This window comes from Streptomyces violaceusniger Tu 4113 (genome assembly GCF_000147815.2).
Classification (GTDB): Bacteria; Actinomycetota; Actinomycetes; order Streptomycetales; family Streptomycetaceae; genus Streptomyces; species Streptomyces violaceusniger_A.
This window is the reverse complement of record NC_015957.1, coordinates 3,032,328-3,088,135: the sequence shown is the minus strand read 5'-3', so window position 1 is coordinate 3,088,135 and position 55,808 is coordinate 3,032,328. Positions and strand designations below refer to the sequence as shown.

53 protein-coding genes (2 of these 53 cut by a window edge) are annotated in these 55,808 nt (G+C 71.0%); 23 read left to right on the top strand and 30 right to left on the bottom strand.

Annotation, left to right across the window (positions count from 1 at the left end):
• A protein-coding gene (locus tag STRVI_RS13410) for a cyclase family protein (protein ID WP_050993660.1) crosses the window boundary here: on the top strand, positions 1-413 show its final stretch. It extends 487 nt beyond the left edge of the window; only the last 413 of its 900 coding nucleotides appear in the window; the start codon falls outside the window, past its left edge; its stop codon occupies positions 411-413.
• Positions 414-509: 96 nt separating this feature from the next.
• Positions 510-1,103 (top strand): TetR family transcriptional regulator, encoded by a 594-nt coding sequence (locus STRVI_RS13405; RefSeq protein ID WP_014056193.1) that lies wholly within the window; start codon positions 510-512, stop codon positions 1,101-1,103.
• 57 nt (positions 1,104-1,160) lie between these two features.
• Here STRVI_RS13405 and STRVI_RS13400 read toward each other — a convergent pair whose 3' ends face one another.
• Complete coding sequence (locus STRVI_RS13400) at positions 1,161-1,625, bottom strand: winged helix-turn-helix transcriptional regulator (protein WP_014056192.1); 465 nt, start codon at positions 1,623-1,625, stop codon at positions 1,161-1,163.
• Positions 1,626-1,739: 114 nt separating this feature from the next.
• On the opposite strand from STRVI_RS13400, the gene STRVI_RS13395 reads away from it, so the two are divergent.
• The 4 genes from STRVI_RS13395 to STRVI_RS13385 all read left to right on the top strand — a co-directional run bounded on the left by STRVI_RS13395 (position 1,740) and on the right by STRVI_RS13385 (position 5,965).
• Positions 1,740-2,972, top strand: a complete 1,233-nt coding sequence (locus STRVI_RS13395) for an MFS transporter (protein ID WP_014056191.1) — start codon at positions 1,740-1,742, stop codon at positions 2,970-2,972.
• Positions 2,973-3,484: 512 nt separating this feature from the next.
• Entirely contained in the window at positions 3,485-4,714 is a 1,230-nt protein-coding gene (locus tag STRVI_RS13390; protein ID WP_014056190.1) for a helix-turn-helix domain-containing protein, read from the top strand.
• A gap of 55 nt (positions 4,715-4,769) precedes the next feature.
• The gene (locus STRVI_RS47790) at positions 4,770-5,063 is read left to right on the top strand and encodes a hypothetical protein (protein WP_078505237.1); all 294 of its coding nucleotides are present in this window, start codon (positions 4,770-4,772) and stop codon (positions 5,061-5,063) included.
• Between the two features lie 161 nt (positions 5,064-5,224).
• Positions 5,225-5,965: a class I SAM-dependent methyltransferase gene (locus STRVI_RS13385; protein WP_014056189.1), complete on the top strand. Its 741-nt coding sequence runs from the start codon at positions 5,225-5,227 to the stop codon at positions 5,963-5,965.
• Positions 5,966-6,026: 61 nt separating this feature from the next.
• On the opposite strand, the gene STRVI_RS13380 is transcribed toward STRVI_RS13385, so the two are convergent.
• On the bottom strand, positions 6,027-7,226 hold the full coding sequence (locus tag STRVI_RS13380) for an IS256 family transposase (protein WP_014056188.1): 1,200 nt from the start codon (positions 7,224-7,226) through the stop codon (positions 6,027-6,029).
• A 2,598-nt stretch (positions 7,227-9,824) separates the two neighbouring features.
• Between STRVI_RS13380 and STRVI_RS13375 the strand changes: the two genes are divergently transcribed.
• Both STRVI_RS13375 and STRVI_RS52620 read left to right on the top strand, forming a co-directional pair.
• Positions 9,825-10,028 carry a hypothetical protein gene (locus STRVI_RS13375; protein WP_014056184.1) on the top strand — a complete coding sequence of 68 codons (204 nt, stop codon included), beginning with the start codon at positions 9,825-9,827 and terminating at the stop codon, positions 10,026-10,028.
• Positions 10,029-10,184: 156 nt separating this feature from the next.
• On the top strand, positions 10,185-10,328 hold the full coding sequence (locus tag STRVI_RS52620) for a hypothetical protein (protein ID WP_014056183.1): 144 nt from the start codon (positions 10,185-10,187) through the stop codon (positions 10,326-10,328).
• 956 nt (positions 10,329-11,284) lie between these two features.
• Here STRVI_RS52620 and STRVI_RS13370 read toward each other — a convergent pair.
• Together STRVI_RS13370 and STRVI_RS13365 are read right to left on the bottom strand one after the other, a co-directional pair.
• A complete protein-coding gene (locus tag STRVI_RS13370) occupies positions 11,285-11,503 on the bottom strand; it encodes a hypothetical protein (RefSeq protein ID WP_014056182.1) in 219 nt (72 codons plus the stop codon).
• Positions 11,504-11,789: 286 nt separating this feature from the next.
• The gene (locus tag STRVI_RS13365; protein ID WP_014056181.1) at positions 11,790-12,026 is read right to left on the bottom strand and encodes a hypothetical protein; all 237 of its coding nucleotides are present in this window, start codon (positions 12,024-12,026) and stop codon (positions 11,790-11,792) included.
• Positions 12,027-12,332: 306 nt separating this feature from the next.
• Here STRVI_RS13365 and STRVI_RS13360 point away from each other — a divergent pair, with 306 nt between their 5' ends.
• Positions 12,333-13,724: a serine/threonine-protein kinase gene (locus tag STRVI_RS13360; RefSeq protein WP_014056180.1), complete on the top strand. Its 1,392-nt coding sequence runs from the start codon at positions 12,333-12,335 to the stop codon at positions 13,722-13,724.
• A 3-nt stretch (positions 13,725-13,727) separates the two neighbouring features.
• Here the strand turns inward: STRVI_RS13360 and STRVI_RS13355 are convergent, their stop codons facing one another.
• The 9 genes from STRVI_RS13355 to STRVI_RS13315 form a co-directional block, all read right to left on the bottom strand.
• A complete protein-coding gene (locus STRVI_RS13355; protein WP_014056179.1) occupies positions 13,728-14,546 on the bottom strand; it encodes a TrmH family RNA methyltransferase in 819 nt (272 codons plus the stop codon).
• Between the two features lie 80 nt (positions 14,547-14,626).
• A complete protein-coding gene (cobA, locus tag STRVI_RS13350; RefSeq protein WP_014056178.1) occupies positions 14,627-15,847 on the bottom strand; it encodes a uroporphyrinogen-III C-methyltransferase in 1,221 nt (406 codons plus the stop codon).
• A 152-nt stretch (positions 15,848-15,999) separates the two neighbouring features.
• A complete protein-coding gene (gene cobT / locus STRVI_RS13345) occupies positions 16,000-20,217 on the bottom strand; it encodes a nicotinate-nucleotide--dimethylbenzimidazole phosphoribosyltransferase (RefSeq protein WP_014056177.1) in 4,218 nt (1,405 codons plus the stop codon).
• 280 nt (positions 20,218-20,497) lie between these two features.
• On the bottom strand, positions 20,498-21,751 hold the full coding sequence (cbiE, locus tag STRVI_RS13340; protein ID WP_014056176.1) for a precorrin-6y C5,15-methyltransferase (decarboxylating) subunit CbiE: 1,254 nt from the start codon (positions 21,749-21,751) through the stop codon (positions 20,498-20,500).
• A 282-nt stretch (positions 21,752-22,033) separates the two neighbouring features.
• Positions 22,034-22,678 carry a GNAT family N-acetyltransferase gene (locus STRVI_RS13335; protein WP_014056175.1) on the bottom strand — a complete coding sequence of 215 codons (645 nt, stop codon included), beginning with the start codon at positions 22,676-22,678 and terminating at the stop codon, positions 22,034-22,036.
• Positions 22,679-22,887: 209 nt separating this feature from the next.
• Entirely contained in the window at positions 22,888-23,709 is an 822-nt protein-coding gene (locus STRVI_RS13330; protein ID WP_014056174.1) for a MetQ/NlpA family ABC transporter substrate-binding protein, read from the bottom strand.
• Positions 23,710-23,805: 96 nt separating this feature from the next.
• Positions 23,806-24,594 (bottom strand): methionine ABC transporter permease, encoded by a 789-nt coding sequence (locus STRVI_RS13325; protein ID WP_014056173.1) that lies wholly within the window; start codon positions 24,592-24,594, stop codon positions 23,806-23,808.
• Positions 24,591-25,646 carry a methionine ABC transporter ATP-binding protein gene (locus STRVI_RS13320; RefSeq protein WP_014056172.1) on the bottom strand — a complete coding sequence of 352 codons (1,056 nt, stop codon included), beginning with the start codon at positions 25,644-25,646 and terminating at the stop codon, positions 24,591-24,593. Before STRVI_RS13320 ends, STRVI_RS13325 begins: the two co-directional genes overlap by 4 nt.
• 402 nt (positions 25,647-26,048) lie before the next feature.
• A complete protein-coding gene (locus STRVI_RS13315; RefSeq protein ID WP_014056171.1) occupies positions 26,049-26,696 on the bottom strand; it encodes an HAD-IA family hydrolase in 648 nt (215 codons plus the stop codon).
• A gap of 149 nt (positions 26,697-26,845) precedes the next feature.
• On the opposite strand from STRVI_RS13315, the gene STRVI_RS13310 reads away from it, so the two are divergent.
• Together STRVI_RS13310 and STRVI_RS13305 are read left to right on the top strand one after the other, a co-directional pair.
• The gene (locus STRVI_RS13310; RefSeq protein ID WP_014056170.1) at positions 26,846-27,214 is read left to right on the top strand and encodes a hypothetical protein; all 369 of its coding nucleotides are present in this window, start codon (positions 26,846-26,848) and stop codon (positions 27,212-27,214) included.
• A 43-nt stretch (positions 27,215-27,257) separates the two neighbouring features.
• Positions 27,258-27,725: a hypothetical protein gene (locus STRVI_RS13305; protein WP_014056169.1), complete on the top strand. Its 468-nt coding sequence runs from the start codon at positions 27,258-27,260 to the stop codon at positions 27,723-27,725.
• Between the two features lie 123 nt (positions 27,726-27,848).
• Here the strand turns inward: STRVI_RS13305 and STRVI_RS13300 are convergent, their stop codons facing one another.
• The 3 genes from STRVI_RS13300 to STRVI_RS13290 all read right to left on the bottom strand — a co-directional run bounded on the left by STRVI_RS13300 (position 27,849) and on the right by STRVI_RS13290 (position 30,293).
• Positions 27,849-28,352, bottom strand: a complete 504-nt coding sequence (locus STRVI_RS13300) for a GNAT family N-acetyltransferase (RefSeq protein WP_014056168.1) — start codon at positions 28,350-28,352, stop codon at positions 27,849-27,851.
• 121 nt (positions 28,353-28,473) lie between these two features.
• Positions 28,474-28,995, bottom strand: coding sequence for a sigma-70 family RNA polymerase sigma factor (locus tag STRVI_RS13295; protein WP_014056167.1), 522 nt, complete (start codon positions 28,993-28,995; stop codon positions 28,474-28,476).
• A 128-nt stretch (positions 28,996-29,123) separates the two neighbouring features.
• Positions 29,124-30,293: a glycerophosphodiester phosphodiesterase gene (locus STRVI_RS13290; protein ID WP_014056166.1), complete on the bottom strand. Its 1,170-nt coding sequence runs from the start codon at positions 30,291-30,293 to the stop codon at positions 29,124-29,126.
• Positions 30,294-30,596: 303 nt separating this feature from the next.
• Here STRVI_RS13290 and STRVI_RS13285 point away from each other — a divergent pair, with 303 nt between their 5' ends.
• Together STRVI_RS13285 and STRVI_RS13280 are read left to right on the top strand one after the other, a co-directional pair.
• Positions 30,597-31,235 carry a lysophospholipid acyltransferase family protein gene (locus tag STRVI_RS13285; RefSeq protein ID WP_251982891.1) on the top strand — a complete coding sequence of 213 codons (639 nt, stop codon included), beginning with the start codon at positions 30,597-30,599 and terminating at the stop codon, positions 31,233-31,235.
• Positions 31,236-31,627: 392 nt separating this feature from the next.
• Complete coding sequence (locus STRVI_RS13280; protein ID WP_014056163.1) at positions 31,628-32,455, top strand: alpha/beta fold hydrolase; 828 nt, start codon at positions 31,628-31,630, stop codon at positions 32,453-32,455.
• Between the two features lie 24 nt (positions 32,456-32,479).
• Here STRVI_RS13280 and STRVI_RS13275 read toward each other — a convergent pair whose 3' ends face one another.
• From STRVI_RS13275 to STRVI_RS13265, 3 genes are all read right to left on the bottom strand, one after another.
• Positions 32,480-33,469 (bottom strand): aldo/keto reductase, encoded by a 990-nt coding sequence (locus STRVI_RS13275; RefSeq protein ID WP_014056162.1) that lies wholly within the window; start codon positions 33,467-33,469, stop codon positions 32,480-32,482.
• A gap of 55 nt (positions 33,470-33,524) precedes the next feature.
• The gene (argH, locus tag STRVI_RS13270) at positions 33,525-34,955 is read right to left on the bottom strand and encodes an argininosuccinate lyase (protein WP_014056161.1); all 1,431 of its coding nucleotides are present in this window, start codon (positions 34,953-34,955) and stop codon (positions 33,525-33,527) included.
• Between the two features lie 131 nt (positions 34,956-35,086).
• Positions 35,087-36,283, bottom strand: a complete 1,197-nt coding sequence (locus STRVI_RS13265) for an argininosuccinate synthase (protein WP_014056160.1) — start codon at positions 36,281-36,283, stop codon at positions 35,087-35,089.
• Between the two features lie 151 nt (positions 36,284-36,434).
• Here STRVI_RS13265 and STRVI_RS13260 point away from each other — a divergent pair, with 151 nt between their 5' ends.
• From STRVI_RS13260 to STRVI_RS13245, 4 genes are all read left to right on the top strand, one after another.
• Positions 36,435-36,977 carry a Uma2 family endonuclease gene (locus STRVI_RS13260; RefSeq protein ID WP_014056159.1) on the top strand — a complete coding sequence of 181 codons (543 nt, stop codon included), beginning with the start codon at positions 36,435-36,437 and terminating at the stop codon, positions 36,975-36,977.
• Positions 36,978-37,117: 140 nt separating this feature from the next.
• Positions 37,118-37,360 carry a hypothetical protein gene (locus STRVI_RS13255; RefSeq protein ID WP_014056158.1) on the top strand — a complete coding sequence of 81 codons (243 nt, stop codon included), beginning with the start codon at positions 37,118-37,120 and terminating at the stop codon, positions 37,358-37,360.
• A gap of 110 nt (positions 37,361-37,470) precedes the next feature.
• Complete coding sequence (locus STRVI_RS13250; protein ID WP_014056157.1) at positions 37,471-38,331, top strand: endonuclease/exonuclease/phosphatase family protein; 861 nt, start codon at positions 37,471-37,473, stop codon at positions 38,329-38,331.
• Between the two features lie 174 nt (positions 38,332-38,505).
• Positions 38,506-39,834, top strand: coding sequence for a ferredoxin reductase family protein (locus STRVI_RS13245; protein WP_050993939.1), 1,329 nt, complete (start codon positions 38,506-38,508; stop codon positions 39,832-39,834).
• Positions 39,835-39,965: 131 nt separating this feature from the next.
• On the opposite strand, the gene STRVI_RS13240 is transcribed toward STRVI_RS13245, so the two are convergent.
• A complete protein-coding gene (locus STRVI_RS13240) occupies positions 39,966-41,174 on the bottom strand; it encodes an RNA-guided endonuclease InsQ/TnpB family protein (RefSeq protein ID WP_014056155.1) in 1,209 nt (402 codons plus the stop codon).
• A gap of 160 nt (positions 41,175-41,334) precedes the next feature.
• Between STRVI_RS13240 and STRVI_RS13235 the strand changes: the two genes are divergently transcribed.
• A complete protein-coding gene (locus STRVI_RS13235; protein ID WP_014056154.1) occupies positions 41,335-41,811 on the top strand; it encodes an FMN-binding protein in 477 nt (158 codons plus the stop codon).
• Entirely contained in the window at positions 41,808-42,599 is a 792-nt protein-coding gene (locus STRVI_RS13230; RefSeq protein ID WP_014056153.1) for an FAD:protein FMN transferase, read from the top strand. The genes STRVI_RS13235 and STRVI_RS13230 overlap by 4 nt, the downstream gene beginning before the upstream one ends.
• Before the next feature lie 43 nt (positions 42,600-42,642).
• Here the strand turns inward: STRVI_RS13230 and STRVI_RS13225 are convergent, their stop codons facing one another.
• Positions 42,643-43,044 (bottom strand): DUF488 domain-containing protein, encoded by a 402-nt coding sequence (locus tag STRVI_RS13225; protein ID WP_014056152.1) that lies wholly within the window; start codon positions 43,042-43,044, stop codon positions 42,643-42,645.
• A gap of 51 nt (positions 43,045-43,095) precedes the next feature.
• Between STRVI_RS13225 and STRVI_RS13220 the strand changes: the two genes are divergently transcribed.
• Together STRVI_RS13220 and STRVI_RS13215 are read left to right on the top strand one after the other, a co-directional pair.
• The gene (locus STRVI_RS13220; protein WP_043235860.1) at positions 43,096-43,686 is read left to right on the top strand and encodes a pyridoxamine 5'-phosphate oxidase family protein; all 591 of its coding nucleotides are present in this window, start codon (positions 43,096-43,098) and stop codon (positions 43,684-43,686) included.
• Between the two features lie 114 nt (positions 43,687-43,800).
• Positions 43,801-44,790 (top strand): bile acid:sodium symporter family protein, encoded by a 990-nt coding sequence (locus STRVI_RS13215; RefSeq protein WP_043238673.1) that lies wholly within the window; start codon positions 43,801-43,803, stop codon positions 44,788-44,790.
• 290 nt (positions 44,791-45,080) lie between these two features.
• Here the strand turns inward: STRVI_RS13215 and STRVI_RS13210 are convergent, their stop codons facing one another.
• Genes STRVI_RS13210 through argC form a run of 5 tightly spaced genes read right to left on the bottom strand, consistent with a single transcriptional unit; the run spans position 45,081 to position 50,008 of the window.
• Positions 45,081-45,647 carry an arginine repressor gene (locus tag STRVI_RS13210; RefSeq protein WP_014056149.1) on the bottom strand — a complete coding sequence of 189 codons (567 nt, stop codon included), beginning with the start codon at positions 45,645-45,647 and terminating at the stop codon, positions 45,081-45,083.
• Between the two features lie 8 nt (positions 45,648-45,655).
• On the bottom strand, positions 45,656-46,858 hold the full coding sequence (locus STRVI_RS13205; RefSeq protein ID WP_014056148.1) for an acetylornithine transaminase: 1,203 nt from the start codon (positions 46,856-46,858) through the stop codon (positions 45,656-45,658).
• A complete protein-coding gene (argB, locus tag STRVI_RS13200; protein ID WP_014056147.1) occupies positions 46,855-47,832 on the bottom strand; it encodes an acetylglutamate kinase in 978 nt (325 codons plus the stop codon). The genes STRVI_RS13205 and argB overlap by 4 nt, the downstream gene beginning before the upstream one ends.
• A complete protein-coding gene (gene argJ / locus STRVI_RS13195) occupies positions 47,829-48,983 on the bottom strand; it encodes a bifunctional glutamate N-acetyltransferase/amino-acid acetyltransferase ArgJ (protein WP_014056146.1) in 1,155 nt (384 codons plus the stop codon). Before argJ ends, argB begins: the two co-directional genes overlap by 4 nt.
• Positions 48,980-50,008, bottom strand: a complete 1,029-nt coding sequence (gene argC, locus STRVI_RS13190) for an N-acetyl-gamma-glutamyl-phosphate reductase (RefSeq protein WP_014056145.1) — start codon at positions 50,006-50,008, stop codon at positions 48,980-48,982. The genes argJ and argC overlap by 4 nt, the downstream gene beginning before the upstream one ends.
• 210 nt (positions 50,009-50,218) lie before the next feature.
• Between argC and STRVI_RS13185 the strand changes: the two genes are divergently transcribed.
• Complete coding sequence (locus STRVI_RS13185; protein WP_014056144.1) at positions 50,219-50,908, top strand: DUF4232 domain-containing protein; 690 nt, start codon at positions 50,219-50,221, stop codon at positions 50,906-50,908.
• 17 nt (positions 50,909-50,925) lie between these two features.
• Here the strand turns inward: STRVI_RS13185 and STRVI_RS13180 are convergent, their stop codons facing one another.
• Entirely contained in the window at positions 50,926-51,726 is an 801-nt protein-coding gene (locus STRVI_RS13180) for an SGNH/GDSL hydrolase family protein (protein WP_014056143.1), read from the bottom strand.
• Positions 51,713-52,282 carry a PadR family transcriptional regulator gene (locus tag STRVI_RS13175; RefSeq protein WP_014056142.1) on the bottom strand — a complete coding sequence of 190 codons (570 nt, stop codon included), beginning with the start codon at positions 52,280-52,282 and terminating at the stop codon, positions 51,713-51,715. The genes STRVI_RS13180 and STRVI_RS13175 overlap by 14 nt, the downstream gene beginning before the upstream one ends.
• A 140-nt stretch (positions 52,283-52,422) precedes the next feature.
• On the opposite strand from STRVI_RS13175, the gene STRVI_RS13170 reads away from it, so the two are divergent.
• Positions 52,423-52,854, top strand: a complete 432-nt coding sequence (locus STRVI_RS13170) for a nuclear transport factor 2 family protein (RefSeq protein ID WP_014056141.1) — start codon at positions 52,423-52,425, stop codon at positions 52,852-52,854.
• 69 nt (positions 52,855-52,923) lie between these two features.
• On the opposite strand, the gene STRVI_RS13165 is transcribed toward STRVI_RS13170, so the two are convergent.
• Both STRVI_RS13165 and STRVI_RS13160 read right to left on the bottom strand, forming a co-directional pair.
• Complete coding sequence (locus STRVI_RS13165; protein WP_014056140.1) at positions 52,924-54,504, bottom strand: alpha/beta hydrolase; 1,581 nt, start codon at positions 54,502-54,504, stop codon at positions 52,924-52,926.
• 263 nt (positions 54,505-54,767) lie between these two features.
• Positions 54,768-55,808, bottom strand: the 3' end of a protein-coding gene (locus STRVI_RS13160; RefSeq protein ID WP_014056139.1) for an NADP-dependent isocitrate dehydrogenase. It continues 1,179 nt past the right edge of the window; only the last 1,041 of its 2,220 coding nucleotides appear in the window; the start codon falls outside the window, past its right edge — the gene reads right to left on this strand; it ends in the stop codon at positions 54,768-54,770.

The window sequence follows — 55,808 nt, the reverse complement described above, 5'->3', positions numbered from 1 at the left end:
GTGGCCATGCGGTCACTGCGCGGGACCTCGAGGCGGCCGAGGAACGCCAGCGCGTGCGGCTGGAGTCCGGGGACGCCCTGGTGGTGCGTTGCGGATGGCCCATGACGCCCGACCCCGAGCGGCCGATGCCGGGGATGAGCCTGGACGCGGTGCGCTGGATGCACCGGCGCGGCGTATCGCTCTACGCGGGCGACATCGGCGACGCGCACCCGGACCTGGACCCCGCCTGCCCCTTGCCACTGCACCGGGTCGCCCTGCCGATGATGGGCCTGCCGCTGATCGACGCCGCCGAGGTGGACGGGCTCGCCGCCGTCTGCGCGGAGCTGGGCCGCTATGCTTTTCTGCTCACGGTGGCACCGCCACGTATCCATGGGCTGACCGGGGTGCCCGTCAACCCGCTCGCGGTCTTCTGACGGCCACTAGGAGGAACTGGCAGTGAGGGAGCAGGCGGTGCCCGCCGCCGGGGCCGGGAGCCGCGCGGCGCGGTTCGTACGGAACGGCGAGCGCTGATGCGTCCGGGTTCGGGCCCCCTTGACGCCGAGACCATCCTGACGGCCACGGAGGACGTGCTGCGCCGCCATGGACCGGCGAAGGCCACGGTGCTGGACGTGGCGCGGGTTCTGGGAGTCAGCCACGCCAGCGTCTACCGGCACTTCCCGTCCAAGGCGGCGCTGCGCGAAGCCGTGACCCGGCGCTGGCTGGGCCTGGCGCGCGAGCCCCTCGCGACGGTCGCGGCCGACACCCGGCAGGCCCCGCCCGAGCGACTGCGCACCTGGCTCACCACGCTGTTCGCCGCCAAGCGGAAGCTGCTGTCCGAGGACCCGGAGCTCTTCGCCACCTACCGGGTCCTGGCGGCCGAGCACAGTGACGCGGCCGCCGACCATGTGGCCGATCTGATCGAGCAACTGCGCGTCATCATCGCCGACGGCGTCGCCAGCGGTGACTTCACTTCCCCCGACCCCACCGCGACGGCGCGGACCGTCTTCGACGCCACGACGGCCTACCACCACCCCGCGCACGCCCCCGAGTGGCAGACCCCGGGCGCCGAGGCCGCCTTGGAGTCCGTCTGCGCCCTGCTCATCAACGGCCTGCGCTCTCGCTGATCCCTTGAACGCGGCGCGCGTAGGGACGGTCTGTGCGGTGGATGGCCGCAGGACGAGTCAGCCCGCGCCGTCCGCACTGCTGAGCTTCTCGACGATGGTCTCGTCCGGGCCGACGGGGCGTCCGTCGCTGGAGCGGATCTCCAGCGGGCTCAGCGGGTGCCCGTTCCGACGGTCGAGGAGTCGCGAGTGCTCCTCCCCTGGGCCGAAGCAGTGCGTCTCGCCCCACTGGCGCAGCGCCACGACGACGGGGAAGAGCGCGCGGCCCTTTTGCGTGAGCACGTATTCCTGGTAACGGCTGCCGTCGGAGGCGGGCACCGTTTCCATCACTCCGGTCTGCTCCAGCGTGCGCAGCCGGCTGGTGAGGATGTTCTTGGCGATGCCCAGGCTTCGCTGGAACTGGCCGAAGCGGCGACTGCCGTCGAACGCGTCGCGCACGATCAGCAGGGACCACCAGTCGCCGATGGCGTCGATCGACCGGGCAACGGGACACGGTTCGGCGTCGAATCGCGTACGGGCGACCATCGCACTTCCTCCTCGCAATATATCTGGCTGGAACACAGCCTGGTTGCAACATGCTACCTCCTGACCTAAGGTCCGGCAGGTAGCAACTTGCAACCATCAATGAGGGGGCGCCGCATGCCGAGCGACTGCTCGACGGCCGACGGTCGGACGGCCGTGAACACCGCACTCGCTCCGTCCGGGCCGCCATCCGCGCGCCTGGTCCTGATCTTCGCCATTGCCTGCGGCAGCGCGGTGGCCAACGTCTACTTCGCCCAGCCCCTGCTGGTCACGCTCGGCGAGCAGTTCGCGCTCGGCCCCGGCCTGCTCGGCGCCATCGTCGCGATCACCCAACTCGGTTACGCCGCAGGTCTGTTCCTACTCGTCCCGCTCGGCGACCTCATCGACAGGCGCAGGCTGATCACACTCCAGCTCGGCCTGCTCACCACCGCGCTGCTGATCGCGGGTCTGGCACCCGGGACCGCCGCGCTGCTCACCGCCCTCGCGGCGGTCGGTGCGCTCGCCGTCGTCGCCCAGACGATGGTCGCCGCAGCGGCCCACCTCACCGCTCCCGCCTTTCGGGGGCGGGTCGTCGGAGCGGTCACCAGCGGGGTGATCACCGGCATTCTGCTGGCCCGCACCGTGGCGGGCGTCGTGGCCGACCTGGCCGGATGGCGCGCCGTCTACTTCCTCTCGGCCGTGGTGACCGCGACGCTCGCCGTGCTCCTGCGCCTCGCCCTGCCGACCGGCCGGCCGCCGACGGTCACCATGCCGTACCGGCGTCTCCTGGCATCAACCGTCGTCCTGTTCGCCCGCCACCCCCTGCTCCGGGTCCGCGGCATGCTGGCGCTGCTGGTCTTCGCGGCCTTCAGCACGCTATGGAGCAGCGTCGTCCAGCCGCTCAGCAGTCCCCCCTGGTCGCTGACGCACACCGCGATCGGCGCGTTCGGACTCGCCGGAGCGGCCGGAGCCGCGGCCGCGGGTGCCGCCGGCCGATGGAACGACCGCGGCCTCGCCCAGCGGACCACGGGCACCGCACTCGTCCTGCTCACCGTGTCGTGGCTCCCCCTGGCCTTCACCCGGCAGTCGCTCTGGGCCCTGGCCATCGGAGCGGTCCTCCTGGACTTCGCCGTCCAGGCCGTGCACGTCACCAACCAGTCCCTCATCTACGCCGTCCACCCGGACGCGGGAAGCAGAATCATCGGCGGCTACATGGTCTTCTACTCGGCCGGCAGCGCCCTCGGCGCCATCGGTTCCTCCGTGGCGTACGCGACGGCCGGATGGACAGCGGTGTCCGCCCTGGGAGCGGCATTGAGCTGCGCAGCCCTGCTGCTGTGGGCGACGACCCGGCACCTGGGCCCAGTGGCGTGACGTCCTGCCCCCCACTGCGGCCAAGCGCGATGACGAACGTGGCCGACGGACTTGTCCGGGCGATCATGCAACCGGGGTGTGCCTGCGCAACGATGACGACAGGTGGGGACTTGGGAGCCCGACAGCAACGAGGGCGGCAAGGAGACGCTCTCCAGCCCGGCGAGACCGGCCGCCAGAAGCGACCGACGTCCGCCTCGGCTTGGATGGGGAGGGGCACCCTCGAGCGCGCACGCTGGCCGCTCCCGTCCGTGGCCGCGCTGGTCGCCCCGTGCCGCCTGCTGCTGTCCCTGTGGCAGCTCACCAGCCGATGACACGGCAACGCCCGACGCTCGCGGCCACGCAGGGGGCGCGGGGGCGCCTTTGTCATTACCGCCGCACTTCTTGCCCTGTAGCGCTCCACACCCCTCTCGCACCCTGGGTACCGTCTGAGATATACGCCTGACGGATGGAGCACGGATGCATCGTCGCCCGCTTGAACCCCGCTGGCGCCACACCACAAAGGGGGCGCACTGATGTTGGAAGAAGCCGAGGAGATCGGCCGTCGCGCACGTCGCGCACGGCTCCGTCTCGGGATGCCCCAGGCCGACCTCGCCGCCACCCTGGGGAAGTCTCAGGGGTGGGTGTCGAAGATGGAACGCGGCCTCATCGAACTTGACCGGGTCGGCCTGCTCAATCTGCTCGCCGCCGAGCTCCATGTGCACCCGAACGACTTGATCGGCCGTCCGTACAACAGCTCGCCAGAAGAGAATCAATGGCAGGTCGTCGCGTCATCCGTCCTGCGCGAGCTGCGCCGGTACGACCTCGCCCCCATTTTCGACGGCACCCCGCGGCCTGCTGGTCAGCTCTGGCAGGAGACCACCCGACTGCACCGCCTACGCGACGCAGCGGCGAACGTGGCGATCATGCAGGTGCTTCCCGACCTGTTCCGTGAAGCTCGCGCCCTCGCCGAGGTGTCCACCGGCCATGAGCGCGAGGAAGCTTTCGCGATCTACGCCGTGTGCTGCAAGTTCGCGCACACCGCCGCACACGCCCTCGGCCACCCCGAATTGGTCGCCATGGCCTGTGAACGAGCCGCATGGTCGGCCCGGCTGTCCGGCGACTCCGTCATGCCGGCCATGGCCGACTGGATGCGGGTATGGGACATGTGGGCAACCGCAGATTGGGCGGACGCCGTCGCCCTCTCGGACAAGGCGCTACAAAGCGTGCAGCAGGGTTACGACCAGGGCGAACCGCTGGCCATCCGCGCATGGGGATCGCTGCAACTGCGCGCGGCAGTCTCGGCAGCACGGGGTGGACGCCGAGCAGAGGCCGAGGACCGCATCGCGCACGCCAGGGACGCCGCAGATCGGTTGGGCGAATACTCCGGTCCTCCGGTGTACGACCGGCATTCGCTCACGTTCTCGCCGGGCAACGTGCAGATTCACGCCATCAGCGTTGCGCTTGAGATGCGCGAGCAGCGAAGGGCTCTGGCCATAAACCGGAAGACCGGTTCGGAACTTGTCGCCGGGCTCCCCAACTCCCGTCAGGGGCACCACCACATGGACCTAGCCCGCGCGTGGCTTTGGGATGGCAACCGGGACAAGGCGTTGAAGGAACTGGAGCAGGCCGAACGCATCGCGCCCCAGCTCATCCGCAACCACCCCATTGCGCGGTCAACTCTGCGCAGCCTCGTCTACGCCGAACGAGCGACCACCCGCGAGAAGCTGCGCCGCATGTCAGACCGCTTTCACCTCGACGGATGAGGGCGATATTCCTGCGGTTCATATTCGGCTGCCGCCCCGCTCCTAGCTTCGGAGCATGGCTGAACAGACCTCGAAGCAACTTCCCGCGCAGGGCGCCGAGTTAAGCGCAGGCGCCCCGTTTCACCCCCGGCTCGGCGACCTCGTCTCAGACCTCGCGGAGAAAGGGCGGATCGGCGTCGTCGTCGCTGTGCCGAGCCCAAGCTCGGCGTCCTACCACCTGCGCCCGCCGGGAGGTGGTCGGGAATGGTCGGCCCCGTCCAGCGGTACCACCTTGCGCCCCGTGCCCGTGCCGGTCACGCACCGTCTCCGGGCTGAGGGCCGCTACGGCGGGCTGCGTGAGCACCATTGACAAGTAGGTAGTTGGGGCACCGCAGCCCTTGTTTGGCCCGCTCGCATGGGCACTCTCGGTCGTGCACGCGTAGCAGGCCGGCGGGGAAAGAGAAATTGTCAATACTTGTGGATGGCTCATCAGCAACGGTAGGTGGTGAGTTCCGCGGCATACTGTCAGTCGTGACGACGTATGACCGCATCGGTGCGACCTACAATCACACGCGACGCCCCGACCACCGGATCGCTGTCAAGATCCACGAGGCGCTCGGCGATGCCAGCACTGTCATCAACGTCGGTGCTGGCGCCAGCTCCTACGAACCGCCGCACACCGTCCTGGCGGTTGAACCCAGTGCAGTGATGATCGCCCAACGTCCAGCCGGATCCGCGCGGGCCCTGCAGGCATCCGCAGAGTCGATCCCCATCGCCGACAACTCGGCCGACGCCGCGATGGCCATCCTGACTGTGCACCACTGGACGAACCTGGAAGCCGGTATCGAAGAACTCCTTCGGATTGCCCGGCAACGCGTCGTCATCTTCACTTGGGACCAGGCCATCTTCCGCAGGTTTTGGCTGCTGGACGAGTACCTGCCCGAGGTAGCCGCGTTCACCGACACACGGAGCGTCCTCATCGATCGGCTGATTGCGCTGCTGGGAGACGCCCGCGTCGAGACGGTCCCGATTCCGCACGACTGCACCGACGGATTCGGCGCCGCCTTCTGGCGCCGACCTGCGGCATACCTCGATCCGAACGTGCGAGCTGGCATCTCGATGCTCGCCCAGACCGGCGAGGAGGTCGTCCTCCCGGGTCTGGCCCGGCTGTCCAGCGACCTATCCTCTGGCCTGTGGCACGAACGCCATGCTGACCTGCTCGACTGCGAAACACTAGACGTCGGCTACCGACTTCTCGTAGCGGACCTTTAGACGCAGGCGGGCGATCCGACTCAACACTCAGGCAGATCTGTACTTCTGCAGAGGGACTTGTTCATGCCGCGAGGTTCTCGGGTCGTTCGACGAGGTGGCCGCGCTCGAAGCGGGACCCGGCGCGGACAAGAGCAACGAGATGGGGCGCGTTCACGGCCCGCCACCGGGCCTGGGCGGACTCGATGAGCTTGAAGACCACGGCCAGTGCGGCGGCCCGGGAGCCTGCGCCTTTGGTGACCTTGGTCCGCAGTCGCACGGTGGCGAAGGTCGACTCGATCGGGTTGGTGGTCCGCAGGTGGAGCCAGTGCTCGGCGGGGAAGTCGAAGAACGCCAGCAGCTCGTCCTCGTCGTCTGTGATCCGCTTGACGACCTTGGGGTACTTCGCCCCGTAGGCCCGCTCGAAGTCGCGGACGGCCCTGGCCGCGTGTTCCTTGTCCTCGGCGTTGTAGATCTCCTGGATCGCACGCTTGGCCGCGGGCTGGGCGGACTTCGGGAGGGCGTCGAGCACATTGGCCGTTTTGTGAACCCAGCACCTCTGATGACGGGTGTTGGGGAACACCTCGTTCAGCGCGTTCCAAAAGCCGAGTGCGCCGTCGCCGACGGCCAGGACCGGACCACGCATACCCCGGCGCGCGCAATCCCGCAGCAGGCCCGCCCACGCCTCGGACGATTCGCGGTAGCCGTCTGTCATCGCGATCAGTTCCTTCATGCCGTCCGCGCGCACGCCCATCAGCACCAGGACCGCGGCTTTCGCCTCCTCCAGGCGTATGCGCAGGTGGACGCCGTCGGCCCAGACGTAGACGTAGTCCGTGACGGACAGATCACGGTCCATGAACGCGGTGTGGTCGGCCTGCCACTGCGCGGTCAGCCGCGTCACGGTCGCCGACGAGAGGCCGGCCGAGGAACCGAGGAACTGCTCCAGCGCGGGCACAAAGTCACCCGAGGACAGACCATGCAGGTAGAGCAGCGGCAGCACCTCGCTGATCTTCGGGGACTTGCGGCACCACGGCGGCAGGATTGCCGAGGAGAACCGCTTGCGCTCGCCACTCGCCTCGTCTGTGCGCCTGTCGTTCACCCGCGGGGCCCTGACCTCGACTGTCCCGGCGGCCGTGGTGACCTTCCGCGGCTGGTGGTAGCCGTTGCGCACGACCAGACGGCGACCGTCGCGAGCCGCCAACATCCGCCGAGCACCCTCGCGGACGATCTCGTCGATCAAGGAGCCGTCTCGCATGGAGTCGTCGCCATTCACTACGGTGAGCACGGGCGTGCCTTCCCGACCGACGCGACAACGTCGGCCTACTCGATGACCATCACAGGATCATTCGGGAAGGTACGCCCTTCGCGCGTCTCCCCGACATTGATCCACAGGTCATGAGCATTGCTCGGCGGGAAAGCCGCTGTCCTGTAGTGCTTCAGCGATGATTCCGACCGTACTCATGCGCGCGCACGGCGAGGCAGCCGACCCCGCACGACTCGCCGTGCGCCTACTCGCCAACGCCTACTGCCGTGCATGGGACTACGGAGACGTGCCCGAGGGCGCAGCGCCGCAGGTTCTCGCCGTGCGTTACACGCTGCACGACGGCACGCCCGAGCCCGCGCCCGCCTCGCGTCACACGTCATACCCGCACGTCAGAGAGATACCCGCTGCCCCCTGACGCTCCCGCGCATGACGCGCGTGGGACGCTCCGCACGACGCAGGCACGACACCGACGCCCTGCCGCACCACACTCCGGTGGGCGCCGCACGACCGGACGCCCCCCGCCCTCGCGTGACGCGTCGTTCGTCAACTCCCATGCCGCAGGCGCAGGTGTACGCGCGGCAGTTAGCCACCAGCGCAGTACGGTCACCAGCAAAACCCTCAGTTGTGACGTTGGGCGGCAAAGCCGCTTGCGCTCAAGGGGCGTAGTAGCCTCGAAGGGCGCTTGTGTGTCAGCATGCCAACATACGTATGCACGATACGGCAGAGACCCTGCCCTCCCGTCGGCTCCACCCGGCGGACTGCGAGGACAGGGCCACTGTCCGGCGTGGTGAGCCCTGGCTGACGTCTCAGCTGGGGCTCTCCCCTTTCAGAGCCATTTCTCCCAGATCCACACGGTCACGAGGAACACCTCGCAGGCCGTAGAGACCCTCTCCGAAGAGACATGCGGTCGTACATGGCTCTGCCACCGGTCCCTTAGCCAACGGATCGGCTTCAAGACCGCGTCTCCCTCCTGGCTCCCCGTCAGGAATCCAGCGGTTACGGAAGTCCGGCTCCCGACCGTGAAGGCACAGCTTGTACCTTCACGTGCGAGGGACAAGCCGAGGCCCTCGAAAAGGGCGGCGTGAGCACAACGTTGACCCCTCTCACATGGGTTTGTCGAGGGTGTCTGACCCCTTCAGCAGGGAACCGGCAGGTATGTCGTTCTCGTCCTTGAATCACGCAATCACAGCGAAGCGACACGAACACCTAGTGCGCTTGCTTCGCACATCGAATATGTGATCGAATAGCGGGCGTCTCCGGTGTGCCCGAAAACGGCACGCGAGAGTGCAGGCCAAACGCCCTGTCGCACACCGCGTCGGGGCGTTTCGCATGCCCGCCCGCCGCGAGGAGGTGACCGCCCATGGCGCGACACATCAACGACAACTACCGCGAGCAGGTGCGCCGCCTCCACGCGCAGGGCCCTGAGACGAGATCACCGGAGGCATCGTGGCAGCCTCTCAACCGTGTCCGTAATCGTTCAGAACGTATTCAGCGGATCGAGCTCACGTGCCACAGTTAGGCAGCTGTCGACGAAGTCACGTGCAGCACCAGGTGTAACGGTGTTGGCGCTGTGCACAGCTTGGTTGCGCAGCTTACGCAACCGATCGAAAACGGTTGTGGCACTTGGAGGGAGTCCCAGCAGCCTCAGCGCCTTCCCCAAGTCCAGCGGGCTGGGGTTTGCAGGCAGCAGGATGGCTCGCGCCCGGAGGGCGTCCAGGCACAAGGTGCTGAGCACATTCCACGCTGTGACCACGGCTCCAACGGCTGAAGCGTCAACCATGTCCCGGGCATCTCTGAACTCCGCAAGCCACGTGGGAGCTTGGCCTCCGGCAGCACTTGGGGCCTCCAACGCAGGAGCTTGACGCGGGTCAGGAAGCAGCGGCGGGAATACCGGTGGTGCGTAATCAGTGTCCAGCCTCACAGAGGACGGTGGCTCAGCGAGCGGAGGTTCGGGCGCAGGAGTTGGAGGCGGAGGCGGCGGCGCCTCGGTCGCCGTAGGAGGCGGGGATTGCCCCGCATTCTGCCGAAACCACGGCGGGGGCTTGGGCAAGTCGAACGGTTCATTGATGGGCACCTGGTGCTCGTTCCCTGCAGGTTCATTGATGGGCGCCTGGTACTCGTATCCTGCATCTGAAGACGTCGGTTCCCTCCGTGGCGTCTGCTCCTCTGGCTCAGGGAAAGGAGACCGCAACGGCTGGTCGGCGGTAGCAACGTCCTCCGCTTGGTTTAGTACGTCCCGCGCCTCCGCCGCGAACTCGATCGCCCCGGCTGGGGTCTCGACCCGTGTCATCCGCGTAAATGCCGCCCGCAACTGCACGCGTAAGGCACCCATTGGCGCGTCCCGCTCACAGCCGACCACTACCTCACCGACGCCTGGAAGCTGTGGAAGGCGCTGGCCGAGGTCGTCCACGCCGAATACGGACTCCTGCCCGAGGGTCGACAGCTCTGCGACCGCTGCCAGCTGCCCACCGACGAGCCGATCCCGGTTAAGGCGGAGGACAGTGGCAGCGCCGTCGGCAGGACCAGGTACGCCTGCCCCGCCCATGCGCCGCTCTACGAGAAGCGCCGGCACCCGAGAAGCCTCCCCAGCGCGACCGCGACGGAGCACGAGGGGCGCCGATGAACGGGAGCCAACAGGCCGCCACGGAACCGGGCCTCGCCGATATCGACCCGACCACGCTCACCCGTGAGCAGCTTCAGGGCTGGCACTGCGCCCTGTGCGGGATGACGCTCGGCGCGGACCGGCCTCTAGGCAGGGTCACGATCACGCGGGGCGCGACGCACACGACCTACGAAGTGTGGGCCTGCGCCCCCCTGCACTGAGAGCTCCACCAGCCCGGCCGCCGAAACCGAGTGGATCGCGGCCCTGGAGCACGCCGCGGGCTGCCTGGCCTGCCGGACGCCTGGCGACGGCTGTTCGGAAGGTGAGCGCCTGCTGGCCGCCTACGAGACGGCATTCCGGCAGGAGCGGTGAACTGCATGAAGCACCGTCGACAGTCGCCCGCCGCCAGGGTCGGACTGCTTGCCTTCCGTGCCGCCCGTCTGGGCCTCCTGCTCGGCGCGATCCCCGCGTCGGTGGTGCTCGCCGTCTACCTCTGCATCGCTGGCACCCCGGCCCCATAGACCGGGCGGTCGTCGGAGTTCCGGGCCCCCGTACCGGACGACGGCACCGGCGACCGCCCCGCCCGTCCGCCCCCATGAGCCCATGGGGGCGGACGGGCACCCACCACATCAGCCCCTACCTGGAGACCTGTTCCGGTGACCACCACACCGAACCGACCCACGGTGCCATACATCGCGCAATGGAGCGGCGAGGCACCAATCGAGCGGCCCGCGATACTCGCGAGCATCCACGGAATCGCATCCGACAAGGAGACGCCAGCAGATCGAGACGCGCGGGGTGTGCTGTGGAGCCGGAACACAACCGCGCAGGGCGTAGGCCAACCGATACTCGGATCTGTTCATCCACAGCGGCAGCGCGTCGCCATGGAAGTGCTCTTGTGCCAAGTGTGCGGCGGCCTCGCCGATCAGGACGAGCGGGGCACGCTGTGGCTGCTGGAGGACCGCCGCGGCGACTGGGAGGGGTGGCCGGAGGATCTGCTGACCGCCCATCCACCCGTGTGCCGTCCGTGCGCACAAGTGGCAGTGCGCGCCTGCCCGAATCTCCGTGGTCGGTACGTCGCCGTGCGTGTAGGCGAAACGGATGTCTGCGCGGTGATCGGGGTTCACCCACACCCTGACCCGACAGGGGCTTGTGCCAGGTCCGCGGGATGCCGTCGCGCTCACCTCGCCCGCGATCCGATGGACAGTCGCGGGGCAACTCGTCCGCGGACTCAACGCGTGCACAGTCGTTACCTTATGAGCCGCTTATAGAGACACGCACCGGGCCCCGTCCGCATCGCTCCCCAGCGATTCGGACAGGGCCCGTTTGATGCCCGGACGCTGGACACTGTTGCGGGTGTTTTACCGCAACAGGTGCCCAGCTGTCCGGGCATTCGTGCCGTCCGCCGCACCCCCGTCCCCACGGGGTTAATGGCCGGAAGTCCCCGGCCCGGGCCGCTCTCCCAGGCCTGGGGCGCTCAGCGCCCCAGCATTCCGGCCACGGACGACGCTTGTGTGACGACGGCTTCCCAGCCGCCGAAGGTGATGGTCAGGAGGATGGCCATCGGCAGCACCATCGCCGCCGCGACCAGAGGGTGGCGGGTGCCGGTCTGCGGGCCGCCGAAGGCGTCGGCCGCGGCGCGAATGGACCTGCGACGACGCGTGTGGATGACCGTGCGTCCAGCCGTGTCCGCCATCGTCCCTCCTCCGTCACATCTGGGGGCGGCGAGCGTCTGACCTCGGGGGACGAGTGCTGCGCCCGCCGCTTGAGCACAACATTAGGCGCGCAGCCCGGTCCTCGGCGTCATGCCTTCGTACCGATTGCCGGGCCTCCCGGAGGATGACCCCGGGAGGCGTCGACTACTCCCCTGGGTGGAGATGCGCCCTCACGCCTTGGGGTCTTCCCGGAGGGGTCCGGGAAATCGATCCTTCCGGAGCCCTTCCGGGGCCCCCGGAGTGTGCCCCTCCGAGCGCGTGCGAGCTCTACTCACCCTCTCCCTCCTCGCCCCGCGGCACCGGCTGCTCGACCAGTGCCAGGACGCGATTGGCCATAAAGCGGGCCGTCCGCACCACGGACCCATTACGGGTGACTTCGCTCACTTCCACCACCCCCCGCCGGACCGCTGTCTCGACCCTCCGGCCCGCCCTGCCGGCCACCACTTCATACGTCCGCGTCGTGTCCCCCGCATCCACGACTATCTCCACACGATCACCCTTCACGGTCTCAATCCCCCTTCTGAGACGGCATCTTGAGATCACGCAGCACGGACCCGAGCGTGGATTGCCACGGTTCCGGCCCACTTCTCCAGGATCTCAGGCACCACTGACAATCCATCGGCCGACGCATGCGCGGCCTCTCAGCGCGCGGGGCCGTCAATCCGTAAGCTGTGCACGTCAGACGGACAGCGACGGACAACAGCGGCGGACTGACGGCAGATCAGCGGCAAACGGCAAGCAGACGGCAGCGGATGGGGCTCCCCACCAGGGGTTAAGGGAGGGGCTCCCCACCGGAGGTAGGGGACGGACATGGCGATGATGCGGCTCCGGCGCGAGGACCCGCGTGTCGTCGGTTCCTTCCGGCTGCACCGGCGGCTCGGCGCGGGCGGCATGGGGGTGGTCTACCTCGGCTCCGACCGGCGCGGTCAGCGGGTGGCCCTGAAGGTGATCCGGCCGGATCTCGCCGAGGACCGGGAGTTCCGGTCACGGTTCGCCCGGGAGGTCTCGGCCGCGCGGCGGATCCGCGGCGGCTGTACGGCCCGGCTGGTGGCCGCCGACCTGGAGGCCGACCGCCCCTGGTTCGCCACCCAGTACGTACCCGGCCCCTCCCTCCACGACAAGGTGAACGAGGAGGGCCCGCTGCCCGCCGCCCAGGTCGCGTCGATCGGGTCGGCGCTGGCGGAGGGGCTATTGGCGGTCCATGAGGCGGGGGTCGTTCACCGTGACCTCAAGCCCTCGAACATCCTGCTGTCCCCCAAGGGCCCGCGCATCATCGACTTCGGCATCGCCTGGGCGACCGGGGCCAGCACCCTCACCCACGTCGGCACGGCGGTCGGCTCGCCCGGCTTCCTCGCGCCCGAGCAGGTGCGGGGCGCGGCGGTGACCCCGGCGACCGATGTCTTCGCGCTGGGCGCGACGCTCGCGTACGCCTCGACGGCGGACTCTCCGTTCGGGCACGGCAGTTCCGAGGTGATGCTGTACCGGGTGGTGCACGAGGAGCCGCAGCTGCTGGGCGTCCCCGACGCCCTGGCACCGCTGCTCCACGCCTGTCTGGCGAAGGATCCGGAGGACCGGCCGAGCACCCTGCAACTGTCGCTGCGGCTCAAGGAGATCGCGGCGCGCGAGGCGCACGGGCACGACGCCGGGGGCTACGGCGGCGGGCCGGGCCGCCCTCCGGCGCGGCACCCCGAGGCGTACGCCGACCAGCACACGGAGCGGCGCCCGGGCAGTACGCCGGCACCGCGGAACGGGTCCCCGTCCTCGCGGCCGGGAGCCAGTACGGGCGGGGCCTCGGGCCGCCCCACGGGGCGGAACACCCCCGCGCGTCCGGCGCAGGCGCAGCGCCGGGGCCCGCGGCCGCCCGCACGCACGGACCGCTCGGGGCGCCCGGTCAACACCGTTCGCACCTCGCCGGGCGGACGCCGCCCCAGCGGCCCGAACCGCCGGCTGCTGCGGCAGCGGCTGACCGTGTTCGTCGTGGTGACGCTGCTGGTGGCGCTGGGGATCGCGGCGGCGCAAGGCTGCCAGGGCCCGGCGAACGGCCTGGGCGCGCCGCACGGGCCTACGGGGTCGGTCTCGTCGGCGGCGTCGCACGGGCCGACCGAGTCGGTCTCGTCGGCGGCGTCGCACTCGGTGGAGGAGCCGACCTCGGCGGAGGCGGAGGCGGCGGCCGCGGCGGCGGCCGGGCCGGACGGCCGGTAAAGGTCAGAGCCCCGGTCTGCCCGAGGTGACGGCGTAGAAGGCGACCGCCGCCGCCGCGCCCACGTTGAGCGAGTCCACACCGTGGGCCATCGGGATACGGACCCACTCGTCGGCGGCCATCAGCGCCTGGGTGGAGAGCCCGTCGCCCTCCGCGCCCAGCATCAGCGCGACCCGCTCCAGGCGGTGCGGGGCCGCGTCGTCGATGGTGGTGGCCTTCTCGTCGGGGGTCAGGGCGAGGATCTTGAACCCGGCGTCCCGGACCGCCTCCAGCCCGCGCGGCCAGCTCTCCAGGCGGGCGTACGGCACGGAGAAGACGGCGCCCATGGAGACCTTGACCGAGCGCCGGTAGAGGGGGTCGGCGCAGTCCGGGGAGAGGAGCACGGCGTCCATGCCGAGGGCCGCCGCGCTGCGGAAGATGGCGCCGGTGTTGGTGTGGTCGTTGACGGATTCCATGATGGCGACGCGCCGGGCGTTCTGAAGGACCGACTCCGCGTCCGGCAGCGGCTTGCGCTGCATGGAGGCCAGGGCGCCGCGGTGGACGTGGTAGCCCGTGACGCGTTCGGCCAGTTCGGGGCTGACGGCGTAGACGGGGGCGGGGACGTCCTCGATGACGTCCCGCATCACATCGACCCACTTGGACGACAGCAGCATCGAGCGCATCTCGTAGCCGGCGAGGCGGGCGCGCCGGATCACCTTCTCGCCTTCGGCGATGAACAGGCCCTCGGCCGGTTCCCGCTTGCGTCGCAGCTCCACATCGGTCAGACCCGTGTAGTCGCGCAGCCGCGGGTCGTCCGGATCATCGACGGTGATGAGATCAGCCACTTAAGTGATACTGCCTTGTCCTGGATGCGGTGCCAATGAGCCCGACGCGAATAAGTTACCGGCGGTTACGTCCGCTTACGTCAGCGGTGGTCACGGGACGAGAGGGCGACGACATCGCCGATCACGACGACCGCCGGAGGCCGTACGCCCTCGGTCGCGGCCTTCTCCCCGACGGTGGCGAGGGTCGCGTCCACCCGGCGCTGGGCCGGAGTGGTGCCCTCCTGGACCACGGCGACGGGGGTGTCGGCCGCCCGGCCGTGGGCGACGAGGGTCGCGGCGATGGCGCCGATCTTCTCCACGGCCATGAGCAGCACCAGCGTGCCGCGCAGCCGGGCCAGCGCCGCCCAGTCCACCAGAGAGCTGGGGTCGTCGGGCGCGACATGGCCGCTGACCACCGTGAACTCATGCGCGACGCCCCGGTGGGTCACCGGGATCCCGGCCGCGCCCGGGACGCTGATGGAGCTGGAGATGCCGGGAACGACGGTGCACGGGATACCGGCCTCGGCGAGCGCCTCCGCCTCCTCCATGCCGCGCCCGAACACGAAGGGGTCGCCGCCCTTGAGGCGGACGACCGACTTGCCCGCCTTGGCGTGCTCGATCAGCGCGTTGTTGATCGCCTCCTGGGCCATGAAACGGCCGTACGGGATCTTCGCCGCGTCGATCACCTCGACATGCGGCGGGAGTTCATCGAGCAGATCGCGCGGGCCGAGCCGGTCGGCCACCACCACGTCCGCCTCGGCGAGGAGACGGCGGCCGCGCACGGTGATCAGGTCCGGATCGCCCGGTCCGCCGCCCACCAGCGCCACCCGCGGGCCACGGCTGCGGTGGCGGGGCGCGGCGAGGGTGCCGTCGCGCAGCCCCTCCACCACGGCGTCCCGGACGGCGGCGGAGCGGCGCGGGTCCTGTCCGGTGAGCACGGCGACGGTGACGCCCTCGCTCCGCCCGGTGGCCGGAGTCCAGGCGGAGGCGGCCTCGGCGTCGTCGCTGCGGACGCACCAGATGCGGCGCGCCTCGGCCTCGGCGGACGCGGTGGCGTTGGCCTCCGGGTCGTCCGTGGTGATCAAGACGTACCAGGCGCCCTCGAAGTCGCCCTCCTGGTAGCGGCGGCGCTCCCAGCGCACCTCCCCCGCCTCGGCCATGGCCTCGACGGAGGCGGTGGCGGACGGCGAGATCAGCAGGATGTCCGCACCGGCCGCTATCAGCGCGGGCAGCCGGCGCTGGGCGACCTGCCCCGCCCCGAGGACGACCACACGCCGCCCGGAAAGGCGCAGTCCGACGGGGTATGCGAAGTGTTCGGACATGGCGGTGCGGCTCTCCTCGGGCGAATGCGCGGCCGCTGCGGCGCTGGAGCGGCTGATCGACTGGGGCTTGATCGACTGAAGCTTGCTCGACTGGGGCTTGATCGGCTCTGGTGCGGAGCCCCCGCCGACACCCTACGCGGCGGGGGCGCGCATCAGTTTTTCTCCGTGACCCCTGCGGAGTCGAACGTGGCCACCTCGTGCATCGCCCGTGCGGCGCTCTGCACCACCGGGAGGGCGAGCAGCGCCCCGGTGCCCTCGCCGAGCCGCAGATCCAGGTCCACCAGAGGGCGCAGGCCCAGCTTGTTCAGGGCCGCCACATGGCCCGGTTCGGCGCTGCGGTGGCCCGCGATGCAGGCCGCCAGCACCTCGGGCGCGATGGCCCGGGCGACCAGCGCGGCGGCGCCCGCGCTCACCCCGTCCAGGATCACGGGCGTACGCAGCGAGGCGCCGCCCAGCAGCAGCCCGGTGATCGCGGCGTGCTCCAGGCCGCCGATCGCCGACAGGACGCCGATGGGGTCGGCCGGATCGGGCTGGTGCAGCTCGAGACCGCGCCGTACGACATCGATCTTGCGCGCGTGCATCTCGTCGTTGATGCCCGTGCCGCGCCCGGTCACCTCGGCGGGGTCGGCGCCGGTGTAGATGGAGACCAGGGCGGCCGACACGGTGGTGTTGGCGATCCCCATCTCTCCGCTGAGCAGCGCCTTGTTCCCGGCGGCCACCAGATCGCGGGCCGTCTCGATGCCCACCTCGATGGCGCGCAGCACCTCCTCGCGGGTGAGCGCGGGGCCGACGGTGAAGTCTCCGGTGCCGGCCCGCACCTTGCGCGGCAGCAGCCCGGGGGTGCTGGGCAGATCGCTCGCCACCCCGACGTCCACGACGCACACCTCGGCGCCCACCTGGGCGGCGAAGGCGTTGCAGACCGCGCCGCCGCCCAGGAAATTGGCCACCATCTGGCTGGTGACCTCCTGCGGCCAGGCGGTGACGCCCTGGGCGTGCACCCCGTGGTCGCCCGCGAAGATCGCGACGGCCGCGGGCTCCGGGATCGGCGGCGGGCACTGCCGGGACAGCCCGCTCAACTGGGCGGAGATGATCTCCAGCATGCCGAGCGCACCGGACGGCTTGGTCATCCGCTTCTGCCGCTCCCACGCCTCGCCGAGCGCCTTGGCGTCCAGCGGGCGGATGCCCCGCAGGGTCTCCTGGAGCAGATTGTGCGGATCGCCGCCTGGCAAGGCGCGGCGGCCGTACGTCTCCTCGTGGACGACCCAGGACAGCGGGCGGCGCTTGGACCACCCGGCCTTCATCAGCTCCGGCTCCTGCGGGAACTCGTCGACATACCCGACGCACAGATACGCCACGATCTCCAGATGGTCGGGCAGCCCGAGCTCCCGCACCATCTCGCGCTCGTCGAAGAAGCTGACCCAGCCGACGCCGAGGCCCTCGGCGCGGGCGGCGAGCCACAGGTTCTCCACCGCGAGCGCGGAGGAGTACGGCGCCATCTGCGGCTGGGTGTGCCGGCCGAGGGTGTGGCGGCCACCGCGGGTGGGGTCGGCGGTGACGACGATGTTGACCGGGGTCTCGAGGATGGCCTCGATCTTCAGTTCCTTGAACTGCTTGGCCCGGCCCTTGGGGAGGGACTTGGCGTACGCGTCCCGCTGGCGCATGGCCAGCTCATGCATGGCGCGCCGGGTCTCCGCCGAGCGGATGACGACGAAGTCCCATGGCTGGGAGTGGCCCACGCTGGGCGCGGTGTGCGCGGCTTCGAGGACGCGCAGCAGCACCTCATGCGGGATGGGGTCGGACCGGAAGCCGTTACGGATGTCCCGGCGCTCGCGCATCACACGGTGGACGGCGGCGCGCTCGGCCTCGTCGTACCCCTCGGCGCGGGGGCCGATGGGGATGGGGATCGGCTCGGGCTCGATCTCGGTGTCGGCGTCGGCGTCGGTCCCGGGCTCCGGTGTGGATTCCTGGGCCGCTTCCGCCAGGGGGTCGGTGGCCGTTTCGGGATCCATTTGTGGCTCGGGCTCCGGCTCGGAGGTGGTCGCCTCGGGGTCGTCCGTGGCTGTGGGCTCGACGGCTTCCGGGTCCGTGGGCTCCGGTTCGGCGGTCCCGGCCTCGGGCTCGGGGGTTTCGGTCGCGCCGGTCTCGGGCTCGGCGGCTGCGGGCTCGGCGGCTTCCGGGCTATCGGCCTCAGCGGTACCGGCCTGCGGCTCCGTGGCTTCCTGCTCGGTGGTCTCGGGCTCCGTGGCTTCCTGCTCGGTGGTCACGGGCTCCGTGGCTTCGGCTTCGGGTGCCGTCTCGGGCGTCGTGGCCTCGGGCTCGGTGGGCTGGGCTTCCGCCTCCGCCTCGGGCTCCGCCGTGGGCTCGGTGGCTTCGGCTGCGGCCTCGGGCGCTGCCTCCGGCGCTGCCTCGGGCGCCGCTTCCGCATCCGGCTCGGCGGGCGCCGCCTCGGCCTCTGCGGTCTCGGGTGCCTCCGCCTCAGCGGCTTCGCTCTCGGTAGCCTCGGCCTCCGGGGTGTCCACCGCTTCGGCCTCGGGAGCCCGCTCCTCCGGGGACTGCTCCTCAGCGTCGGCCTCGGCCACGGTCTCCGCCTCGGCGATCATCTCGGGCTCGGGCTCCGGCTCGGGCTCCGGCTCGGCCGCCGCCTGCTCAGGCATCTCGGCGGGCTCCGCCGGCGTCGCTGCCTCCGCCTCCGGTACGACCTCCGCTTCGGGCGCGGCCTCGGCCTCCGGCTCGACGGGCGCCTCCTGCTGAGGCGTCTCGGCAGCGACCGGTTCCTCTGCGGCGGGCTCCTCGGGCTGAGGCGCCTCGTCGGCCACTATCGAGAGCGCCGGGTCCACGGCGGCCTGCTCCACCGTTTCGGCGGGCTGATCCGGGAGTTCCTCGGCGGCGGGGGCGTACGGCTCCTCGGCCGTGACCGGCTCATGGGCGAGCTGCGCCGGGATCTCCGGTACGGCCTCCGCGACCGGGGCGGGAGCGGGCTGGGCGTCGGGATGTTCGGTGACGGGCTCGGCCTTCGCCTGGGCCGGGATGTCGACGACCTGCTCCTCGGCCACGGCGGCCTCTGGGGCGGGCTCCATGACGGGCTCCCCGGCCTGGGCCGGGATGGTCGCGCCCGCGCCCAGCCGGTGCGGGTCCGCGACCGCCGGGTCCCCGTACGCCTGGTCCATCGCGACCGGCTGTGCCTCCGGCGCCATCGCCTCGGGCTGGACGAACTGCTCGGGAGCGGGCTCCGCTTCGGGCCCCTCCGCGACCTGAGGCTCCTCGGCCGTACCGGCCGTCTCCGCGGTAGCGGGAGCGGGCGCGGCGGCCTGCGCGGCCTGCTGCGCAGGCGGCGTGGAGTCCCAGGCGTCCCCCGGCTGCGGGGCGTCGACCATCTGCGGGAGGTCCGCGAGCTGGGGCCCGGGGAGCCGACTCAGGTCGTCGGGCTGCGGGGTGAAGTACTGCGGCCCGGCGGCGTACTGGGGCGCGGTGGAGTAGTCGGCCGCCAGCGGCTGCTCGAGCATGACCGGCTGATCGGGAACGACGAACTGCTCGGGCGCGGCAAACTGCTCAGGCGTGGCGAACTGCTCGGACTCGGCGAACTGCTCAGGAACGGCAAACTGCTCGGACTCGGCGAACTGCTGCTCGGGCCCGGCAAAGTGCTCGGGCCCGGCGAACTGCTCTGACTCGGCAAACTGCTCGGACTCCGCGAACTGCTGCTCGGGCCCGGCAAAGTGCTCGGGCCCGGCGAACTGCTGCTCCGCCATCCCGCCCTGCTCAGGCGCCGGAACGCCCTGCTGCGGCCCCGCCCCGTACTCGGGCTGGGTCCCGACCTGGTGCGGCACCTGCGGCTCCGGTACGGCCTGCGGCTCGGGCTCCGGCTGGCGTACGGGCGCGGCGTGCCGGCCCGCGGCCGGGCCCCGGTCGGCGAGCGAACGCACCACGCCGTTGGAGGTGTCGGGCACCGGCGGGCCCATGTGGAGCGGCCGCCGGGCGGGGGCGGCGGGCGCCGCGTACGCGGCCTGGGCGGGGGCCGACTGCGGTACGGGCTGCTCCGCCACGGGCTGCGGCTCGGGCATCTGGGTCTCGGCGTACGCGGCGGCGCCGGGGTCGAGCACACCCGCCTCGTACGCCCCGGTCTGGTACTGGGCCTGCTGCTCGCTCCAGGCGCCCTGGGCGCCCGGCATCAGCAGCAGATCGTCCTCCTCCCCGACGTGTTCGGGCCCGTCGAGGAAGGTGTAGGCGGCGCCGGGAGGGACACCGGGATGCGGCTGTTCGATGTAACCGGCGTCGGCAGGCGGGGCATGGACATCCGCCGGGTGCGGATGTCCGAGTCGTCCGCCTGCGTTCTCCGGCAGTCCCTCTCCCGGGACCTGGCCGGTGTCGGTCATGCGTACCCCTCGCCCATCGTTAGTGCTCCTTCCAACCGCCTACCGCCGAGAGCAAGCCCCCTGAGCAAGAACGAGCATGCGCCGTGCGCGGCACGTAGACACGCCCGAGGCTTGCCTACCGCCACCCCTTCAAGGAAGGGGCATTTTCCGGCCTTTGGCCAATAAAGCGCCGAACGCCGGGCAGCGGTACAGGCAGTACAACGATCCGCCAGCCTACCCCGGGCGGTGCCCGGGGCAGGTCACCGGGGCGAAGCTCGGGGCGAACGTCACAAGGACAAAATCACTGGTGCGGGCGGTGGCCGCAGAGCATGAAGGCGACCGCGCGCTCCCGTTCGGTCCAGCCCCGCGTGTCCAACTCGACGGACTGCAGCAGCACGCATTCGACGGCGTAGCCGCCGTCCTCCAGCGCCTGGCCGATGGCCTCCGCCTCGTCTCGGGTCGCGGCGTGGGTGACGATGCGCTCGGGGCGGCGCGCGGCGCACGCGGCGACGACGGACGCGCCCCCACCGCCGATCCGCACCGCATCCGGCTCCGGCAGGTCCTCCAGCACCTCGGGGGCGACGCCCTGGACGACCTGGAGCTGTACGCCGAAGCGGCGGGCCAGGGTGTCGGTGCGCTCGCAGGCGTCCGGGTCGCGGTCGACGGTGATGACGGCGGCGCCGAACCCGGCGGTCTCGACGGCCGCCGCGCCGCTGCCCGCTCCGATGTCCCAGACCAGGTCGCCCGGGCGGGGGCCGATACGGGCGAGTTGGAGGGCGCGCAGTTGCGGGGACTCGCTCTCGCCCAGCGCGGTCCCGTACGCGGGGCCGGGCAGCGCCCAGCCGCGGACGGTGCCCGGGTAGCCGGGGTCGCGTCCGGCGATCCAGCCGCCGCTCTGCAGCGCGCCGCGGGCGGCACCGGCCGCCGGGCCGCCGCGGACGGGAGTTATGCCGGAGCCGCCGATGACGATGACGACGTTGGGGTCGCGCCAGGCGTGGTCGGCGGCCTTGTCGGAGGTCAGGACGGTGACCTGCTCGCGTTCGGTGCCCAGCGCCTCGCAGATGACGAAGGTGCGGTGCACGGGGCCGAGCAGCAGTGCGAGTTCGGCGGGGCCGGCGCCGGGCGAGGTGAGGACGGCGACCTTGGTGTGGGCGCGGCAGACGTTGACCGCGCGGCGCAGGTCGCGGCTGTGGGCGACGACGACCTGGGCGTCGTCCCAGGGCATTCCGGCCCGGGCGAAGGCGGCGGCGACGGAGGAGACGGCGGGGACGACCTCGACCTCGAGTCCGTGCTCGGGGGCGCGCAGGGCGCGGACGACGCCGAAGAAGCCGGGGTCGCCGTCGGCCAGGACCACGGCGGAGCCGCGGTGCTGGGCGATCCTGCGGGCCGCGAGGTCCACGCTGCCGAGCCGGATCCGTTCGGCGCCGGGCGGGACTTCGGGCAGCGCCAGGTGGTGGGCGGCGCCGGCCGCGAGGGTGGCCGCCGCGAGGGCGGAGCGGGCCGCGTCCGTGAGCGGGGTGCCGTCCCAACCGATCACCGTGACGCGGTCGGCCATCGTCCTTGTTCTCCCCTATGTGTGGCGGGTCGGGTCTGTCGGTGCGTCGCGGTGGGTCGCGTGGTGTGCCTGTGAGGGTTCACGGGCGGGTCGCGGCCGGTGCGCCGCGGATGTGCGGGGCGCGGTCCCGGATGCGGCCGAGGCGCGGGTGTTCGGCGCGGACGAAGAGTACCCCGGCTGGTCCGGGCCGCCGGAGCGGGGGCGGGCGCGAGGGTGGTGCGCCGGGGGCGCGGGCGGCGCGAATGCGCCGGATCTCCGCCCCGGCCAGGGCGCGGTGGGGCGTCAGCCCCAGTCGGAGTAGGTGGGATAGACGCCGAAGCCCTCGGGCCCGGAGATCCGGTCGGGGGTGCCGTCGAGGTCCTCGGCGAGCAGACTCCAGACGATGAGGTCGGTGCGCATATCGGTCCAGCCGCCGTCCTCCGTCTGGGTGCGGGCTATCCAGGCGTGGCGCAACACGCCCTCGCTGATACAGCCGACCTTCTGGGCGACCTGCTGGGCGGCGGTGTTGCCGGCGGCGGTGCGCAGCTCCAGGCGCTCGAACTTCTGGTCCTGGAACAGCCAGCGGGCCACGGCCAGCACGGCCTCCGAGGCATAGCCCTCACCGCGCGCCCAGGGGGCGACGACATAGCTGGCCTCGGTGGCCAGCAATCTCCAGTCGGTATGGGTCAGATGCACGATGCCGACCAGCCGCTGGGTGAGGAATTCGGCGACCGCGAAGACGATTCCCCGACCGGTGGTCCGTTCCGCCGGGGCGAGCCGCAGCGCCTGGTCGCGGGCGTCGGAGGGGCTGTACGGATTGGGCGCCCGGGTCCAGGCGATGATGCTTTCGTCGTTCATCATGTCCGCGAGCGCGGGTATGTCCGCTTCCTCGAACGGGCGCAGCACCAGCCGTTCCGTGCTGATGGAGATGTCCGGGAAGGTGGTCATGCGCCGCTCCGTAACCGGGGGTCGTTTCAGGGCCGTAGAGAGGCCCAGCATGCAGCATCACGCAGGGAGAACGCAGCACGGGGGGTGAATCGGAAGGCCCCGCATCCGGTTGTGGTCCGGATGCGGAGCCCTGGGGATCCGCCGGTGGGCGGGAAGGTTGGCGCGATCGTTGCGGTGGTGTCGCGGTGGTGTCGCGGTGCGCCGCGAAATCAGAAGGACGCCAGCACGGAGCCCTGGTACTGGTCCTTGATGTACTTCTTCACCTCGGGGGAGGTGAGGAGCTTGGCCAGCTTCTTGACGCGCGGGTCGTCCTCGTTGCCCTTCTTCACGGCCAGGAAGTTGGCGTACGGGTTGTTCTTGGGCGACTCGAGGAGGATGGCGTCCTTGGCGGGCTTGAGGTGCGCCTCGATGGCGTAGTTGCCGTTGACGACCGCGGCGTCCACGTCGTCGAGCGACCGCGGGAGCTGGGCGGCCTCCAGTTCCTTGAACTTCAGGCCCTTGGGGTTGGTGACGATGTCCTTGGGGGTGGCCTCGTTGCCGACGCCGCTCTTGAGCTTGATGACCCCGTTCGCGTCCAGCAGCTTCAGCGCGCGGGCCTCGTTGACCGTGTCGCTCGGGACGGCCACGGTGGCGCCCTTCTTGAGCTCGCCGGCCTTCTTCACCTTGTGCGAGTAGAGGCCGAGCGGCTCGAGGTGCACGGTGACGACGGGCACGATGTCGGTGCCCTTCTTCTTGTTGAAGTCGTCCAGGAACGGCTGGTTCTGGAAGTAGTTGGCGCCGACCGAGCCGTCCTGGGTGGAGAGGTTCGGCGTGTTGTAGTCGGTGAACTCCCGGACCTCCAGCTTGAGGCCCGCCTTGTCGGCCAGGTGGTCCTTGACGTAGTTGAGTATCTCCGCGTGCGGGACCGGGCTCGCGGCGACGACCAGCGCGCCGTTCTTGTCGTTGGAGGACGAGGGACTGCAGGCGGCGGCGCCGAGGGCGAGCGCGCCGGCGGCGAGGACGGTGGTGACGGTCTTGGTGGTGTTACGCACGAAAAGTGCCTTTCTTCGAGGGCGCACGAATCCGCCGCGGGTGCGGAAGCGGAATGACGGGCGGGTGATACGGGGGGTACGGAGGCGGGTGGGGGCTCAGGGGACCTTGGTCGGCTCCACGGACTCGATCTCGGCGGGCGCGGCCTGCGGCTCCGGGGCCGGAGCGGGCTTCCCGGCCCGGGACGCGCCGCCGCGCAGCAGCACCAGCCGCGGGGCGACCGAGGAGCGGCCGCGGTGCGACAGGCCGCGGGCGGCGAGATCGCCCGCGAACTGGATGACGGAGATGACCACCGCGAGGATGACGACGGTGATCCACATCAGCTTGGTCTCGAACCGCAGATAGCCGTAGCGGACCGCCAGGTCACCGAGGCCACCGGCGCCGACCGTGCCGGCCATCGCGGAGTAGCCGATGAGCGCGACGATCGTGGTGGTGGCGCTGGAGATCAGCGCGGGCAGCGACTCGGGCAGCAGCACCTTGCGGACGACGGCCCAGGTGGAGCCGCCCATCGACTGCACGGCCTCGACCAGCCCGCCGTCCACCTCGCGCACCGAGGTCTCCACGAGCCGGGCGTAGAAGGGGATGGCGCCGATGGCCAGGGGCACGATCGCGGCCTCGGGGCCGATGGTGGTGCCCACGATCGCGCGGGTGAAGGAGATCAGGGCGACCATCAGGATGATGAACGGCATCGAGCGGGCGACGTTGACGATCTGCCCGACGACCTTGTTCACCACGACGTTCTGCAGCACTCCGCCGCGGTCGGTGAGGACCAGCAGCACACCGAGCGGCAGTCCGCCGACGACGGCGATCACCGCCGACCAGCCGACCATGTAGAGGGTGTCCCAACAGGCCTGCTCCAGCAGGGGCTCCATCTCGGACCAGGTCACTTGGCGCCCTCCTTGAGCAGCGGGGTCGGGTTCGCGCGCGGGCCGTCGGCGATGGCCGCCACATCGACCTGCAGGCCCTGCTCCCGCAGGAAGCCGATCGGGACGACGTTCTCCTCGAACCGGCCGGGCAGCTCGATCCGCATCCGGCCGACCTGGTGGCCGCCGACGGTGTCCATCGCGGCGCCCAGGATCGAGATGTCGATGTTGTACGTACGGGAGAGCTGGGAGATGACCGGCTTGGTGGCCGCCTCGCCCTGGAAGGTGACGTCCACGACCGTACGGTCCTCGCCCGAGGGCACCCCGCCGACCGGGAAGAGCTCCTGGGCCAGCTCGGAGCCGGGCGTCGCCAGCAACTCGCTGACCTGGCCGGACTCCACGATGCGGCCGTCGCGCATCAGCGCGGCCGAGTCGCAGATCGTCTTGACGACGTCCATCTCGTGCGTGATGAGCAGCACGGTCAGGCCGAGCTGCTCATTGAGGTCGCGCAGCAGTTGCAGGATCGAGCGGGTGGTCTCGGGGTCGAGCGCGGAGGTCGCCTCGTCCGAGAGCAGCACCTTGGGGTCACCGGCGAGCGCGCGGGCGATGCCGACGCGCTGCTTCTGGCCACCGGAGAGCTGCGCGGGGTACGCCTTGGCCTTGTCGCTGAGGCTCACCAGCTCCAGCAGCTCCAGGGCCTTGCGGGTGCGCTCCTTGCCGGAGACGCCGAGGATCTCCAGGGGCAGCTCGACGTTGTCCCGCACGGTGCGCGAGGAGACCAGGTTGAAGTGCTGGAACACCATGCCGATACGGCTGCGGGCCTGGCGCAGCGCGGAGCCGGCGCTCTGGCGGCGCCCGGCGAGTGCGGTCAGGTCCTGGCCGGCCACGGTGACCGTGCCGGAGGTGGGGCGCTCCAGAAGGTTGACGCAGCGGATGAGGGTGGACTTCCCGGCGCCGCTCTGGCCGACGACGCCGTACACCTCACCCTCGCGGACATGCAGATCGACGCCGTCGAGGGCGGTGACCTCGCGGCCTCGTGAGCGGTAGACCTTGGTCAGGTCCGTGGTGGTGATCACAGGGTTTCCGTCACTGTTGAGTGCATGGCGGTTGGTGCCGCCGGGCACGGCTCGTTCATTTTCCGAACGCGGCAGGGCGGACCCGAGGAGACGCGCGATGTGTGGGCGCGTTTCGGGTTCCGGTGACGCGGGGCGGCGCGGCCCGGCGCGCTGGGCGCACGGGTCCGGCTCAGCCGGTCTCGCTTCGGGGCGCGAGGCTCGGGCAGGGGCCCTCAGCAGTCACACATTCGACACCGACAACGAGCACCGGGCGTGGGGTTCGCCTCGGTCGCAGGGATGCGGCAGCTCGTCGTGGTCATGGCTGCAAGTAAACCAGACACGCGTACGGACCCATCAAGCATGTCCGTATAGCGGACGTCCTTGACCGGTCCGTGGACAGTGGGAGGGGGCGCCGGGTCCGGTTCAGACCCGGCAGGTGATCTCCACGCCCCCGTCGAGGAGCCGTGCGGACACGGCCGACAGGTCCTCGACCACGATGTCGGCGACCAGCTCCTCGCGGGCGGTCGTTGTGGTCAATGCCACGGTCCGCATCCCGGCCGCGCGGCCCGCCGCGAGCCCGGCCGGGGCGTCCTCGAAGACCACACAGCGTGCCGGGTCGACTCCGAGCCGCTCGGCCGCCAGCAGGAAGGGCTCGGGGTCGGGCTTGCCGCGGGTGATGTCGTCGGAGGTGATCAGGGTCCCCGGGCGTATCGCCACCTCGGCCAGGCGGGCCTCGGCCAGCGGGCGGTTGGCGGAGGTCACCACGGCCCAGCGCGCGGCGGGCAGCCCCGCCAGCAATTCGGCGGTGCCGGGGAGCAGCTTCACCCCGCCCGGTACGTCCTCCAGCTCCAGCTCGTCGATGCGCGCCCGGGCCCGCGGGGCACGGTCGGCGGGGAGCAGATCGGCGATGATGTCGTCGGCCGGGCGGCCGTGCAGCTCGACCCGGGCGAAGTCCTCCGCCGGAATCCCCTGCTCCTCGGCCCAGCGGGTCCAGCAGCGATGCACCGAGTCCAGGGAGGAGACGAGGGTTCCGTCGTTGTCGAACAACAGCGCGTCAGCGGAGATCTTCATGAGCCGCAGCGTACGTGGGGGGTCGCGGACGCCCTCGGGCGCGGGGCCGAGCGCAGCGCGGCCGGGCGGGCCGATTACCCTCGTCCCATGCTTGTCACTCCCTGTGTGCGCCGCAGTCGGGTGCGCCGCCGCACCGCGCGGAGGTCCCGTTGATCGACGCGCTGACGGTCGCGCTCGGTGTGACCGCGCTCCTCCTCGCCGCGTGGTGCGGCTTCGCCGCCTACCGGGACCAGCCGACCAAGGACTGGCACTTCATCGGCATGGCCGTGGTGGCGCTGCTGGCGATCGTGCAGTTGGTCATAGGAGTGGTGCGGCTAGCGGGCGGTGCCGACCCGCAGCAGGGGGTGGCCATCTTCGTGGCCTACCTCATCGGTTCGGCGCTGGCGGTGCCGGTCGCGGCGTTCATGTCGCTCACGGAGCGGACCCGCTGGGGGTCGGCGACGGTCTCCGCGGCGGCCGTGGTGCTGGCCGTGCTCGAGGTGCGGCTGTACGACATCTGGGGAGGCATCGGTGGCTGATTCACCGGAGGCACGGCAGACACGGGAAGCACGGGAGGCCTCGGTGGCCGAGGACTCGGCGGCCGGGACGACGGCCGGAGAGACGGAAACGGGCGCGCGCACGGGACTGGGGCAGGGCCCCGGGCGGCTGCTGGTGCTGCTCTACGGGGTCTTCACCGTGGCCGCCGCGTCCCGCTCGATCTACCAGTTGATCGCCCAGTACCGGGAGGCCCCGCTCGCCTACATCCTCTCGGCGGTCTCCGCCGTGGTGTACGCGTTCATCACGGTCTCGCTGGTGCGCGGCGGCGAGGGCGCGCGCAAGGCGGCGATGGTCTGCTGTGCGGCGGAGCTGGCGGGGGTGCTGACCGTGGGGACCTGGACCCTTGCCGACCCCTCGGCCTTCCCCGACCAGACGGTGTGGTCCGACTACGGGATGGGCTATCTGTTCATCCCGATCTTCCTGCCGGTCACGGGCCTGCTGTGGCTGCGCAAGGCCCGCCGGGGCGCACCGGGTACGGCGGCGCGGGCCTGACCGAGGCCGCCGGCCTGACCGACGCCGCAGGCCTGCCGGGGCTCCGCCCCTGAGCGCGGCCCCCGGTTGCCGGGCGGGCCGGCAGTCCGGCCCGCCCGGCGACCGGGCGCGTCAGGCCACCGCCTACGCGCTGGCCGCGTACGCGGTGGCCGTGGCGTCCTTCTCCAGGGTCACCAGGCTCAGCCGGCGGTTGACCTCCTCGGTGCCCACCTGGGCGTAGCCGTAGCGGCGGTACAGCCGCAGATTGCCCTCGCTGCGATGGCCGGTGAACAGCCGGTACCGCTTGGCGGCCCGGTCCTCGGTCAGCCGCTCCTCGATGGCCGCGAGCAGCCGTCCGCCCAGGCCGTGCCGCTGCATCCGCGGGTGGACGATCAGCTTGCCGATGGCGGCGGTCCCCTTGTCGTCGACGACTCCGCGGACCGAGCCGACGACCTCCGCGCCGAGCCGGGCGACGAGCACGCAGCCCCCGCTCAGTTCGGCGCGCAGGTCGTCGAGCGACTGCGTCAGCGGTTCGATCGAGTAGTCGCCGTAGAGCTCCGCCTCGCCCTGGTAGCACAGATATTGCAGCTTCAGGATCTGCTCGGCGTCGTCCGCGGTCGCCGCGGAGATGGTCACGCTCATGCCCATGTGCGCATGCCTCCCCTATTCTCAGTCCCCCGGCCGCGGTGAGGGTAGGAATGCGACCGAGGGTTCATGGCCTGGGTGGAGGCGCCGCATGGTGGGCGTCCGCCTCCGAGGCGCCGGTTGTCTATCGCTCCTTTCCCCATGGTTCAGGAGCCGCAACCTCCGCCATGAGCATTCTGCGCAGGCAAGCCAGACATCGGGAACGTACCGGGCCCAGACTGCCCTGTGACATTCCCAACTGGTGCGCGATCTCGCGGTACGTGAGGTCGGAGCGGGAGAGCATCGCCGCGAGCAGCGCGGGGCAGCGGCCGGGCAGCCGCCGCACCACCGCGCGCAGCGTCCGGCGGGTCTCCGCGGTCAGTACGGCGTGTTCGGCGGGGTGGGGCTCGGGGCCGCTGAGCGGGCCGCCGGCCATCGGGTCGTACGGCACCTCGCGGCGCGCCCGGCGCCTTGCCCCGCGCACCTCGGCCCGTACGGCGCGGCGCAGCCAGCGGGCGGGGTGGGGCGGCGGTCCGGTGTCCCGGGTGCGCTCCAGCAGCCGTAGCCAGACGGCCTGTTCGAGTTCGGCGGGCTCGACGCCGACGCCGTATGCCTCGGCCGCCGCTTCGGCGGCCAGCAGCGGGCCCAGTTGCTTCACAAGGTCCATGCCGGGCGGGACGAGGCCGGGTCGTGCGGTGGTTGCCGGGTGACGGTGGTCTCACCCGACCGGGGAAGCGGCGGGGCCGCGCCTTGACGCTCGCGCCGCCCCGCCGTCACCCACCCCCTGGGTGCGGACTACTTACGGAAGTCCGCCGCCGCGAGGAGGGCGGTGTCCGCGTTGTCGGAGAAGATGCCGTCAATTCCGGTCGCGAAGTATGCCTTGAACGCCCCGAAAGCGTCACCGTAGGCGTTGGGGTCGGTGCCGCGGCGGAAGTCCGCCGGGAGGAAGGTGTTCTCGTTGCGCATCGTGTACGGGTGCAGGATCAGCCCCGCCGCGTGCGCGTCCTTCACCACGCTGGTCGGCGTGCCCAGCTTGCCGTCCGGCGTCCGGGGGATGATGACCGACAAATCGGGGCCGATGCCCTGGGCGTAGCTCGCGATCCACTTGAGCCCCTCGGGCTTGACCAGGTCCGCGACCGTACGCGGGTCGTTCGCCTCGACGAAGTCCCAGGGCCGGCTGTCGAGGGTGGACAGCAGCACGACGGACGGGGTGCCGACCAGCTTGCGCAGCCGCTGGATGCTGCTCGGCTCGAAGGACTGGAGGAACAGCGCCGCGTCCTTCTTGTGGCGGCCGTACCGGCGCAGCAGCTTGGCCAGCGGCTCCTCGAGGCCCAGGCCCAGCTTGCGGAAGTAGGTGGGGTGCTTGGTCTCCACGTACAGCCACACCCGGCGGCCGCGCCTGCGGCCCTCGCGCTCGGCCCACTGGAGCACCTCTTCGAAGGTGGGCACCTCCCAGCGGCCGTCGTAGAGGGTGTTGCGCTGACGGTTGCCCGGGATGCGCTCCTTGGCGCGCAGCGTCTTCAGCTCGGCGAGGGTGAAGTCCTCGGTGAACCAGCCGGTGAGCTTGGTGCCGTCGACCGTCTTGGTGGTCTTGCGGTCGGCGAACTCCGGGTGCGCGGAGACATCCGTGGTGGCCGTGATGTCGTTCTCGTGGCGGCAGACCAGATGGCCGTCCTTGGTGGGGACCAGGTCCTGCTCGACGATGTCCGCGCCCATGTCGAGGGCGAGCTGGTAGGAGCCGAGGGTGTGCTCGGGCCGGTAGCCGCTGGCGCCACGGTGGCCGATCACGGTGGGAACCGGCAGCTCATGGCCCCGGCCGGACGTCCCCGCGGCAGCCGCCGCGCCCGGCGCCGGCTGCGTGCCCGCGGCCGTCGCCGTGCCCGCACCGCTCAGCGCCACCGCTCCCGCACCGAGGGCCGCGGCCCCCAGAAGGGCGCGCCGTCCGGGCTGTTGCTCCCGCTCCATCTGCACTCCTTGATGTGGTGTTCAACACCTGTCAAATCCAGTCAGAAGATGGGCTGATGGTAGGCGTGGGCGGCTTTCCTGCGGGAGACATCGGACGAAACGCGGAGGGAACGCGGGTCAACACTGCGTACCAGGTGGGTGAACCTGGTGTGCGCCGGGGCGCAACCGGCGAGTATCGTCCTCATCGGCGCTCCGGTGCGGTACGAGGTTGACGGACCGTACAACGGTGCGTCCCAGACCTTGACCCCGACCGGAGGACCCGTGTCCCGATTCGCGTTTCTGAAGGCAGTACTCGGTCCGCTGATGCGCCTGATGTTCCGCCCACGGGTCGAGGGGGCCGAGGGCATTCCGGGCTCGGGCCCGGTGATCCTCGCCGGAAACCATCTCACCTTCATCGATTCGATGATCCTGCCGCTGGTCTGTGACCGTCAGGTCTTCTTCATCGGCAAGGACGAGTACGTCACGGGCAAGGGCGTCAAGGGCCGGCTGATGGCCTGGTTCTTCACCGGTGTCGGCATGATCCCGGTGGACCGGGACGGCGGACGCGGCGGTGTCGCGGCGCTGATGACAGGGCGCCGGGTGCTGGAGGAGGGCCGGGTCTTCGGCATCTACCCCGAGGGCACCCGCTCCCCCGACGGCCGCCTCTACCGCGGCCGTACCGGTATCGCCCGCCTCGCGCTGATGACCGGCGCGCCCGTGGTGCCGTTCGCGATGATCGGGACCGACCGGATCCAGCCGGGCGGCAAGGGGCTGCCGCGGCCGGGCCGGGTGCGGGTCCGCTTCGGCGAGCCGCTGGAGTTCACCCGCTACGAGGGCATGGACCGCGACCGCTATGTGCTGCGGGCCGTGACCGACGAGGTGATGAGCCACGTGATGCGGCTGTCGGGTCAGGAGTACGTGGACATCTACGCCACGAAGGCGAAGGCGAAGGCGGCCGCCTGACGTTTCGGGCGAATCGCCAAGGCTCTGTCGAGCGGCGAGCGGCACGGCCCGCCCGTCGCGGGTCGTCGGCTCACCGCGGGTGACGGCCCGGCCTTTACGCGTTCGGGCGCGCCGCCGTGGCTGCACGTTGATGCGGACCGCCGTCGCCGCACCTTCCGGCGAAACCGCCGCCTCACGTTCGGCCCGGCCGCCGTCCCGCCGCCCCGGCGAGCCGCCGCCCTCGCACGTTCGGGCGAATCCGCCGTCTCCGCTCCGGCGGAACCGCTGTCGCCTGGAGTTCCGGCCAACCCGCCGGGCACGGCGAGCTGTCGGCTCCGGTCGGCGTCGCCCGTCGGCATCGTGGCGGAAGATCTGATTCCGCTACCCGCTGGTCACCACCGGGCCCGGGCACTATGGTGCCGCGGGTGACCACAGTGACCGTGCCCTCCCCCGACTTCCTGACGCTGCGCGGTCGGCGATTCGCCCTGACCGATTTCGGCGGACCGGGCGACCCGGTGCTGGCCCTGCACGGCCACTTCGGCCGGGGCAGGATGTACGCGCCCCTGGCCGCCGCCCTCGCCCCCGAGCGGCGGGTGATCGCCCTCGATCAGCGGGGGCACGGGCTGACCGGTGGCGGTGGCCCGTTCACGCTGGACGAGTACGTGGCCGATGCCGCCGCGCTGCTGCGGGAGCTGCACCTGGGCCCGGTCCCGGTCGTCGCCCACTCCACCGGCGCGGTCGGCGCGTACGCCCTGGCCGCCCGCCATCCGGACCTGGTGAGCGCGCTCGTCGTCGAGGACATCGGCGCGGTGACGGACCGTCCGGTGGTCAGCCATCCGGTGCTCGACGTCTCGGGGTGGCCGACCTGGGCCGTGGACCGGGAGAAGCTGCGCTCCGACATCGAGTCCCGGGGCATCCCGGACGCCTCGTACTTCCTCGACAGCGCCGAACGGGACCCCCAAACCGGCGGCTGGCGGCTGCTGTTCGAGCCCAGCCATATGATGGCGTCCCAGCAGGCCATGTGCGGTGACTTCTGGGACGACTGGCTGGGCTCCTCCTGCCCCGCGCTGCTGATGCGCGGCGAGCACAGCTCGCTGCTGCCGCCGGGCCACGCCCACGAGATGGCCGCCCGCCGCCCCAACACGAGGCTCCGCGAATTCGCCGGGTGCGGTCACTGGATCCACGACGACGCGCCTCGGCCGTACGCCCGCGCGGTCCGTTCGTTCCTGAGCGCGCTCTGAGCTGCCCGGATCCGTCAGGATCCGTCAGGACCAGGGCAGCTCGGAGCGGTGGTGCCAGTAGGTCTCCGGAGTTTCGGCCAGCCGCTCCAGCTCGGTGAGCCGGCGCTCGTCCAGGCGGAGGTCGGCGGCGGCCAGATTCGAGCGCAGTTGGGCCGTGGTGGCGGCGCCGGAGAGGACGACGGTCACCCAGGGGCGGTGCAGGACCGCGGCCAGCGCGACGGCGTCCGGAGTCGCGCCCGTCTCCTCGGCCACCTGGCGCAGGGCCGCCGGAAGCCGCTCGGCCGCCTCGGTGAGCCGGCCGTTGGCCACGGCTTCCTTGACGATGACCGCCCGGCCCGCCGCATGGGCCTCGGCCAGCGCCGCCCCGGCCGAGGGCTCCAGCAGGTTGTAGGTGGACTGGACGGTACGGAAGAGCGGGCGCCCTTCGACCTCCACGGCGAGCGCCGCGCGGATCGCCTCGGCCTGGCGCGGACCGCTGGTGGACACGCCGACCGTGACCCCCTCGGCGGCCAGCTCCGCCAGCCGCGCCTGCAGTTCGCGGTCGGTGAGGGCGGGGCTGTCGGGGGTCACCGAGTGGATCTGGTACAGGTCCAGCCGGTCGCCGAGCAGCGCGTCGGTCAGCCCGCGCTGCCGCTCGAAGGTCCGGACGCCATGGTCCTTGACCTCGTGCGTCTCGGCGTCGGTACGCCAGTCGGCGACGTACGTATAGCCCCACTTGGAGCCGACCACCACGTTCCGCGCGGCATCGGGGCGGTCGCGCAGCCAGCCGGCGAGGAACTCCTCGGCCCGGCCGTACGAGCGCGCCGCGTCCAGATAGCGCACCCCGGCGGCGTACGCGGCGTCCAGCAGCTCCTGGCTGCGCTGCCGCATCACCTCGACCGGGCGCTCGGCCGGGAGGTCCCGGTCCCGGCCGAGGTTGATATAGGCGGGGCGGCCGACCGCGGCCAGGCCGAGCCCGATCCGGGCCGCCCCCGCCCCGGGGGTCGCGATCTTCGCGAGTCGTTCGAAACCCATGGCTTGGTCCCCACCTCTCCCTTATGAGCTGATGTTCAGCGCTATGAGCTGATGTTCAGCGCTTGGCGCCCGCCCATGCGTACTGAGCGGCCAGATCCTCCTTGACCTCCGCGAGCTGGGCCCGCACCGCCACGGGGGCGGTGCCGCCGCGGCCGTCGCGCGCGGCCAGTGCGCCCGGCACATTGAGGACGCCGCGGACCTCGGGCGTCAGATGCGGGGAGATCTTGGCGAACTGCTCGTCGGTGAGCTGGTCGAGCTCGATGCCCGTCAGCTCGCACTCCTTGACGCATTCCCCCGCGACCTCGTGCGCCACCCGGAACGGCACGCCCTGCCGCACCAGCCATTCCGCGATGTCGGTGGCCAGCGAGAACCCGGCCGGGGCCAGCTCCTCCATGCGCTCGCGGTGGACGGTCAGCGTCGCCATCATCCCGGTGAAGGCCGGGAGCAGCACCTCGAGCTGATCGCAGGAGTCGAAGACCGGCTCCTTGTCCTCCTGGAGGTCGCGGTTGTACGCGAGCGGCAGGGCCTTGAGCGTGGCCAGCAGCCCGGTGAGGTTGCCGATCAGCCGGCCGGACTTGCCGCGCGCGAGCTCCGCGATGTCCGGGTTCTTCTTCTGCGGCATGATCGAGGAGCCGGTGGAGAAGGCGTCGTGGAGGGTCACGAAGGAGAACTCCTTCGTGTTCCAGAGGATGATCTCCTCCGCGATCCGCGACAGATCGACGCCGATCATCGCGGTGATGAACGCGAACTCGGCGACGAAGTCACGGGAGGCCGTGCCGTCGAGCGAGTTGGCGGACGAGCCCCGCTCGAAGCCGAGGTCGGCCGCGACCGCCTGCGGGTCGAGCCCCAGCGAGGATCCGGCCAGCGCGCCCGAGCCGTACGGCGAGACGGCGGTGCGCTCGTCCCACTGCCGCAGCCGCTCCGCGTTCCGCGACAGCGCCTGGACATGGGCGAGGACATGGTGGGCGAAGAGCACCGGCTGGGCGTGCTGGAGATGCGTACGGCCGGGCATCGCGACGTCCGGGTGCGCCTCCGCGAGCCCCACCAGGGCCTGCTGGAGGTCGGCGATCAGCCCACCGAGGATCCGGGCGTGGTCGCGCAGATACATCCGGAAGAGGGTGGCGATCTGGTCGTTGCGGGACCGTCCGGCCCGCAGCTTGCCGCCGAGGTCCGGGCCGAGCCGCTCCAGCAGCCCGCGCTCCAGCGCGGTGTGCACGTCCTCGTCGGCGATGGTGCCGGTGAAGTCGCCGGAGGCGACATCGGCCTCCAGCCGGTCCAGGCCCGCCAGCATCCGCTCCAGCTCATCGGCGGTGAGCAGCCCCGCCGTGTGCAGCACCCGGGCGTGGGCGCGGGATCCGGCGATGTCGTACGGCGCCAGGCGCCAGTCGAAGTGCACGGAGGCGCTGAGCTTCTCCAGTGCCTCGGACGGGCCGTCGGCGAAGCGGCCGCCCCAGAGCCGGACGTCGCCGCTGTTGCCGTTGCTCACGCTGTTGCTCCTCAGGCCAGGGGGTGTGCGACCGCCTCCCCGCCGCGGGGCGGGGAGGCGGCTTCGATGTGGTCGCGCACGTCTCGTACGTCTCGCACGTCTCGTACGCGGGCTTACGTCTGGTAGGCAGGCTACTGCTGCAGATCCCGCTTCGCGGCGATCTTGCTGGACATCCCGAAGATCTCGATGAAGCCCTTGGACAGCGACTGGTCGAAGGTGTCGCCGCTGTCGTAGGTCGCCAGGTTGAAGTCGTAGAGCGACGCCTGCGACTTCCGCCCGGTGACGACGGCCCGGCCGCCGTGCAGGGTCATCCGGATCTCGCCGGAGACCTGCTCGTTCGCCTCGGCGATGAAGCCGTCCAGCGCCCGCTTGAGCGGCGAGAACCACAGACCGTCGTAGACCAGCTCGCCCCAGCGCTGCTCGACCTGCCGCTTGTAGCGGGCCAGCTCGCGCTCGACGGTGACGGCCTCCAGCTCCTGGTGGGCGGTGATCAGCGCGATGGCGCCGGGCGCCTCGTAGACCTCCCGCGACTTGATCCCCACCAGCCGGTCCTCGACCATGTCGATCCGGCCGACGCCCTGGGCACCCGCCCGCTCGTTGAGCCGCTGGATGGCCTGCAGCACGGTGACCGGCTCGCCGTCGATCGCGACGGGGACGCCCTTGTCGAAGGTGATGATCACCTCGTCGGCCTCACGCGGGGTGGCCGGGTCGGCGGTGTACTCGTACACGTCCTCGATCGGCGCGTTCCAGATGTCCTCCAGGAAGCCGGTCTCCACGGCCCGCCCGAAGACGTTCTGGTCGATCGAGTACGGGGACTTCTTGGTGGTCGCGATCGGCAGGCCCTCGGCCTCGCAGAAGGCGATCGCCCTGTCCCGGGTCATCGCATAGTCCCGGACCGGCGCGATGCAGGTCAGATCGGGTGCGAGGGAGGAGATGCCCGCCTCGAACCGCACCTGGTCGTTGCCCTTGCCGGTGCAGCCGTGGGCGACGGTCCCGGCGCCGTGCTTGCGGGCGGCGGCGACCAGGTGCTTCACGATCGTCGGCCGGGACAGCGCGGACACCAGCGGGTAGCGGTCCATGTACAGCGCGTTGGCCTTGATCGCCGGAAGGCAGTACTCCTCGGCGAACTCGTCCTTCGCGTCGGCGACCTCCGCCTCGATGGCCCCGCAGGCGAGCGCGCGCTTGCGGATGACGTCCAGATCCTCCCCGCCCTGGCCGACGTCCACGGCGACGGCGATGACCTCGGCACCCGTCTCCTCGGCGATCCAGCCGATGGCGACGGACGTGTCCAAGCCGCCCGAGTAGGCGAGTACGACGCGCTCGGTCACGGGTGCCTCCTGACGATCCACTGACGATCCATGCGTGCTTAGGCATAAGTATGCACTGGACCGCATGGTTCGTCAAAACGGAGGGCGGGAGGGCGTCGGGCAGCGGCACTACGATGCCGGTATCAGGTGCCCGAAAGGGGAGGTAACCAGCATGAGCGTCCAGGACGACATCCTCCGGCAGACGGCTGAGCGCGCCGCAGCACAGTTCGAGGGCTTCAAGATCGAGGTCGTGGGGGGCCACATCGTCATGACGCCGCAGAGCAGCATTCAGAGCTGGACCATCCTCGACGTCCAGATGGCCGCCATGGCTGCCGGAATCGACAAGTCCCGCCTGCTGTCCGACGTACTGATCCAGTTCCCCGGAGAGCCCCCTCGCGTACCGGATGTCACGATCCTCGAGGAGGGCGCGGTCGAGCCTTACTCGTACGAGGACATCCTGGCCGCCGTCGAGATCGTCTCCACCAAAAACGACGGCAACGATTACGCGGTCAAGGTGCGACAGTACGCACACTTCGGCGTGCCGATCTACCTGATCATCGACCCCTTCATCGGTCAGTGCACGCTGCTGACACGCCCGAAGGACGACAGCTACGCATCCCGGGACGAATACGCCTACGGCGAGACCGTCACGCTTCATCTGAGGGATGGCAGCACGGTCGACATCCCCACGAGCGATTTCAAGCGCAGGACCTGAGGTCCGGCACCCCCGGCGCAACCGGCCCGCGTGACGACGAGGTTGTCACGCTGCCGGACGACTCGTATGGCTGATGCGGTGATGTCACCATGGTCGGTGCTGGGGAGACAGAGCTGCGGACCGAAGGGGAGTCGGGGCCCGTGCAGAAGAAGCAGATGATGGTGCTCGGCGCGATCGTGGTGGGGGTGATGGTGATCAACAACCATGGTGACGGCAACACCCGCGACGGCAAGTCGCCGAATCCGCATCAGACGGCCCGGTACCCGGTCCACTTCGACAAGAAGAAGGACGACGGGAAAGGCACCAAGAGCGGGAAGGGCAGCAAGAAGCAGCCCATACCGCGCTCTACGGTGTCCTACCCGATCAAGTTCGACCATCGGTGACATCGTTCGCGGTTCCCTGGCAGGTGGAACGCGACGACGACTCCCGCCCGCCCAGGGCCGTTCATGGCGTCGTGGGACGACGTTCGGAACCGGAACGCACGCTGACCGCCATGAACCACCTGAATACTGCCCCCAGTCGACGCAGATTCCTCGCCGTGGCGGCCGGCCTCGGCGCCGCGGCCGCCGCCGGGACCTCCGGGGCGGCGGCAGCCGCCACGGATCCGCGGCGGCTGCGCGTGGCCACGTTCAACATCCACCACGGCGCCGGCCCCGCCGACGTACTGGACCTGGAACGCGTCGCCCGGGTGATCGAGGACCTGCGGGTGGACGTCATCGGCCTGCAGGAGGTCGACCGGTACTGGAAGCGCAGCGGCTTCGTCGACCAGCCCGCGTGGCTCGCCGAGCGGCTGGGCATGCAGCACGCCTTCGGTGCCAACCTCGACTTGGACCCGGAGGAGCCCGGGCGGCCGCGCCGTCAGTACGGCACCGCGGTGCTCTCCCGCGGGCCGATCCGGTCGTGGACCAACACCCACCTTCCGCTCGTCCCCGGCCATGAGCAGCGCGGCCTGCTCCAGGCCACGCTGGATGTGCGCGGCACCTGCGTCGAGTTCGCCGTGACGCATCTGCAGCACGACGACAACAAGGAGCGCGAGCGACAGGCAGCCCGGATCGTCGAGCTCCTCGGGTCCTCCCCCGAACACACCGTCCTGGTCGGTGACCTGAACGCCACGCCCGAGACCCCGGAGATCGGGATCCTGACCGGCGCGCTCGACGACGTATGGCCGCGGGCCGGCAGCGGCGACGGCTTCACCTACGACGCCCTCGACCCGCACGCCCGTATCGACTTCCACCTCGCCTCCCGCGACCTGGGCCCGCTCACCGCCCAGGTGGTCACGGCGGACCCGGAGGCGTCCGACCATCTGCCGGTGGTGAGCGACCTGCGGATGCCCGTACGCCGCCACCGCCGGTGACTCCCGGAACCTGTGATTCCGGCCCCGAACCTGTGAACCCCGACCGAAACCTGTGAATCCCGTCGGCCTTTGAGTCATCCCGCGTTCGCGGCCGTATTCCCTTGCGCCGGAGCCCAAGGGAAGGGGACAGGCGTGACGACGCTACTGAACAGCCGGGCCGGGCGGCGGCAGGCCATGCGCCGCATCCAGCCTCGCCGTTCGCCAGCCGTGCCGTTGATCCTGCTGAGCTGGGCGGGCGCGGCGGCGGTGCTGTCGCTGTGGTGGCAGAACACTCCGAACGTCGAGGGCACCGCGCAGTGGCTGACCCACGCCGGGCGGCTCAGCGGGCTGCTCGGCGGCTACGTCCTGGCCCTCGTCGTCCTGCAGATGGCGCGCGTTCCGGCGCTGGAGCGGCGGGTGGGGTCGGACCGGGTGGCGCGCTGGCACGCGATGAGCGGGCGGTACGCGCTGTGCCTGATCGTGGCGCATGTCGGGCTGATCATCGCGGGATACGCGGAGCAGGCCGGCACCGGCTTCGTCGACCAGTCCGTGACCGTGGTCACGGACTACCCGGACATGATCAAGGCGACGGTCGGCACCGCGATCCTGGTGGTGATCGGGCTGATCTCGGCCGGGATGGTGCGCCGCCGGATGCCGTACGAGGTCTGGTACTACCTGCATCTGCTCACCTACGCCGCGGTCTTCCTGACGTTCTGGCACCAGCTCGCGACCGGTGCGGAGTTCGTCGGGAACAAGACCGCGGAGACCGCCTGGTACGCGCTGTACGGCACGGTCACCGCGCTGGCGGTCTGGTACCGGCTGCTGGTGCCGCTGCGGCTGAATCTGCGGCACCGGATGCGGGTGGAGGCCGTCGTGCCCGAGGCGCCCGGGGTGGTGTCGGTGCTGATCAAGGGGCGCAAACTGCACCGGCTCGGGGCGCAGGCCGGGCAGTTCTTCCGGTGGCGGTTCCTGGCGCCGGGCATGCGCTGGGGCTCCCATCCGTACTCGCTCTCCGCGCCGCCCCGGCCGGAGCTGCTGCGGATCACGGTGAAGGCGGTGGGCGGCCACAGCACCGGGCTGGCCTCGCTGCAGCCGGGGACGCGGGTGTGGGCGGAGGGGCCGTACGGCGCGATGACCGCGGCGCGGCGCAGCCAGGGCAAGGTGCTGATGATCGCGGGCGGGGCCGGGATCACCCCGATCCGGGCGCTGTTCGAGACACTGCCGGGCAAGGGCAGCGACCTCACCCTGCTGTACCGGGCCCGCAGCGTCGGGGATCTGGCGCTGTGGAGCGAGCTGAAGCAGATCGCGACCGAGCGCGGAGCCCGGCTGCTGTACGCCGTGAACGGCCCGGACGGCGCCCGGCCGGAGATCACCGCGGAGCGGCTGGGCCATCTGCTCCCCGACATCGCGGACCACGACGTCTATCTGTGCGGCCCACCGGGCCTGGCCGAGCACGCGTACGGGGCGCTGCGTGAGGCGGGCGTTCCGGATCGCCGGATCCACCATGAATCCTTCGAGCTGTGACCGAGACGTCCGAGCCATGACCGACACGTCCGAGCCGTGACCGAGACGTTCACGCCCTGACCCGAGACATTCGAGCCGTGACCCAGTCGTTCGAGCTGTGACCGAGAGGAAGCCTTGACTTCCTCCCCCGCTTAAAGGCGGGGGATTCCAGCGGTCGCCCGCTGGGGTTCCTGCTTCATCGACGACCGCCCCGTCCGGGAGGACTCCCGTTGAGGTCTCACACCGTCTCCACAGGCAGACACCGCCAGCCCGGCGGCCAGGATATTGCGTGCCGCGTTCACGTCGCGGTCATGCACGGTGCCGCAGCCGCACGTCCACTGGCGGACGTTCAGCGGCAGCTTCTCGCGGACCGTGCCGCAGTTACCGCACAGCTTGCTGGACGGGAACCAGCGGTCGACCGTCAGGAGTTCACGCCCGTACCAGGCGCACTTGTACTCCAGCATCATGCGCAGGTCCGTCCAGGCCGCGTCCGAGATGGCGCGCGCGAGGCGGCCGTTCTTCAGCAGGTTACGGACGGTGAGGTCCTCGATCACGACCGTTTGGTTCTCACGGACGAGCCGAGTGGTCAGCTTGTGCAGGAAGTCCCGGCGCCGGTCAGCGATCCGCGCGTGCACCCTGGCGACGCGGCGGCGGGCCTTCTCCCGGTTCGCCGAGCCCTTCGCCTTCCGGGACAGCTCCCGCTGCGCCTTCGCCAGGCGGGCCCGGTCGCGGCGCTCATACCGGGGGTTGGCGATCTTCTCCCCGGTGGACAGGGTCACCAGGGAGGTGACCCCGGCGTCCAGGCCGACCGCCGCACTCGTGGCGGGGGCCGGGGCGATGGTGTCCTCGACGAGCATCGAGACGAACCAGCGCCCGGCGGCGTCGCGGGACACCGTCACCGTCGTGGGCTCGGCACCCTCCGGGAGGGGACGCGACCAGCGGATGTCCAGCGGCTCGGCCGTCTTCGCCAGCGTCAGGCGCCCCTCGCGCCACGTGAAGGCACTGCGGGTGTACTCGGCCGACGCCCGCGACGTCTTCCGCGACGTGTAGCGCGGGTACTTCGCACGCTGGGCGAAGAAGTTCCCGAACGCCGTCTGAAGATGGCGCAGCGCCTGCTGGAGCGGGACCGAGGACACCTCCGCCAGGAAGGCCAGCTCCCCGCTCTTCTTCCACTCCGTCAGCGCGGCGGAGGACTGCACGTAGGAGATGCGGCGCTGCTCGCCGTACCAGGCCCGCGTGCGCTCCTCCAACGCCTTGTTGTACACGAGGCGGACACAGCCGAACGTGCGCGACAGCTCAGCCGCCTGCTCGTCCGTCGGGTAAAAGCGGTACTTGAACGCCCGCTTGACCTGCCGCGGTATGCCTCACACTCTATCAGCTCCCGTGTGAGGGGCGAGTGTCGGCCGGAGTGACCACAGACGCCGAATCACCCTGGCGGCGATCCGCCTTTCCCCGCCCTGCTCCGCAGGAGCTTCGTTTCCTCCCCGGCCTGAAGGCCGGGGCATCCACGAAGGAGTCCCGATGAAGAGGAAGCATCCGCTGCGCCGCATCGTCCTGGGCACGGCCGCCACCGTCTCCGGTGTGGTGCTGCTGCTCGCACTGAAGCAGCCCGGTTCGGGGGGCGGTGATGCCGTCGCCCAGAACCAGCCGGGCCAGGCGCCCCCGGTCGCGGGCACGGCACAGCCGGGCGGGGGCGGCGCGGGGGCCGGGGCGGGTGCGGGCGGCGCCCGTACGGTCACCGGCGACGTCGCGCAGACCCAGTACGGCCCGGTCCAGGTGAGCCTCACCGTCAGCGGCGGGAAGATCACCGGCGCGCAGGCGGTCAAGACGCCGAACTCCGGTCCACAGAGCGACCAGATCGCCAAGGACTCCATCCCGAAGCTCAATCAGCAGGCGGTGGCCGCGGCGAAGGTGGATACGGTCTCCGGTGCCACCTACACGAGCGAGGGCTATGCCAAGTCCTTGCAGAGCGCCCTCGACAAGGCAGGTGCCCAATGACGTACCAGAGCCACGAACCCGGGCCGCTGCGCCATGTCGAGCACGTCATGGGCACGGTCTTCTCCTTCGACATACGCGAGGTCGCGGCCGCCGACCGGCCCCGGGTGCAGGCCGCGCTGGACGGGGCCGTGGTGGGGCTGCACCGGGTGGACGAGCTGTTCTCCACCTATCGCCCGGACAGCGAGATCAGCCGGCTGGGGCGCGGTGAGCTGACGCTCTCGCGGTGCGACCCGGAGGTCCGGGACGTGCTGCGGATGTGCGAGGACGCCGAGCACCGCAGCGGTGGCTGGTTCAGCGCCCGCTACGCCGGTGGCCAGCCCGACCCGACGGGCCTGGTCAAGGGCTGGGCCGTGGAGCGCGCTGCCCGGATGCTGGTCTCCTCGGGCGCCGGGTCGGTGTGTGTGAACGGCGGCGGCGACGTCCAGGTCCACGGCGGCCCCTGGCGGGTGGGCATCGCCGATCCGCTGCGCCGGGGCGAGCTGGCGGCGGTCGTGGAGGCACACGGCGAACTCGCCGTGGCCACCTCCGGCCCGGCCGAACGGGGCTGCCACATCGTGGACCCGAGCACCGGACGCCCCCCGGCACAGGGCCTGGCCTCGCTCACCGTGATCGCCACCAGCCTGGCCGACGCCGACGCCTGGGCCACCGCGGCCTGCGCCATGGGCGCCGACCGCGCCCGCCCCTGGCTGGGACGGCTCCCCGACGCCGAGGCATTCGTCATCACCGCCGACGGCACCACCTGGCACACCAGCGGCTTCGCCCGCTATACGGCGGGGCTGTGCGTGTAGGGCGTGGCTGAGCTGTGCGTACGGTACGGCCCCTGAGCGGCGCTCAGCCGTCGTGGTCGCGGATCGCCTCGGCCAGGACCTGGACGTGGCCGTGGTCGAGGTCCTTCACGGCCGTGAGGAGGGTCAGGGGGCCGGAGGTGGCCAGGGTGTGGAGGTGGTCGACGGCCGCCTGGCGCTCGGGGGTGGTGAGTTCGGCGTGGTAGCGGCGGGTGAATTCGGGGAAGCGGTCCGGTTCGTGGCCGTACCAGCGGCGCAGTTCGGTGGAGGGGGCGGCGTCCTTGGCCCATTCGTCCAGGTGGGCGTCGGCCTTGGCGAGGCCGCGCGGCCAGACGCGGTCGACCAGGACACGGGTGCCGTCGTCCGGGCCGGGGGTGTCGTACACCCGGCGGATGTGGATCGCGGGCCCGGTCGCCGACGTTCGCGCGGAGGCTTTCTTGGAGGCCATACGCCCATGGAAACATCGCCCCGGCGGCCGCCCGCGAGGATAATGCGCCACATGGGAAAGGTGTACGAACGCATCGACGGCAGACTCCGCACCTTCGTCGAAGAGCAGAAGATCTTCTTCACCGCGACCGCCCCGCTGGACGGGGACGGCACGGTGAACCTCTCTCCGAAGGGGCTGGCCGGCTCCTTCGCCGTACTCGACGAACTGACCGTGGCCTACCTGGACTTCGCGGGGAGCAACGCGGAGACCATCGCCCATCTGCGGGAGAACGGCAGGATCACCCTGATGTGGTGCGCCTTCACCGGCCCGCCGAACATCGTGCGGGTGCATGGCCGGGGCGAGCCGGTGTTCCGTGACGATCCGCGGTTCGGCGCGCTGCTGAAGCACTTCCCGGGCATCGACGTGGACGCGCACGGGCTGCGGGCGGTCATCGTGGTGACGGCCGAGCTGATCCGGGACACCTGCGGCTTCGCGGTCCCCTTCATGGACTATCGCGAGGAGCGCACGCTGCACGGCGACCGCTTCCGGCGGGAGGACGACGCGTCGCTGGACCGCTACTTCCACAAGAAGGAGCACATCGCCGGCAGCATCGACGGTCTGCCGGGGCTTCCGCTGCCGCTGCCGCCTCTCGGTTCGCCGTAGTGGGTGTAGTGACCACATAACGAGACGGTGTTGCGGAAGATACCTCCGGAAGCGTTCGATCACACGGTGCGATCCGAATCGAAGAGCTCCGCGGCGGACCCCTCGACGACGGCGGTGCAGCCGCCCTCGCCGTCGCCCTCGCCGTCGCCGGAGTCCACCTCCGCCGACCGGGCGGCCCGGCGGGCCGTCACCGTCTTCCCCATTCTGGTCCTCGCCGCCGGGGCGGCGGGCCTCACCACGCCCGGCACCTTCAGCGGCTGGGCGCCGAACGTGCCCTATCTGCTCGGCGTGATCATGTTCTGCATGGGGCTGACCATGACCCCGCAGGACTTCTCCGGTGTGGTCAAGCGGCCCTGGGCGGTGGCCCTCGGGCTGGTCGCGCACTATGTGATCATGCCGGGTCTGGGGTGGCTGATCGCCAACGCCCTAGGTCTCTCCCCGCAGTTGGCGGCCGGCGTCATCCTGGTCGGCTGTGCGCCGAGCGGAACGGCCTCGAACGTGGTGACCTATCTGGCGCGCGGCGATGTGGCCCTGTCGGTCTCGGTCGCCACCGTCTCCACGGTGCTCGCGCCCCTAGTCACCCCGCCGCTGACGCTGCTGCTGGCCGGGGAGTTCCTGCCGGTGGACGCGGGGTCGATGGTCACCGACATCCTCAAGACCGTGCTGCTGCCGGTGGTCGGGGGGCTGGTCGTGCGGCTGGTCGCCGGGCGGTACGTCCACCGGGTGCTGGGGCTGCTGCCCTGGCTGTCGGCCGTCACCATCGGCGTGATCGTCGCGGTCGTGGTGGCGGCCAGCGCGGACGCCATCAAGTCGGCGGCGGCGCTGGTGCTGCTCGCCGTGGTGCTCCACAACGGGCTCGGCCTGGCGCTGGGATACGGGGCCGGGAAGGTGGCCCGGCTGGGCGCGCCCGCCAGCCGGGCCATGGCCTTCGAGGTCGGCATGCAGAACTCCGGGCTCGCCGCCTCCCTGGCCGCCGCCCACTTCAGCCCGCTGGCCGCGCTCCCGGCCGCCGTGTTCTCCGTCTGGCACAACGTTTCGGGCGCGGTGGTGGCGGCTTGGATGTCGTACCGGGCGCGGGGGGCGGAGAAGTCGGCGAGCGCCTAGGGGTGTCCGGGTGGATCTTTCCCCTCCCCGCCCCTTCCCGATACTAGGGGCTTCGCCCCTGGACCCCGGCGTCTGCGGCTGAGCCCTGCCACGCGGCGAAGCCGCATATCCATGCTGCGAGAAGGCGCCGGGGGCGAGCAGCCTGCCAGCCCGTGCCCATTACCAGGGGCCTCGCCCCTGGACCCCGGAATCCGGGGCAGAGCCCTGCCACGCGGCGAAGCCGCATATCGATGCCGCGGGAAGGGGAGGGGAGCAGCCCGCCGTAGGCGTCAAGATCTGCCGGGCCTCCCCTAACGCTCCTTCTGGGCCAGGCGCAGCAGATGGTCCGCGAGTTGCTGGCCGCCCACCGGGTCGCGGCTGATCAGCATGAGGGTGTCGTCGCCCGCGATGGTGCCGAGGATGTCGTGCAGCTCGGCCGAGTCGATGGCCGAGGCGAGGAACTGGGCGGCGCCCGGCGGGGTGCGCAGCACCACGAGGTTGGCCGATGCCTCCGCCGAGATCAGCAGCTCGGCCGCCAGCCGGGCCATCCGCGCCTCGCTCGCCGACTCGCCGAGCGGGGCGCGCGGCGTGCGGTCGCCGCCCTCGCTCGGCACCGCGTAGATCAGCTCACCGCCGGTGTTGCGGATCTTCACCGCGCCCAGCTCGTCCAGGTCCCGGGAGAGCGTCGCCTGGGTGACGGAGAGCCCGTCGTCGGCGAGCAGCTTGGCGAGCTGGCTCTGGGAGCGCACGGCCTGCCGGTTCAGGATGTCCACGATCCGGCGGTGGCGTGCGGTGCGGGTCTGCGGCACAGCCGGTCCGCCGTGGTTGGCGTCCTGCACGTCGGTGTGCTGCGCGTCGGTGTGCTGCGCCTCGGTCATCGGTGTCGTCAGTCTCCGGCTCGTCGTTCCCCGTCACCCTCGCCTGCGGCGTCCAGAACGGCGGGCAGCTCCCGGAGGAAGGTGTCCACCTCCTCGTCGGCGATGACGAGCGGCGGGGCGAGCCGGACCACATCCGGCGCGACCGCGTTCACCAGGAGTCCCGCGTCCTGAGCCGCCTGCTGCACCTGCGGTGCGAGGGACTCTGTGAGCACGATACCGAGCAGCAGCCCGGCGCCGCGGACCCGGGCTACCAGAGAGTGGTCGAGCGATTCGATTCCGTTACGCAGCCGCTCCCCCGCCTGCTTGACCCGGTCCAGGATGCCGTCGGCGGCGATCGTGTCGAGGACGGCGAGAGCGGCGGCGCAGGCGACGGGGTTTCCGCCGAAGGTGGATCCGTGCTGACCCGGGGTCAGCAGGTCGGCCGCGGGGCCGAAGGCGAGGGTGGCGCCGATGGGCAGCCCGGCGCCGAGCCCCTTGGCCAGGGTGACCACATCGGGCTCGACGCCCTGCGCCTGGTGCTCGAACCAGTGTCCGGTCCGCCCGATCCCGGTCTGGATCTCGTCGAGCACCAGCAGGGTGCCGGTGGCCCGGGTGATCTCCCGCGCCGCCGCCAGATAGCCGGCCGGCGGCACGATGACACCGTTCTCGCCCTGGATGGGCTCCACGATGACGAGGGCGGTGTCGGTGGTGACGGCCGCGCGCAGCGCCGCCACGTCCCCGTACGGCACATGCGTGACGTCGCCGGGCAGCGGAAGGAACGGTTCCTGCTTGGCGGGCTGGCCGGTCAGCGCGAGGGCGCCCATGGTGCGGCCGTGGAAGCCACCCGTGGTGGCCACCATATGGGTGCGCCCGGTGCGCCGCCCGATCTTGACGGCGGCCTCGACCGCCTCCGCGCCCGAGTTGGAGAAGTACACGCGTCCGGAGCGGCCGAAGAGCTGGAGCAGCCGCTCGGCGAGCGCCACCGGGGGCTCGGCGACGAAGAGGTTGGAGACATGGCCGAGGGTGGCGATCTGGTCGGACACGGCCCGGACGACGGCGGGGTGGGCATGGCCGAGGGAGTTGACGGCGATACCGCCGACGAAGTCGAGGTATTCCTTGCCGTCCGCGTCCCAGACCTTGGTGCCCTCGCCGTGGGCGAGCGGGAGGCGGGGGGTGCCGTAGTTGTCCATGAGCGCCCCCTGCCAGCGCTGCTTCAGCTCCGCGTTGCTCACTGGTCCTCCCCCTTGTCGCCCTGGTTGTCCTGGTGTCCGTTGCCGCCCTTGCCGCCCTTGTCCCGCTGGTCGATCACGGTCCCGTCCGGCAGGACCATCGTGCCGATGCCCTCGTCGGTGAAGATCTCCAGCAGGATGGCGTGCGGTACGCGTCCGTCCAGCACACGGGCGGTGGTGACCCCGTGGCGCACGGCGTACAGACAGCCCTCCATCTTCGGCACCATGCCGCTGGCCAGCTCCGGCAGCAGCTTCTCGAGCCGGCTCGCGGTGAGCTTGCTGATCACATCGTCGCTGTTGGGCCAGTCGGCGTAGAGGCCCTCGACATCGGTGAGCACCACCAGCGTCTCGGCGCCCAGCGCGACGGCGAGCGCGGCGGCGGCCGTGTCGGCGTTGACGTTGTAGACGTGGGCGTCATCGGCGCTGCGGGCGATGGAGGAGACGACCGGGATCCGGCCGTCGTCCAGCAGGGCCTGGACCGCCCCGGTGTCGATCTCGGTGATCTGGCCGACCCGGCCGATGTCCACCTGCTCGCCGTCGATCTCGGCGAAGTGCTTGGTGGCGGACATCAGATGCGCGTCCTCGCCGGTCATGCCGACGGCGAGCGGGCCGTGCCGGTTGAGCAGCCCGACCAGTTCGCGCTGGACCTGTCCGGCCAGCACCATCCGTACGACGTCCATGGCGTCGTCGGTGGTGACCCGCAGCCCGGCCTTGAACTCGCTGACCAGACCGTGCCGGTCGAGCTGGGCGCTGATCTGGGGGCCGCCGCCGTGGACGACGACGGGGCGCAGGCCCGCGTGGCGCAGGAAGACGACGTCCTGGGCGAAGGCGGCCTTCAGCTCGTCGTCGACCATGGCGTTGCCGCCGAATTTGATCACCACGGTCTTGCCGTGGTGCCGGGTCAGCCAGGGCAGCGCCTCGATGAGGATGCGGGCCTTGGGCAGGGCGGTGTGTTTACGGGCGGTCGGCTCGCTCATGATGCGTAGGCGCTGTTCTCGTGGACGTAGTCGGCGGTCAGGTCGTTGGTCCAGATGACCGCCGAGGCGCCGCCCGCGGCCAGGTCGGCGGTGATGCGGACCTCGCGGTAGCGCATGTCGACCAGTTCGCGGTCCTCGCCCACCGAGCCGTTCTTGCACACCCAGACGTCGTTGATGGCGACGTTGAGCTGGTCCGGTTCGAAGGCGGCGGAAGTGGTGCCGATCGCGGAGAGCACCCGGCCCCAGTTGGGGTCCTCGCCGTGGACGGCGCACTTGAGGAGGTTGTTACGGGCGATGGAGCGGCCCACCTCCACGGCGTCGTCCTCGGAGGCCGCGCCCACGACCTCGATCCGGATGTCCTTGGAGGCGCCCTCGGCGTCCCCGATCAACTGGCGGGCGAGATCGGCGCAGACCTCGCGGACCGCCTCGGCGAACTCGGCGGTCTCTGGCGTGACACCGGAGGCGCCGGAGGCCATCAGCAGCACCATGTCGTTGGTGGACATGCAGCCGTCGGAGTCGATCCGGTCGAAGGTGGTGCGGGTGGCGGCGCGCAGCGCGGTGTCCAGCCCGGGGGTGTCCACGTCGGCGTCGGTGGTGAGGACGACGAGCATGGTGGCCAGGCCCGGGGCCAGCATCCCCGCGCCCTTGGCCATACCGCCGACGGTCCAGCCGGCCGGGCTCTGCGCGACGGCCGTCTTGTGAACGGTGTCGGTGGTCCTGATGGCGATGGCGGCCTTCTCGCCGCCGTGCGGGGAGAGCGCCTCGGCGGCCTTGCCGATCCCGGACAGCACCGCGTCCATGGGCAGCCGGACGCCGATGAGCCCGGTGGAGGCGACGGCGACCTCGCCCGCGCTGTGGCCGAGGGCGTCCGCGGCCTTCTCGGCGGTGGCGTGGGTGTCCTGGAAGCCCAGCGGGCCGGTGCAGGCGTTGGCGCCACCGGAGTTGAGGACCACGGCCGAGACCTGGCCGCCCTTGAGGACCTGCTCGGACCACAGGACGGGGGCGGCCTTGACGCGGTTGGAGGTGAAGACGGCCGCGGCGGCGAGGCGCGGGCCGGTGTTCACGACGAGTGCGAGGTCGGGGTTTCCGTTCTCCTTGATGCCTGCCGCGACGCCGGAGGCCGTGAAGCCCTGGGCTGCCGTAACGCTCATGGAGCGACTCCGATCGTGGAAAGTCCCAGCTCCTCGGGGAGGCCGAGGGCGATGTTCATGCTCTGCACCGCGCCACCGGCGGTGCCCTTGGTGAGGTTGTCGATGGCGCTGATCACGATGGCGCGGCCGGCCGCCTCGTCATGGGCGACCTGGAGCAGCGCGGCGTTGGATCCGTGGACGGCGGCGGTGGAGGGCCACTGGCCCTCGGGGAGGAGGGTGACGAACGGCTCGTCCCGCAGTGCCTTCTCGTACGCGGCCCGCAGGCTCTCCCCGGTCACCCCGGGCCGGGCCGTGGCGCTGCAGGTGGCGAGGATGCCGCGGGGCATCGGGGCGAGGGTCGGGGTGAAGGAGACCGAGACCCGCTCCCCTGCCGCGGCCGACAGGTTCTGGATCATCTCGGGGGTGTGCCGGTGGCCGCCGCCGACGCCGTACGGGCTCATGGAGCCCATGACCTCGCTGCCCAGCAGATGCGGCTTGGGCGCCTTGCCCGCGCCCGAGGTGCCGGAGGCGGCGACGATCACCGCCTCGGGCTCCAGCAGCCCCGCCGCGTACGCCGGGAAGAGCGCGAGGGAGATGGCGGTGGGATAGCAGCCCGGAACCGCGATGCGCCTGGCCCCCTCCAGCGCGGAGCGGGCCCCGGGCAGCTCGGGGAGGCCGTAGGGCCAGGTGCCGGCGTGCGGCGAGCCGTAGAACTTCTCCCAGTCCGCCGCGTCCTTGAGCCGGAAGTCGGCGCCGCAGTCGATGACCAGGACCTGGTCGCCGAGCTGCTCGGCCACGGCGGCGGACTGCCCGTGCGGCAGCGCCAGGAAGACCACGTCATGCCTGGCCAGCGCCTCCGCGGTGGTGGGCTCCAGCACCCGCCCGGCCAGCGGAAGCAGATGGGGCTGCAGCCCGGCGAGGGGCTGCCCGGCGTTGGAGTTGCCGGTCAGGGTGCCGATCTCCACCTCGGGGTGGGCGAGCAGCAGGCGCAGCAGTTCCCCGCCCGCGTATCCGCTCGCGCCTGCCACCGCAGCACGTATGACCATTGCCGTCTTCCTCCCTCACACGATGGCATGACTATACGATTGATCGCAGCTTTATGCAAAGCCCTCCCTGCCGCTCGCGATTCGTTTGCGGGACGTGAGCGAGGCGTGAGTGAGACGTTTCCAGAACGTCAGCGGCCCCGGGAAAAGTGGTGTTCACACCGCGGGAAACGTCGAAGAAGACCCCCGCACGAAACGCAGGAGAACCTGATCATGCGTACTTCCCGGATTCGTACCGCCGCCCTGGCCACCGTCACCGCCGCGCTGGCGCTGGGCCTGACCGCCTGCGGCGGCGCCGACGGCGACTCGAAGGCGGCGGGCGGCGACAAGGCCGCCGGCACCTCGCAGAGCCGGTCCGCGTCCGACGGAGACGCCAAGGGCGGCGCGGAGCAGGCCAAGAGCGGCGGTGACGCCAAGACGGGCGAGCGCTCCACGACCGCCTCGGGTGGGTCGGACGAGGTCGCGAACAAGGCCACAACGGCCGCCCAGCAGTGCCGCGGCGACGAGATGATGGTCACCGCGGTGCACCAGCTCGCCGACCAGCAGGGCGACCACCTGCTGATCACCGCGTCGAACGAGGGCGACAAGCCGTGCTGGGTCACCTCGTACCCGTCCGTGAAGCTGGGCGACGACGAGGCCGTACTGCCGCACTCGAAGAAGGACAACCCGGGCGGCGACAAGCGCATCACGCTCCAGAGCGGCGGCACGGCATACAGCGCGGTGAACCTCTTCGACTACGGCTCGAAGAACCAGACGGCGCAGTCGTTCGCCATCGCGCTGCGCGGCGCGGACGGTCAGGACGGCCCCTCCTACTCCGTCGACAGCAAGGGCGAGAAGCCGCAGTTCCGCTGGAACGAGGCCGACGTGCTGAACTGGAGCACCGAGAAGCCGTACGACTTCTGACGGTCACACCACTCCGCTCAGCTCGGACGCCTCGCGTCCACCGGGCCCAGATGTGGGCGCTTGGCGGTGTGGCCGTCGCCGGAGGAGCGGCCGCGGAGCCGCCGGGTGAGCCAGGGGCCGAGGAAGGTGGCGGTCCAGCGCAGTTCGCCGGGGGCGGCGCGCCATCCGGTGAGTACGGGCGTCGCCGGCGGGGGCAGGGGGTGGGTCCAGGTGTCGTCGGTGCCGGGCAGGCCGAGGGCGTGCGCGAGGGCGGCGGCGATGCGCTGGTGACCGAGGGGGCCGGCGTGCAGGCGGTCGCTGCTCCACAGCCGGGGATCGGCGACGACGGGGTGCCGGCTGGTTTCGGCGACGGTGACCCCGTGACGCCCGGCGGCATCGCGGATGCGCTGGTTCAGGGCGACGACGCGCGGGGCGAGAGGGCGCGCCAGCGGGGTGATGCGGGCGGGGTCGGGGAAGGTGAGCGTGGCCACACGGGCGCCCTGGGCGGTGAGCGCGGCGAACATCGCCTCCAGGTGGTGGGCGACTTGGTCGGCGTCGAAGCGGGGGCGCAGCAGGTCGTTGACCCCGGCGACGACGGTGGCAAGGTCGGGGCGGAGGGACAGGGCGGGTGCGAGCTGCTCGGTGTGGACCTGCGCGGCGAGGCGGCCCCGTACGGCGAGATTGGCGTAGGAGACGCCGGGGTTGTGGTGGGCGAGGTGTTCGGCGAGGCGGTCGGCGAAGCCGCGCAGACCGGTGGCCTCGTCGCCGTCGCCCAGGCCCTCGGTCTGGCTGTCGCCCAGCGCGACGTAGCGGCTGTAGGGCGCGTCAGTGCCGGGCATGGGTGTGCTCCCTCTGTCGCAGGACCGTGATCGTGCGCTCGCACCAGTCGCGGTTGCCCTGTTCGAGGGCCAGACCGCGCAGACAGGTCAAGTACGGGCCAATGGGGCGGCCGTGGCGAAGGAAGGCCTCCTCCGTAAGGTCACCGCGGATTCTGCGCAGCAGCTTGCCGAAGAGGTCGATCTTGGCTTGGGCGAAGGCGGCCCGCTCGGTGAGCTGGCCGATCAGGGTCTCGGTGTCGACATGGTCGGCGGCCTGGACCTTGACGAGCAGGTCGTCGCGGATGAAGGAGGGCTTCGCGAAGGCGGCCGTGAACTCCTCCAGCTCCGCCAGCCCGGCATCGGTCACCTGGAACAGGCGCTTGGTGGGGCGGGCCTCCTGGGCCACCTCCCGGCCCGCGATGAGCCCGTCCTTCTCCAGACGGGTCAGCTCGGCGTAGAGCTGCTGCGGCTGGGCGTGCCAGAAGTTCGCCACGCCGATGTCGAACGCCTTGGTGAGCTGGTATCCGCTGAGCTCCCCCTCGAGCAGTGCCGCCAGCACGGCGTGCCGTAGGGCCATGGGATCGCCTCCTTCATGCCGCTGGGTTCATGCCTCTGCCGCCGGAATGTGCCGCCGGATTGCCTCTGCCGCCGGGCACGGAACCATGGTAGTCATGAAAATGACTAATCACATCCATGACTAGCGAAGGTGGGGCCGCGATGAACGCCGCCGACCGTTTCCGTGCCGCCGTCGACAGCAAGGACCTCACGGCCCTGGACGACCTGTTCACCGAGGACATCCGCCTCTACAGCCCCGTCAAGTTCACCCCCTTCGAAGGCAAGCCGATGGTGCTCGGCCTCTTCGGGGTCCTGTTGCGCACGTTCGAGGACTTCCGTTACGTCGGCGACTACAACGGCACCGCGCAGACCAGCACCGACGGCACCTCAGCCGCGTCGGCGGTGCTGCTCTTCCGCGCCCGGGTGGCCGACAAGGAGATCCACGGCATCGACCTGCTGCACTTCCACGACGACGGCCGGATCAAAGAGTTCACCGTCATGGTCCGGCCCCAGTCCGCCGTCCACGCCCTTGGCGAAGCGGTCCTCGCCGGGCTGGTCGAGGACGGCCTCGCACCGGCGCCCGCGGGCCAGTAGACGCACGTACGTGATGTGGGGCCCCAGCCTGCTGGAGCCCCACATCACCTCGCCGTCCGGCGGAACGGGTCAGAAGCCGTTCGTCGTCCCCGGGAGTCCCTGAGGCGCGGGAAGGGGCAACTTCTTGAAGCCCTGCTCGCGCTGCGACGCGGGCGTACGGCACGTCACGTCCTTCGCCGGGAGACGGCCGGTGGACAGATAGCCGGTGGCCGGCTTGTCCGCGCACGACTTGGTGTAGCCGTAGACACCGTGGCCCTCGCCTCCGGCGACGGTGACCATCCGGGAGCCCCTCATGGCCCGGTGCATACCGCGACCGCTGGCGATGGGCGTCTGCGAGTCCCACTCGTTCTGCAGGATCAGCGCGCCGACCTTGTTGTCGACCTTGGTGGCGGGCTCGCTGCCGTCCTTCTTCCAGAAGGCGCACGGCTTGATGGTGGATCCGAAGTCGCCGTACAGCGGATACTTCGCCTTCGCCCGCAACGCGTCGCCACGATACTGCTCGGGGTCGCGCGGCCAGTCACGGGTGTCGCCGCATACGACGGACCAGAAGGCGGCGGTGCCGTTGTCCGGGGCCTCGGCGCGGCCGAAGGCCGGCTGGGCGGGACGGCTGGGCACCGTGGACTCGCCGGTGCGGGCCGGAGCCCCGTCGGCCGCCTTCTTCAAACTGGCGATGGCCTCCGCGCCCTCGCGCACCGTGAAGAACGAGGCGCGGCTGCCGCCGCGGATGTCGTCGCCGGTCAGCTTCAGGCCGTCGAGCTCGATCGGCTCACGGTCGGCCTGGGCGACAAGGTCCCAGAAGGTCTTGCGAACGGCCTCGGGGGTCTTGCCCAGTTTGTACGTACTGTGCCGCTGGGCGGTCCACTCGCTCCACCGCGTGAAGGCGGGTTCGGCGCCCTCGGCCCAGATCTGGATCATGCCGCGCCATATCCGTGCCGGGTCCACGGAGCTGTCCAGCACAAAGCGGTCGGCGCGCCGGGGGAACATCTGCGTGTAGACGGCGCCGAGGTAGGTGCCGTACGAGTACCCGAGGTAGGAGATCTTCTTCTCGCCCAGCACGGCCCGGATGACGTCCATGTCGCGAGCCGTGTTCCGGGTGGTGATGTGACGCAGCTTGTCGCCTTGTTCCTGGTCGCACTTCTCGGCGACGGTGCGCGCCCACTTCACGTCCCGGGCGAGCGTCTCGTCCCGGTAGGGGCGTTCCCAGCTCTCCTCGATGCCGGTCAGACCACAGGTGACGGGGGAGCTCCCGCCGACCCCCCGGGGGTCGAAGCCGATGAGGTCGAACTTCTCCGTCACGGACTTCGGTAGCTCAGTGGCCAGCGAGAGCGGCATGCCGGTGCCCGGACCGCCCGGTCCACCGGGGTTGAGCAGCAGCACACCGCGGCGCTCCGCCGCGGTGCTGGTCTTCATCCGCGATATCGCGAGATCGGTCTTCTTGCCGTCGGGGCGGCTGTAGTCCAACGGGACCTTGATGGTGGCGCACTGGTAGGAGGCCGGATTGTCGTCGGCGCAGCGGTGCCAGGCCGGCTTCTGACCGAGGTACGGCTCCAGGGGGTTGCCTGCGGCGGAGGCGGTGACCGGGGCGAGGGCCGGTACCAGGGCCGCGAGGGTGCTCGCCGCCAGGACATGGACGAATGGTCTGGTTCGCACGTGGGGAGTCCTTATGGGCAGTCTGTGTTGTGACGTAATCACCCTTTCTCATGGGGCAGTTGGGGAGAAACCCTCGCCAGGATGGGATGCCCTACGCCGCTGGGGGTACGGACCGGCGGGCAAGTGGCTCTGAAGTCTTACGCCATCGGCCCCCCACACGCGATGGCTTCCGCGGTGGTCGCCCCCGGACAGGAGCCGTAACGGACAACACGAAGCGCCCCGGCCGGAGGGTACCGGCCGGGGCGCAGCGGTGCGCCCGGGCGTCAGCCGAGGGTGGCGAGGGCCTGGTTGAAGGTCGCGGACGGGCGCATGACGGCCGCGGCCTTGGCGGCGTCGGGCTGGTAGTAGCCGCCGATGTCGGCCGGGGAGCCCTGGACGGCGATCAGCTCGTCGACGATCGTCTGCTCCTGGGCGGTGAGAACCTCGGCGAGCGGAGCGAACGCCTTGGCCAGGGCCGCGTCGTCGGTCTGCCCGGCCAGCTCCTGGGCCCAGTACCGGGCCAGGTAGAAGTGGCTGCCGCGGTTGTCGATCCCGCCGACGCGGCGGCTGGGCGACTTGTTCTCGGCGAGGAAGGTGCCGGTCGCCCGGTCGAGGGTGTCGGCGAGGACCTGGGCCCGCGCGTTGCCCGTCTTCTGCGCGAGGTGCTCGAAGCTGACCGCGAGGGCGAGGAACTCGCCCAGGCTGTCCCAGCGCAGGTAGTTCTCCTTGACGAGCTGCTGGACGTGCTTGGGCGCCGAGCCGCCCGCGCCGGTCTCGAACAGCCCGCCGCCGTTGATCAGCGGGACGACCGAGAGCATCTTGGCGCTGGTGCCCAGCTCCAGGATCGGGAACAGGTCGGTCAGGTAGTCACGCAGGACGTTGCCCGTGACCGAGATCGTGTTCTCGCCGCGGCGGATCCGCTCGAGGGAGAGCTTGATCGCCTCGACCGGCGAGAGGATCTTGATGTCCAGGCCCTCGGTGTCGTGCTCGGGCAGGTACGCCTTGACCTTCTCGATGAGGTTGGCGTCGTGCGCCCGGCCCTCGTCGAGCCAGAAGACGGCCGGGTCGCCGGTGGCGCGGGCGCGGGTGACGGCCAGCTTGACCCAGTCCTTGATCGGCACGTCCTTGGTCTGGCACATCCGGAAGATGTCACCGGCGCCGACGACCTGCTCGAGGACCGCGTTGCCCGCCTCGTCCAGGACGCGGACGGTGCCCGTGGTGGGGATCTCAAAGGTCTTGTCGTGGCTGCCGTACTCCTCGGCCTTCTGCGCCATCAGGCCGACGTTGGGCACCGAGCCCATCGTGGCCGGGTCGAAGGCGCCGTT

What these genes read in the sequence shown, in the direction of transcription:
- STRVI_RS13405 (WP_014056193.1), top strand. Translation starts at nt 510, where the DNA reads ATGCGTCCGGGTTCGGGCCCCCTTGACGCCGAGACCATCCTGACGGCC.
- STRVI_RS13400 (WP_014056192.1), bottom strand. Translation starts at nt 1,625, where the DNA reads ATGGTCGCCCGTACGCGATTCGACGCCGAACCGTGTCCCGTTGCCCGG.
- STRVI_RS13395 (WP_014056191.1), top strand. Translation starts at nt 1,740, where the DNA reads ATGCCGAGCGACTGCTCGACGGCCGACGGTCGGACGGCCGTGAACACC.
- STRVI_RS13390 (WP_014056190.1), top strand. Translation starts at nt 3,485, where the DNA reads ATGTTGGAAGAAGCCGAGGAGATCGGCCGTCGCGCACGTCGCGCACGG.
- STRVI_RS47790 (WP_078505237.1), top strand. Translation starts at nt 4,770, where the DNA reads ATGGCTGAACAGACCTCGAAGCAACTTCCCGCGCAGGGCGCCGAGTTA.
- STRVI_RS13375 (WP_014056184.1), top strand. Translation starts at nt 9,825, where the DNA reads ATGAACGGGAGCCAACAGGCCGCCACGGAACCGGGCCTCGCCGATATC.
- STRVI_RS52620 (WP_014056183.1), top strand. Translation starts at nt 10,185, where the DNA reads ATGAAGCACCGTCGACAGTCGCCCGCCGCCAGGGTCGGACTGCTTGCC.
- STRVI_RS13370 (WP_014056182.1), bottom strand. Translation starts at nt 11,503, where the DNA reads ATGGCGGACACGGCTGGACGCACGGTCATCCACACGCGTCGTCGCAGG.
- STRVI_RS13360 (WP_014056180.1), top strand. Translation starts at nt 12,333, where the DNA reads ATGGCGATGATGCGGCTCCGGCGCGAGGACCCGCGTGTCGTCGGTTCC.
- cobA (WP_014056178.1), bottom strand. Translation starts at nt 15,847, where the DNA reads ATGTCCGAACACTTCGCATACCCCGTCGGACTGCGCCTTTCCGGGCGG.
- cobT (WP_014056177.1), bottom strand. Translation starts at nt 20,217, where the DNA reads ATGACCGACACCGGCCAGGTCCCGGGAGAGGGACTGCCGGAGAACGCA.
- cbiE (WP_014056176.1), bottom strand. Translation starts at nt 21,751, where the DNA reads ATGGCCGACCGCGTCACGGTGATCGGTTGGGACGGCACCCCGCTCACG.
- STRVI_RS13335 (WP_014056175.1), bottom strand. Translation starts at nt 22,678, where the DNA reads ATGACCACCTTCCCGGACATCTCCATCAGCACGGAACGGCTGGTGCTG.
- STRVI_RS13315 (WP_014056171.1), bottom strand. Translation starts at nt 26,696, where the DNA reads ATGAAGATCTCCGCTGACGCGCTGTTGTTCGACAACGACGGAACCCTC.
- STRVI_RS13300 (WP_014056168.1), bottom strand. Translation starts at nt 28,352, where the DNA reads ATGGGCATGAGCGTGACCATCTCCGCGGCGACCGCGGACGACGCCGAG.
- STRVI_RS13295 (WP_014056167.1), bottom strand. Translation starts at nt 28,995, where the DNA reads ATGGACCTTGTGAAGCAACTGGGCCCGCTGCTGGCCGCCGAAGCGGCG.
- STRVI_RS13290 (WP_014056166.1), bottom strand. Translation starts at nt 30,293, where the DNA reads ATGGAGCGGGAGCAACAGCCCGGACGGCGCGCCCTTCTGGGGGCCGCG.
- STRVI_RS13285 (WP_251982891.1), top strand. Translation starts at nt 30,597, where the DNA reads ATGCGCCTGATGTTCCGCCCACGGGTCGAGGGGGCCGAGGGCATTCCG.
- STRVI_RS13280 (WP_014056163.1), top strand. Translation starts at nt 31,628, where the DNA reads ATGGTGCCGCGGGTGACCACAGTGACCGTGCCCTCCCCCGACTTCCTG.
- STRVI_RS13275 (WP_014056162.1), bottom strand. Translation starts at nt 33,469, where the DNA reads ATGGGTTTCGAACGACTCGCGAAGATCGCGACCCCCGGGGCGGGGGCG.
- STRVI_RS13260 (WP_014056159.1), top strand. Translation starts at nt 36,435, where the DNA reads ATGAGCGTCCAGGACGACATCCTCCGGCAGACGGCTGAGCGCGCCGCA.
- STRVI_RS13250 (WP_014056157.1), top strand. Translation starts at nt 37,471, where the DNA reads ATGAACCACCTGAATACTGCCCCCAGTCGACGCAGATTCCTCGCCGTG.
- STRVI_RS13245 (WP_050993939.1), top strand. Translation starts at nt 38,506, where the DNA reads ATGCGCCGCATCCAGCCTCGCCGTTCGCCAGCCGTGCCGTTGATCCTG.
- STRVI_RS13235 (WP_014056154.1), top strand. Translation starts at nt 41,335, where the DNA reads ATGAAGAGGAAGCATCCGCTGCGCCGCATCGTCCTGGGCACGGCCGCC.
- STRVI_RS13230 (WP_014056153.1), top strand. Translation starts at nt 41,808, where the DNA reads ATGACGTACCAGAGCCACGAACCCGGGCCGCTGCGCCATGTCGAGCAC.
- STRVI_RS13225 (WP_014056152.1), bottom strand. Translation starts at nt 43,044, where the DNA reads ATGGCCTCCAAGAAAGCCTCCGCGCGAACGTCGGCGACCGGGCCCGCG.
- STRVI_RS13220 (WP_043235860.1), top strand. Translation starts at nt 43,096, where the DNA reads ATGGGAAAGGTGTACGAACGCATCGACGGCAGACTCCGCACCTTCGTC.
- STRVI_RS13210 (WP_014056149.1), bottom strand. Translation starts at nt 45,647, where the DNA reads ATGACCGAGGCGCAGCACACCGACGCGCAGCACACCGACGTGCAGGAC.
- argB (WP_014056147.1), bottom strand. Translation starts at nt 47,832, where the DNA reads ATGAGCGAGCCGACCGCCCGTAAACACACCGCCCTGCCCAAGGCCCGC.
- argJ (WP_014056146.1), bottom strand. Translation starts at nt 48,983, where the DNA reads ATGAGCGTTACGGCAGCCCAGGGCTTCACGGCCTCCGGCGTCGCGGCA.
- argC (WP_014056145.1), bottom strand. Translation starts at nt 50,008, where the DNA reads ATGGTCATACGTGCTGCGGTGGCAGGCGCGAGCGGATACGCGGGCGGG.
- STRVI_RS13185 (WP_014056144.1), top strand. Translation starts at nt 50,219, where the DNA reads ATGCGTACTTCCCGGATTCGTACCGCCGCCCTGGCCACCGTCACCGCC.
- STRVI_RS13180 (WP_014056143.1), bottom strand. Translation starts at nt 51,726, where the DNA reads ATGCCCGGCACTGACGCGCCCTACAGCCGCTACGTCGCGCTGGGCGAC.
- STRVI_RS13175 (WP_014056142.1), bottom strand. Translation starts at nt 52,282, where the DNA reads ATGGCCCTACGGCACGCCGTGCTGGCGGCACTGCTCGAGGGGGAGCTC.
- STRVI_RS13170 (WP_014056141.1), top strand. Translation starts at nt 52,423, where the DNA reads ATGAACGCCGCCGACCGTTTCCGTGCCGCCGTCGACAGCAAGGACCTC.